The organism is Mycobacterium asiaticum, assembly GCF_001673635.1.
Classification (GTDB): Bacteria; Actinomycetota; Actinomycetes; order Mycobacteriales; family Mycobacteriaceae; genus Mycobacterium; species Mycobacterium asiaticum_C.
Genome location: NZ_LZMH01000043.1, coordinates 114,666 through 172,336, shown reverse-complemented (window position 1 = coordinate 172,336; position 57,671 = coordinate 114,666). Strand labels below are relative to the sequence as shown.

Annotated in this window: 55 protein-coding genes, 1 tRNA gene and 1 pseudogene (2 of these 57 cut by a window edge); 33 read left to right on the top strand and 24 right to left on the bottom strand. The window is 62.3% G+C overall.

Features of this window, described 5'->3' with window-relative positions:
• The 4 genes from A5645_RS12885 to A5645_RS12870 form a co-directional block, all read left to right on the top strand.
• A protein-coding gene (locus A5645_RS12885) for an ABC transporter ATP-binding protein (protein WP_436405492.1) crosses the window boundary here: on the top strand, window positions 1–372 show its 3' portion. It extends 1,680 nt beyond the left edge of the window; only the last 372 of its 2,052 coding nucleotides appear in the window; the start codon falls outside the window, past its left edge; its stop codon occupies window positions 370–372.
• On the top strand, window positions 369–1,217 hold the full coding sequence (locus A5645_RS12880; RefSeq protein WP_065034233.1) for a CbiQ family ECF transporter T component: 849 nt from the start codon (window positions 369–371) through the stop codon (window positions 1,215–1,217). Before A5645_RS12885 ends, A5645_RS12880 begins: the two co-directional genes overlap by 4 nt.
• A gap of 109 nt (window positions 1,218–1,326) precedes the next feature.
• Window positions 1,327–2,748, top strand: coding sequence for an amino acid permease (locus tag A5645_RS12875; RefSeq protein WP_065129755.1), 1,422 nt, complete (start codon window positions 1,327–1,329; stop codon window positions 2,746–2,748).
• Window positions 2,745–3,623 (top strand): universal stress protein, encoded by an 879-nt coding sequence (locus tag A5645_RS12870; RefSeq protein ID WP_065129754.1) that lies wholly within the window; start codon window positions 2,745–2,747, stop codon window positions 3,621–3,623. The genes A5645_RS12875 and A5645_RS12870 overlap by 4 nt, the downstream gene beginning before the upstream one ends.
• A gap of 73 nt (window positions 3,624–3,696) precedes the next feature.
• Here the strand turns inward: A5645_RS12870 and A5645_RS12865 are convergent, their stop codons facing one another.
• From A5645_RS12865 to A5645_RS12855, 3 genes are read right to left on the bottom strand one after another with little or no spacing between them, the layout of a single operon-like run.
• Entirely contained in the window at window positions 3,697–5,013 is a 1,317-nt protein-coding gene (locus A5645_RS12865; RefSeq protein WP_065129753.1) for an extracellular solute-binding protein, read from the bottom strand.
• Window positions 5,010–5,822: a carbohydrate ABC transporter permease gene (locus A5645_RS12860; protein ID WP_065129752.1), complete on the bottom strand. Its 813-nt coding sequence runs from the start codon at window positions 5,820–5,822 to the stop codon at window positions 5,010–5,012. The genes A5645_RS12865 and A5645_RS12860 overlap by 4 nt, the downstream gene beginning before the upstream one ends.
• Complete coding sequence (locus A5645_RS12855) at window positions 5,809–6,681, bottom strand: carbohydrate ABC transporter permease (RefSeq protein ID WP_065129751.1); 873 nt, start codon at window positions 6,679–6,681, stop codon at window positions 5,809–5,811. The genes A5645_RS12860 and A5645_RS12855 overlap by 14 nt, the downstream gene beginning before the upstream one ends.
• A gap of 33 nt (window positions 6,682–6,714) precedes the next feature.
• Here A5645_RS12855 and A5645_RS12850 point away from each other — a divergent pair, with 33 nt between their 5' ends.
• From A5645_RS12850 to A5645_RS12815, 8 genes are all read left to right on the top strand, one after another.
• Window positions 6,715–8,232, top strand: a complete 1,518-nt coding sequence (locus A5645_RS12850; RefSeq protein ID WP_065129750.1) for a TldD/PmbA family protein — start codon at window positions 6,715–6,717, stop codon at window positions 8,230–8,232.
• Window positions 8,229–9,602, top strand: a complete 1,374-nt coding sequence (locus A5645_RS12845; protein WP_065129749.1) for a TldD/PmbA family protein — start codon at window positions 8,229–8,231, stop codon at window positions 9,600–9,602. The genes A5645_RS12850 and A5645_RS12845 overlap by 4 nt, the downstream gene beginning before the upstream one ends.
• Window positions 9,603–9,690: 88 nt before the next feature.
• Complete coding sequence (locus A5645_RS12840; protein ID WP_155767990.1) at window positions 9,691–10,461, top strand: carboxymuconolactone decarboxylase family protein; 771 nt, start codon at window positions 9,691–9,693, stop codon at window positions 10,459–10,461.
• Window positions 10,439–11,185, top strand: coding sequence for an Rv1352/Rv1906c domain-containing protein (locus A5645_RS12835; protein WP_253866984.1), 747 nt, complete (start codon window positions 10,439–10,441; stop codon window positions 11,183–11,185). Before A5645_RS12840 ends, A5645_RS12835 begins: the two co-directional genes overlap by 23 nt.
• Before the next feature lie 37 nt (window positions 11,186–11,222).
• Window positions 11,223–11,432, top strand: coding sequence for a hypothetical protein (locus tag A5645_RS12830; protein WP_065034242.1), 210 nt, complete (start codon window positions 11,223–11,225; stop codon window positions 11,430–11,432).
• Between the two features lie 103 nt (window positions 11,433–11,535).
• A complete protein-coding gene (locus A5645_RS12825; protein ID WP_253866981.1) occupies window positions 11,536–11,973 on the top strand; it encodes a nitroreductase family deazaflavin-dependent oxidoreductase in 438 nt (145 codons plus the stop codon).
• Window positions 11,974–12,091: 118 nt separating this feature from the next.
• Complete coding sequence (locus A5645_RS12820; RefSeq protein ID WP_155767983.1) at window positions 12,092–12,838, top strand: hypothetical protein; 747 nt, start codon at window positions 12,092–12,094, stop codon at window positions 12,836–12,838.
• 62 nt (window positions 12,839–12,900) lie between these two features.
• Window positions 12,901–12,974, top strand: a tRNA-Ile gene (locus tag A5645_RS12815).
• Between the two features lie 43 nt (window positions 12,975–13,017).
• Here the strand turns inward: A5645_RS12815 and A5645_RS12810 are convergent.
• Complete coding sequence (locus tag A5645_RS12810) at window positions 13,018–14,124, bottom strand: site-specific integrase (protein ID WP_253866979.1); 1,107 nt, start codon at window positions 14,122–14,124, stop codon at window positions 13,018–13,020.
• A 185-nt stretch (window positions 14,125–14,309) separates the two neighbouring features.
• Entirely contained in the window at window positions 14,310–14,516 is a 207-nt protein-coding gene (locus A5645_RS12805; protein WP_065129747.1) for a helix-turn-helix transcriptional regulator, read from the bottom strand.
• Between the two features lie 416 nt (window positions 14,517–14,932).
• Here A5645_RS12805 and mobF point away from each other — a divergent pair, with 416 nt between their 5' ends.
• Window positions 14,933–17,737, top strand: a complete 2,805-nt coding sequence (gene mobF, locus A5645_RS12800; RefSeq protein WP_065129746.1) for a MobF family relaxase — start codon at window positions 14,933–14,935, stop codon at window positions 17,735–17,737.
• A gap of 195 nt (window positions 17,738–17,932) precedes the next feature.
• Here mobF and A5645_RS29290 read toward each other — a convergent pair whose 3' ends face one another.
• Complete coding sequence (locus A5645_RS29290; protein WP_172830529.1) at window positions 17,933–18,772, bottom strand: hypothetical protein; 840 nt, start codon at window positions 18,770–18,772, stop codon at window positions 17,933–17,935.
• The gene (locus A5645_RS27090; protein ID WP_253866977.1) at window positions 18,769–19,989 is read right to left on the bottom strand and encodes a toll/interleukin-1 receptor domain-containing protein; all 1,221 of its coding nucleotides are present in this window, start codon (window positions 19,987–19,989) and stop codon (window positions 18,769–18,771) included. Before A5645_RS27090 ends, A5645_RS29290 begins: the two co-directional genes overlap by 4 nt.
• 194 nt (window positions 19,990–20,183) lie before the next feature.
• Between A5645_RS27090 and A5645_RS27085 the strand changes: the two genes are divergently transcribed.
• The 3 genes from A5645_RS27085 to A5645_RS12790 all read left to right on the top strand — a co-directional run bounded on the left by A5645_RS27085 (window position 20,184) and on the right by A5645_RS12790 (window position 21,882).
• Complete coding sequence (locus A5645_RS27085; protein ID WP_081288320.1) at window positions 20,184–20,651, top strand: TIR domain-containing protein; 468 nt, start codon at window positions 20,184–20,186, stop codon at window positions 20,649–20,651.
• 14 nt (window positions 20,652–20,665) lie between these two features.
• A complete protein-coding gene (locus tag A5645_RS28160; RefSeq protein WP_081288319.1) occupies window positions 20,666–21,271 on the top strand; it encodes an Nmad2 family putative nucleotide modification protein in 606 nt (201 codons plus the stop codon).
• A gap of 212 nt (window positions 21,272–21,483) precedes the next feature.
• On the top strand, window positions 21,484–21,882 hold the full coding sequence (locus A5645_RS12790; protein ID WP_065129744.1) for a MazG nucleotide pyrophosphohydrolase domain-containing protein: 399 nt from the start codon (window positions 21,484–21,486) through the stop codon (window positions 21,880–21,882).
• 29 nt (window positions 21,883–21,911) lie between these two features.
• Here A5645_RS12790 and A5645_RS12785 read toward each other — a convergent pair whose 3' ends face one another.
• From A5645_RS12785 to A5645_RS28350, 4 genes are all read right to left on the bottom strand, one after another.
• Entirely contained in the window at window positions 21,912–22,925 is a 1,014-nt protein-coding gene (locus tag A5645_RS12785; RefSeq protein WP_065129743.1) for a nucleotide kinase domain-containing protein, read from the bottom strand.
• Between the two features lie 20 nt (window positions 22,926–22,945).
• Window positions 22,946–23,914 carry a class I SAM-dependent methyltransferase gene (locus tag A5645_RS12780; protein ID WP_065129742.1) on the bottom strand — a complete coding sequence of 323 codons (969 nt, stop codon included), beginning with the start codon at window positions 23,912–23,914 and terminating at the stop codon, window positions 22,946–22,948.
• A gap of 43 nt (window positions 23,915–23,957) precedes the next feature.
• Entirely contained in the window at window positions 23,958–24,926 is a 969-nt protein-coding gene (locus A5645_RS12775; protein ID WP_065129741.1) for a nucleoside triphosphate pyrophosphohydrolase family protein, read from the bottom strand.
• Between the two features lie 840 nt (window positions 24,927–25,766).
• Entirely contained in the window at window positions 25,767–26,699 is a 933-nt protein-coding gene (locus tag A5645_RS28350; protein WP_216638307.1) for a toll/interleukin-1 receptor domain-containing protein, read from the bottom strand.
• Window positions 26,700–28,180: 1,481 nt separating this feature from the next.
• On the opposite strand from A5645_RS28350, the gene A5645_RS12765 reads away from it, so the two are divergent.
• The 3 genes from A5645_RS12765 to A5645_RS12755 are packed head-to-tail and all read left to right on the top strand — an operon-like array spanning window position 28,181 to window position 31,908.
• Window positions 28,181–28,762, top strand: a complete 582-nt coding sequence (locus tag A5645_RS12765; RefSeq protein ID WP_172830528.1) for a (2Fe-2S)-binding protein — start codon at window positions 28,181–28,183, stop codon at window positions 28,760–28,762.
• 3 nt (window positions 28,763–28,765) lie between these two features.
• The gene (locus tag A5645_RS12760; protein ID WP_065129739.1) at window positions 28,766–29,743 is read left to right on the top strand and encodes an FAD binding domain-containing protein; all 978 of its coding nucleotides are present in this window, start codon (window positions 28,766–28,768) and stop codon (window positions 29,741–29,743) included.
• Complete coding sequence (locus tag A5645_RS12755) at window positions 29,740–31,908, top strand: xanthine dehydrogenase family protein molybdopterin-binding subunit (RefSeq protein WP_065129738.1); 2,169 nt, start codon at window positions 29,740–29,742, stop codon at window positions 31,906–31,908. Before A5645_RS12760 ends, A5645_RS12755 begins: the two co-directional genes overlap by 4 nt.
• A gap of 193 nt (window positions 31,909–32,101) precedes the next feature.
• Here A5645_RS12755 and A5645_RS12750 read toward each other — a convergent pair whose 3' ends face one another.
• From A5645_RS12750 to A5645_RS12720, 7 genes are all read right to left on the bottom strand, one after another.
• Window positions 32,102–32,821, bottom strand: coding sequence for a hypothetical protein (locus A5645_RS12750; RefSeq protein ID WP_065129737.1), 720 nt, complete (start codon window positions 32,819–32,821; stop codon window positions 32,102–32,104).
• Window positions 32,822–33,004: 183 nt separating this feature from the next.
• Window positions 33,005–33,400 carry a nitroreductase family deazaflavin-dependent oxidoreductase gene (locus tag A5645_RS12745; protein WP_065129783.1) on the bottom strand — a complete coding sequence of 132 codons (396 nt, stop codon included), beginning with the start codon at window positions 33,398–33,400 and terminating at the stop codon, window positions 33,005–33,007.
• A gap of 40 nt (window positions 33,401–33,440) precedes the next feature.
• The gene (locus A5645_RS12740; protein ID WP_065129736.1) at window positions 33,441–33,854 is read right to left on the bottom strand and encodes a limonene-1,2-epoxide hydrolase family protein; all 414 of its coding nucleotides are present in this window, start codon (window positions 33,852–33,854) and stop codon (window positions 33,441–33,443) included.
• 76 nt (window positions 33,855–33,930) lie between these two features.
• Window positions 33,931–35,046: an NDMA-dependent alcohol dehydrogenase gene (locus tag A5645_RS12735; RefSeq protein ID WP_065129735.1), complete on the bottom strand. Its 1,116-nt coding sequence runs from the start codon at window positions 35,044–35,046 to the stop codon at window positions 33,931–33,933.
• Complete coding sequence (locus A5645_RS12730; protein WP_065035593.1) at window positions 35,043–35,243, bottom strand: ferredoxin; 201 nt, start codon at window positions 35,241–35,243, stop codon at window positions 35,043–35,045. The genes A5645_RS12735 and A5645_RS12730 overlap by 4 nt, the downstream gene beginning before the upstream one ends.
• Before the next feature lie 5 nt (window positions 35,244–35,248).
• Window positions 35,249–37,597 (bottom strand): CaiB/BaiF CoA transferase family protein, encoded by a 2,349-nt coding sequence (locus A5645_RS12725; protein ID WP_065129734.1) that lies wholly within the window; start codon window positions 37,595–37,597, stop codon window positions 35,249–35,251.
• Window positions 37,598–37,809: 212 nt separating this feature from the next.
• The gene (locus A5645_RS12720) at window positions 37,810–38,499 is read right to left on the bottom strand and encodes a TetR/AcrR family transcriptional regulator (protein ID WP_065035591.1); all 690 of its coding nucleotides are present in this window, start codon (window positions 38,497–38,499) and stop codon (window positions 37,810–37,812) included.
• 323 nt (window positions 38,500–38,822) lie between these two features.
• Here A5645_RS12720 and A5645_RS12715 point away from each other — a divergent pair, with 323 nt between their 5' ends.
• The 5 genes from A5645_RS12715 to A5645_RS12695 all read left to right on the top strand — a co-directional run bounded on the left by A5645_RS12715 (window position 38,823) and on the right by A5645_RS12695 (window position 45,019).
• On the top strand, window positions 38,823–40,049 hold the full coding sequence (locus tag A5645_RS12715; RefSeq protein WP_172830527.1) for a cytochrome P450: 1,227 nt from the start codon (window positions 38,823–38,825) through the stop codon (window positions 40,047–40,049).
• Between the two features lie 65 nt (window positions 40,050–40,114).
• Entirely contained in the window at window positions 40,115–41,320 is a 1,206-nt protein-coding gene (locus A5645_RS12710; RefSeq protein ID WP_081288318.1) for an amidohydrolase family protein, read from the top strand.
• 15 nt (window positions 41,321–41,335) lie between these two features.
• Window positions 41,336–42,859: an aldehyde dehydrogenase family protein gene (locus A5645_RS12705; protein ID WP_065129733.1), complete on the top strand. Its 1,524-nt coding sequence runs from the start codon at window positions 41,336–41,338 to the stop codon at window positions 42,857–42,859.
• Window positions 42,860–42,886: 27 nt separating this feature from the next.
• Window positions 42,887–44,059, top strand: a complete 1,173-nt coding sequence (locus A5645_RS12700) for a CaiB/BaiF CoA transferase family protein (protein WP_065129781.1) — start codon at window positions 42,887–42,889, stop codon at window positions 44,057–44,059.
• 219 nt (window positions 44,060–44,278) lie between these two features.
• Window positions 44,279–45,019, top strand: coding sequence for a TylF/MycF/NovP-related O-methyltransferase (locus A5645_RS12695; protein WP_065129732.1), 741 nt, complete (start codon window positions 44,279–44,281; stop codon window positions 45,017–45,019).
• A 255-nt stretch (window positions 45,020–45,274) separates the two neighbouring features.
• Here the strand turns inward: A5645_RS12695 and A5645_RS12690 are convergent, their stop codons facing one another.
• A complete protein-coding gene (locus A5645_RS12690; RefSeq protein WP_065129731.1) occupies window positions 45,275–46,066 on the bottom strand; it encodes an SDR family NAD(P)-dependent oxidoreductase in 792 nt (263 codons plus the stop codon).
• A 107-nt stretch (window positions 46,067–46,173) separates the two neighbouring features.
• The gene (locus tag A5645_RS12685; RefSeq protein ID WP_065129780.1) at window positions 46,174–47,103 is read right to left on the bottom strand and encodes an alpha/beta hydrolase; all 930 of its coding nucleotides are present in this window, start codon (window positions 47,101–47,103) and stop codon (window positions 46,174–46,176) included.
• Window positions 47,104–47,205: 102 nt separating this feature from the next.
• On the opposite strand from A5645_RS12685, the gene A5645_RS12680 reads away from it, so the two are divergent.
• Window positions 47,206–47,826: a TetR/AcrR family transcriptional regulator gene (locus A5645_RS12680; RefSeq protein WP_065129730.1), complete on the top strand. Its 621-nt coding sequence runs from the start codon at window positions 47,206–47,208 to the stop codon at window positions 47,824–47,826.
• A 69-nt stretch (window positions 47,827–47,895) separates the two neighbouring features.
• Here A5645_RS12680 and A5645_RS12675 read toward each other — a convergent pair.
• Together A5645_RS12675 and A5645_RS12670 are read right to left on the bottom strand one after the other, a co-directional pair.
• A pseudogene (locus tag A5645_RS12675) lies at window positions 47,896–48,402 on the bottom strand (adenylate/guanylate cyclase domain-containing protein); the annotation flags it as partial.
• 74 nt (window positions 48,403–48,476) lie between these two features.
• Window positions 48,477–49,664 (bottom strand): cytochrome P450, encoded by a 1,188-nt coding sequence (locus A5645_RS12670; protein WP_065129779.1) that lies wholly within the window; start codon window positions 49,662–49,664, stop codon window positions 48,477–48,479.
• Between the two features lie 156 nt (window positions 49,665–49,820).
• Between A5645_RS12670 and A5645_RS12665 the strand changes: the two genes are divergently transcribed.
• The 6 genes from A5645_RS12665 to A5645_RS12640 all read left to right on the top strand — a co-directional run bounded on the left by A5645_RS12665 (window position 49,821) and on the right by A5645_RS12640 (window position 55,435).
• Window positions 49,821–50,591 (top strand): SDR family NAD(P)-dependent oxidoreductase, encoded by a 771-nt coding sequence (locus tag A5645_RS12665; protein WP_065129728.1) that lies wholly within the window; start codon window positions 49,821–49,823, stop codon window positions 50,589–50,591.
• Window positions 50,592–50,674: 83 nt separating this feature from the next.
• Window positions 50,675–51,418 carry an SDR family NAD(P)-dependent oxidoreductase gene (locus A5645_RS12660; protein ID WP_065129727.1) on the top strand — a complete coding sequence of 248 codons (744 nt, stop codon included), beginning with the start codon at window positions 50,675–50,677 and terminating at the stop codon, window positions 51,416–51,418.
• A gap of 46 nt (window positions 51,419–51,464) precedes the next feature.
• Complete coding sequence (locus tag A5645_RS12655; protein ID WP_065129726.1) at window positions 51,465–51,707, top strand: ferredoxin; 243 nt, start codon at window positions 51,465–51,467, stop codon at window positions 51,705–51,707.
• A 1-nt stretch (window position 51,708) separates the two neighbouring features.
• Complete coding sequence (locus tag A5645_RS12650) at window positions 51,709–53,076, top strand: cytochrome P450 (RefSeq protein WP_065129725.1); 1,368 nt, start codon at window positions 51,709–51,711, stop codon at window positions 53,074–53,076.
• A gap of 11 nt (window positions 53,077–53,087) precedes the next feature.
• Complete coding sequence (locus tag A5645_RS12645) at window positions 53,088–53,951, top strand: SDR family NAD(P)-dependent oxidoreductase (RefSeq protein WP_065129724.1); 864 nt, start codon at window positions 53,088–53,090, stop codon at window positions 53,949–53,951.
• A gap of 119 nt (window positions 53,952–54,070) precedes the next feature.
• Window positions 54,071–55,435 (top strand): LLM class flavin-dependent oxidoreductase, encoded by a 1,365-nt coding sequence (locus tag A5645_RS12640; RefSeq protein ID WP_253866974.1) that lies wholly within the window; start codon window positions 54,071–54,073, stop codon window positions 55,433–55,435.
• A 17-nt stretch (window positions 55,436–55,452) separates the two neighbouring features.
• Here the strand turns inward: A5645_RS12640 and A5645_RS12635 are convergent, their stop codons facing one another.
• Entirely contained in the window at window positions 55,453–56,097 is a 645-nt protein-coding gene (locus A5645_RS12635) for a TetR/AcrR family transcriptional regulator (RefSeq protein WP_065129722.1), read from the bottom strand.
• A 164-nt stretch (window positions 56,098–56,261) separates the two neighbouring features.
• Here A5645_RS12635 and A5645_RS12630 point away from each other — a divergent pair, with 164 nt between their 5' ends.
• Window positions 56,262–56,774, top strand: coding sequence for a nuclear transport factor 2 family protein (locus A5645_RS12630; RefSeq protein ID WP_253866972.1), 513 nt, complete (start codon window positions 56,262–56,264; stop codon window positions 56,772–56,774).
• A gap of 97 nt (window positions 56,775–56,871) precedes the next feature.
• Here A5645_RS12630 and A5645_RS12625 read toward each other — a convergent pair whose 3' ends face one another.
• Window positions 56,872–57,171, bottom strand: a complete 300-nt coding sequence (locus A5645_RS12625) for a hypothetical protein (protein WP_155767982.1) — start codon at window positions 57,169–57,171, stop codon at window positions 56,872–56,874.
• 104 nt (window positions 57,172–57,275) lie between these two features.
• On the opposite strand from A5645_RS12625, the gene A5645_RS12620 reads away from it, so the two are divergent.
• Window positions 57,276–57,671: the start of a hypothetical protein gene (locus tag A5645_RS12620; RefSeq protein ID WP_065129719.1), read on the top strand. Its footprint extends 636 nt past the window's final position; only the first 396 of its 1,032 coding nucleotides appear in the window; it begins with the start codon at window positions 57,276–57,278; its stop codon lies beyond the right edge, outside the window.

The following is a 57,671-nucleotide window of genomic DNA, read 5'->3' as shown; positions in this document are numbered from 1 at the left end:
GCGGGCTTTTCGCACAAGGACACCGACCGGGTGGCCGCCGCGCTCGGCGTCGTGGGGCTGGACCCCGCCCTGGCCAGCCGCAGCATCGACAAGCTCAGTGGGGGCCAGATGCGGCGTGTGGTGCTCGCCGGACTACTGGCCTGCGAGCCCAAGGCGCTGATCCTCGACGAACCGCTGGCCGGGCTGGACACCGACAGTCAGCGCGGGCTGCTGCGACTGCTGGAGGACCTGCGCCGGGACAGCGGTCTGACGGTCGTCGTGATCGCGCACGACTACCTGGGCATGGAGACCCTGTGCCCGAGGGTTCTGCATCTGAATAACGGGACGCTGGAATCGGCGTCGGCGTCGACCTCCGCCGGAGGTGTGTCGTGACAACCACTTCGGCGCCGACGAAGCGCGAAACCCGAAAGCACGGCCGGCCCGTCGTGCTGCTGGTTCCGATCCCCGGCGGCTCGCCGATCCATGACTTGTGGGCCGGTACCAAGCTTTTGGTGGTGTTCGGCATCTCGGTGCTGCTGGCGTTCTACCCGGGCTGGGTGACGATCGGATTCATGGCGGCCCTGGTGCTGGCGGCGATCCGGATCGCCCACATTCCGCGCGGTGCCCTGCCGTCCATACCCCGCTGGTTGTGGATTGTGTTGGCGATCGGCGGTTTTACCGCGGCGCTGGCCGGCGGGAAACCTGAGGTCGTCATCGGCAGCGTCGAGCTGGGACTCGGCGGGTTCTTGAACTTCTTGCGGATCACCGCGCTGACGCTGGTGTTGCTGGCGCTTGGGGGATTGGTGTCCTACACCACCAATGTCGCCGAAATCGGGCCAGCGGTAGCGGCTTTGGGCCGGCCGCTGCGATTGTTCCGGTTGCCGGTCGATGAGTGGGCGGTGGCGTTGGCCCTGGCGCTGCGTGCCTTCCCGATGCTGATCGACGAATTCCAAGTGCTCTATGCGGCACGCCGATTGCGGCCCAAGCCGACTCCGCGCAGCCGGAAGGAGAAAAGGCAGCAGCGCCGACTGGAGATCATCGACCTGCTGGCCGCGACCATCACGGTGACGCTGCGGCGCGCCGACGAGATGGGCGATGCGATCACCGCCCGCGGCGGCACCGGTCAGCTCTCGGCGAACCCGCGCCGGCCCAGGCTGGCCGACTGGGTGACGCTGGCGATCACGTTGGTGGCCAGCGGCGCCGGCATCGCGATCCAGACCATCATTTCGGCCCGCTGAGGTTCACGGCCGCATCCGGTCGATCGAGGAGATCGATTACGTAGTGAATCAGCTCGCCGAAGTGCTGCGGGAGGCACATACTTAGCGGACCCACCGACGGGAGGCGCAGTTGCCGGCCACATCGATCAGCCTCAAAGAGCAGATGCTGCGTCGCCGCCCGGTCGGCGAAGCGGGTAGCGACTCCGGACTGAAGCGCAGTTTCGGCACCTTCCAGCTGACGATGTTCGGCGTCGGATCCACGATCGGCACCGGCATCTTCTTCGTGCTGTCCGAAGCCGTGCCCCAGGCCGGTCCCGGGGTGATCGTCTCGTTCATCATCGCCGGCATCGCCGCCGGCTTGGCCGCGCTCTGTTATGCCGAATTAGCTTCGGCGGTACCGGTTTCCGGCTCGTCCTACTCCTACGCCTACACCACACTCGGTGAGGCGGTCGCGATCATCGTCGCGGCCTGCCTGCTGCTGGAATACGGCGTGGCCACCGCGGCGGTGGCGGTGGGGTGGAGCGGCTACGTGAACAAGTTGCTGCACAACCTGTTCGGGTTTGAACTGCCGCACGCCCTGTCGGCGGCACCCTGGGACAAGGCGCCCGGCGGCTGGGTGAACCTGCCGGCGGTGATCCTGATCGTGCTGTGTGCGCTGCTGCTGATCCGCGGCGCCAGCGAGTCGGCCAAGGTCAACACGATCATGGTGCTGATCAAGCTCGGCGTGCTCGCAATGTTCGTCATCATCGCGTTCACCGCCTATGACGCAAACCACCTCAAGGACTTCGCCCCCATGGGCGTGGCCGGCATCGGGTCGGCGGCCGGCACGATCTTCTTCTCCTACATCGGACTAGACGCGGTCTCCACGGCCGGCGACGAGGTGAAGAACCCGCAGACGACCATGCCGCGCGCGCTCGTGTCCGCGCTGGTGATCGTGACCACCGTCTACGTCCTCGTCGCTTTGGCGGCGCTCGGCACGCAGCCGTGGCAGAACTTCAAGACGCAGGAAAACGCGGGCCTGGCCATCATTCTGGACAACGTCACGCACAGCAGATGGGCCAGCACCATCCTCGCCGCGGGCGCGGTGATATCGATCTTCACCGTCACACTGGTCACCTTGTACGGCATGACCCGCATCCTGTTCGCGATGGGCCGCGACGGGTTGCTGCCTGCGCGGTTCGCCGCGGTGAATCCGCGCACCATGACCCCGGTGAACAACACGGTGATCGTGGCGATCGTCGCGTCCGTGCTCGCGGCGGTGGTGCCGCTGGCCAGCCTCGCCGACATGGTGTCCATTGGGACGCTGACGGCGTTCATCGTGGTGTCGGTGGGCGTGATCATCCTGCGGGTGCGCGAACCGGACCTGGAACGCGCCTTCCGGGTGCCGGGTTACCCTGTGACGCCGGTGCTTTCGGTGTTGGCGTGCGGGTACATCCTGCTCAGCCTGCACTGGTACACCTGGCTGGCGTTCAGCGGCTGGATCCTGGTGGCGCTGACGTACTACCTGCTGTGGGGGCGCCACCGCAGCGCGCTCAATAAGGACCGGCAATGACGGTCGTGGTCGGATACCGGGCGAGCAAGGTCGGCCTCTCGGGCCTCTATCTGGCCATCGGGGCCGCACGGACGCTGCAGACATCGGTGACCGTCGCGACCGTCGTGCCTGAGCCGTGGCCGACGCCGTCATTAGCCCGCGTCGACGCCGAGTTCGAGCATTGGGCGCAGAACCTGGGCGAGGAGTCGAAGCGGGAAGCGCAGCGCTACCTGTTCCCGCTGGCCGAAGGCATCGAAGTCCACTTCACCCACCGGGCCCACCGCTCGGTGGCGACGGGATTGGTTGAGATCGTCGACGAGGTGAACGGCAGGATCCTGGTGCTGGGATCACTGCCCAGCACCGGGCTGGCGCACATCACGGTAGGCTCCACCGCCGACTGGCTGCTGCACGCCTCGCGGGTGCCGATCGCGATCAGTTCCCCCGGATTTCACGTGCACAGCGGCGGGTTCCGTCGCCTCAGCTGTGGCTACTCCACAAGTGAGGAGTCGCTCGCGTTGGTGCGGCGGTGCGCCAACGCCGCCGAGCGGTATCAGGTGCCGCTGCGGGTGATCACGTTCGCGGTGCGCGGCCGGACCATGTATCCGCCGGAGGTGGGCCTGGATGCCGAGGACAGCGTCCTGAACGCCTGGGCGGCCCAGGCCATGGAAAGTCTGCAAGCGCTCAAGGATGACGGCGTCGTGGGGCCAGATGTCGTGCTGGAGGTCGTCACTGCGCACAGCTGGATGGAAGCGCTGAGCAAGCCGGAGTGGATCAACGGCGAGATCTTGGCGGTGGGCACCTCGCCGCGCGGCGACGTGCGGCGAGTCTTCCTCGGGACGCGCAGCGCCAAGATCATTCGGCACAGCCCGGTGCCGGTGTTGGTGGTTCCTGGCTAGCCGTTGCCGGCCTGTTTCGCCGAGTGTCACGCCAGAGTTGCGGTGGGCGTCGAGTGTCACGCCAGCGCGACAGTCAACGGCGCGCGGCCGCGTTGGCCGCCTCCTGCGCCCGCTTCAGTGTCGTCTCGATATCGCCCCGGCCCAGAAACATCTCGTCGAAATACGGTTGCAGCGCCTCGTTTCCGGCCGCGTACCCCGCCCCGCCCGGTGCCGGGATGCGCGGTCCGTCCAGCACCGCGAAGAACGGGGTGACGTCGACGCCGCGCGCCTTCCAGTAGGCGAAATACCCGGGCTGGGCCGTCAGCACCGCCGGAATGGCGGCACCCTCGCGGCCCAGGTACGCGTTGCCCTTGCTGCTGCCCATCCACTGCAACACCTGCCGTACCGCCTCGGGATGCCGGGTTGCCGAGTTACCGGCAGCGGCAATGCCATTGGTGACGCTCACCCGCCCCTGGGGTCCATACGGAAGCATCGCCACACCCCAGCGGAAGGTGGCATCGCGGGCGATCGGGGCCAGACTGTAGGTGCCGGACTGGAACAGCGCCATCTTGCCGGCCAGGAACTGATTGCGGGAGAAGTCGCCGTTGTCATTGGTGTCCGACGCCGGCGGCGAGGTGTGGTCGGTGTTGATCAGGCCGACGAGATAGCGGAAGGCCGCCGCCGCTTCGGGATTGGCGAACGCGAACTCGTTGCCGCGCTGGAAGATTCCACCGGCAGAGCCGATGTAGTTGAGGTAGATGCCCTGCGGGTCGTTGGCGGCGTTGTAGCCGTACTGGCGCACCCGCAGGAAGTCGAAGTCGGGGGAGTCCGCGCGGTGCCCGTCGAGGTCGACGGTCAGTTTCTTCAGCAGGGGCCGTAGGGTGTCGTCGCTGCCGGGGCTCCACTGGATGCTGTCCAGCACCGCGGAGTCGACGCCGGCGACCGCGAGCAGGTCGGCGTTGTAGAACACGGCAATACCGGCATCGGTCAGCTGCGGCACCCCCCACAGCGTGCCGTTGTGGGTGAATTGCTCCACGACGGCCGGTGCCCAATCCTTGTCCACCCGGTCGATTTTGATCAACCGGCCGCTGTCGGCGTAGGCGTCGAGGTAGGCGTTGGACAGCCAGAAGATGTCGTCGGCGCTGCCCCCGGCCACGTCGGTACGCAGGGTGTCGAAGTAGTTGGAGAAGGCGACCATGTTGGTGCGCACCTCGATATCGGGGTGCTCTCGGGAGAACTCCTGGAACGAGTCCCGATACGCTCGCGCGATAGGTTCGGCCCACAGTCGCACCGTCACCACGATCTTGCCGTCGTCGTCCGAACGGCCCGACAGCACGGCCGTCACCAACAGCAAGGCGAAGACCAACACGAGCGCCAGCGCCGACAGTGTCGAAAACCGGGGCCGTCTCACTTGAGCCCCGACACCAGAATCGACGAGACGATGTGCCGCTGGAACGCCACGAACAACACGATCAGCGGCACGATCGCGACCGTCGTCGCCGCCATCACCAGCGTCCACTGGGAGTTATACCGCGACTGCAGGTCCGCGGTGGCAACCGTCAGCACCCGCCATTTGCGACCGCTGGTGATCACCAACGGCCACATGAAGTTGTTCCACTGCGAGACCACAGTGATCATCGTCAGCGCGGCCAGCACCGGCTTGCTGGACGGCAGGATCACGTGCACCAGCACATCCAGGGTGTTGGCGCCGTCCAGGTTCGCGGCGTTGATCAGGTCGTCAGGGATCAGGCGAAAGTGCTCGCGCAGCAGGAAGATCGCGTACGGCGAGCCGAACATGAACGGAATCACCAATGCCCAGAACGTGTTCCGCAGACCCATCTGGGCCATCATCAGATACAGCGGCACCACCGTCACCGTGCCGGGCACCATCAGAGTCGCGACGTACACCCAGAACAGCGCGTCGCGGCCGGGGAAGTGCAGCCGCGCAAAGGCATAACCGGCCAGGATCGAAAAGGTCAACTGCCCCAGCAGGATCACCGCCGTCATCAGCGCGGTCACCGCAGCCGCGCGGCCGAAACCGGTGCCGGCCAGATCGGCGTAGTTGGCCAGCGTGGGCGGGCGCGGCAACTGCAGCGGCGAACCGGTAGCGAACTGGTGCGCGGAGGTGAACGAGGTCAGCAGCCCAAGGGCGAAGGGCGCCAGGGTGATCAGCGTCCCGCTCACCAGGCCCACGTAGATCAGCGCGTTACGTGAGGTCATAAGTGATCCGTTTGCGGAAGTACAAATGCTGCACGAACGTGACGCCGACCAGGATGACGAACAGGATCACCGCCATCACCGAGGCCCGCCCGATCGACGCCGCCCCGAACGCCTCGGCGTAGATCTGATGGGCCACCAGATCGGTACTGCCCTCCGGGCCGCCGCCGGTCAGAGCGTAGACCGTGTCGAAAACCTGTGCGGCGCTGACCACTCCGGTGACCAGCACGAAGAACATCGTCGGGCGCAACATCGGCAGCGTGATGCGCCAGAACCGCTGCCATGCGGTGGCGCCGTCAGTGCGGGCGGCGTTGTGGATGTCCTCGGGAATCGCCAGCAGCCCAGCGAGGAAAGACAGTGACACGTAGCCGACGTTGGTCCACACGACGACAGCCGACACCATCGGCAGCGCCAGGTCGGGATTGGTCAGCCACTCGATGCGCCGCCCCAGCAGGGTGCTGACCGCGCCATCGGTCGGCGTCAGGATCCAGCGCCACATCACCGCGATCGCCAGCGGGGCGCAGATCCACGGCAACACGTACAGCGTGCGGAACAGCCCGGTGCCCGGCAGTTTGGGCGCCAGCATCATCGCGGCCAGCAGTCCCAGCACCGTCTGCGCCGGCACTACGATCGCCACGAAGATAGCGGTGACCACCAGCGAGTCACCGAAGTCCCCGTCGCGCAGCACCGAGCGCCAGTTCGCGAACCCGACGTAATGCAGCGGACCCAGCAGGTCCCAGCGGTACAGACTCAGCCAGACCACCACCAGAATCGGCAGCAGCAGGAAGGCGACCACACCGAACAAACTGGGTGCGAGCAAGCCGTACGCCAACGCCGTGGAACGACGAGGCGTGGTGGACATGAAAGTATTAAAGCCGGTCGTTACGGTGGACCCGTGACATCGAACCGGGGGATCGATTCTGACTTCCTGGACCTGCCGCGCCACGAGCTGGCAGATGCCGCGCTCTCGGCGGCCAGAGAGGCCGGGGCCAGTTACGCCGACCTGCGCATTCACCGCATCAACACCGAGATCATCCAGCTGCGTGACGGCGAGCTGGAGACCGCCGTCGTCAGCCGCGAGGTCGGCCTGGCGGTGCGGGTGATCGTGGCGGGAACGTGGGGGTTCGCCTCGCACGCCGAACTGGCCCCTGACGTCGCGGCCCGCACGGCGCGGCACGCCGCCCAGGTGGCCACCGTGCTGGCGGCGCTGAACACCGAGCACATTCGGTTGGCGGCCGAGCCCGTCTACGCCGACGCCACCTGGGTGTCCGACTACGAGATCGACCCGTTCACGGTGTCGGCGTCGGACAAGATCGGGGTGCTGGAGGACTACTCCCGGCGGCTGCTGGACGCCGAGAGCGTGGACCACGTGTCGGCTGGCCTGACGGCCGTCAAAGAGCAGACCTTCTACGCCGACACCTTCGGGTCTTCGATCACCCAGCAGCGGGTGCGGCTGCAGCCCTCGCTGGAGGCGGTGAGCATCGACGCCAAGGCGGGCGGGTTCGACTCGATGCGCACGCTGGCCCCGCCGACCGCGCGCGGCTGGGAAGCGGTGGCCGGCGACTCGGTGTGGGACTGGACCGCCGAGCTCGCCGAAATCCCGGACCTTCTGTACGAGAAGATGCGGGCGCCCAGCGTGCGGCCCGGTCGGACGGACCTGGTGATCGACCCATCCAACCTCTGGCTGACTATCCACGAATCCATCGGCCACGCAACCGAATACGACCGTGCCATCGGTTACGAAGCCGCTTACGCCGGCACGTCGTTCGCCACCCCGGACAAACTGGGCACGATGCAATACGGGTCGCCGGTGATGAACGTGACCGCCGACCGGACCGTGCCGTACGGCCTGGCCACCATCGGGTACGACGACGAAGGCGTCGCCGCGCAAAGCTGGGACCTGGTGCGCGACGGGGTGTTCGTCGGCTACCAGCTCGACCGGGTGTTCGCCCCACGCCTGGGCCAGGAGCGCTCCAACGGATGCTCCTACGCCGACTCGGCACACCACGTGCCGATCCAGCGGATGGCGAACGTGTCGCTGCAGCCCGGGCCCCAGGACCTGTCCACCGCCGATCTTATCTCCCGGATCGACGACGGCATCTACATCGTCGGCGACAAGTCCTGGTCGATTGACATGCAGCGGTACAACTTTCAATTCACCGGGCAGCGGTTCTACCGCATCCGGGACGGCGCGCTATACGGCCAGCTGCGCGATGTGGCCTACCAGGCGACCACGACGGACTTCTGGAATTCGATGGAAGCCGTTGGCGGACAATCGACCTGGCGCCTCGGCGGTGCGCTGAACTGCGGTAAAGCGCAACCCGGCCAAGTGGCCGCGGTCAGCCACGGCTGCCCGTCGGCATTGTTCCGCGGCGTCAATGTGCTCAACACCCGCACCGAGGGTGGCCGATGATCACCCCGCAGCACGCCGTCGAGATCGTCCTGGCCGAGGCCGCCAAGGCCGGGCGCGCCGATGAAACCATGGTGCTGGTCACCGACAAGGTGGAGGCCACACTGCGCTGGGCGAACAACACGATGACCACCAACGGGGTCGCGGTCAGCCGCAGCGTCACCGTCATTTCGGTGGTGCGGCAAGGCGACATCGCCTACGTCGGGTCTGTCGTATCCGGTGACGCCGACCCGTCGGCGCTGCCGGGTCTGGTGATCTCGTCCCAGGATGCGGCCCGCTCGGCCCCAGAGGCCGGAGACGCGGCCCCGCTGCTCACCGATGTCGGGGAGCCCGCCGACTGGGACGCGCCGGTGCCTGGTACCGGGGTGGCGGCGTTCAGCGGGATCTCCGGGGCGTTGAGCAAGGCGTTCCGGTCCACGGACCGATTGTTCGGCTATGCGCACCACAGTCTTTCGACGACATTCCTGGCGTCCTCGACCGGCCTGCGCCGGCGCTACACCCAGCCCACCGGCGCCATCGAACTCAATGCCAAGCGCGGGGACGCTTCCGCGTGGGCCGGCACCGGAACCTCCAATTTCGTTGAGGTGCCGATAGATTCGCTGCTCGCGGACCTGGAAACGAGGCTGGCCTGGGCGTCGCGATCCGTGGAACTACCGGCGGGGCGCTACGAAACGATCATGCCGCCCTCGACGGTGGCCGACATGATGATCTACCTGAACTGGAAGATGTCCGGGCGCGGTGCCCAGGAGGGACGGACGGCCCTGTCGGCACCCGGCGGCGGGACGCGGGTGGGGGAGCGGCTCACATCGCTTCCGCTGACGTTGTTCTCCGACCCGATGGCGCCCGGGCTGGCGTGCACCCCATTCGTCGCGGTGAGCAATTCGTCAGAGACGGCCTCGGTGTTCGACAACGGCATGGAGATCGGCCAGGTGGAGTGGATCCGCGAGGGCGTGATCAACGCGCTGGCGTATCCGCGGGCCACGGCCGCCCGGTTCGGTGCGCCGGTGGCGGTGGGCGCGGACAACCTAGTGATGACCGGCGGATCGGCGGACCTGGCCGACATGATCGCCTCCACCGAGCACGGGTTGCTGCTGACGACGCTGTGGTACATCCGCGAGGTCGACCCGACGACGTTGCTGCTGACCGGCCTGACCCGCGACGGGGTGTATCTGGTCGAGGACGGCGAGGTGACCGGGGCCGTCAACAACTTCCGGTTCAACGAAAGCCCGCTGGACCTGCTGCGCCGGGCGACCGAGGCCGGCGTCAGCGAAAAGACGCTGCCGCGGGAATGGGGCGACTGGGCGACCCGGGCGGCGATGCCGTCGCTGCGGATACCGGACTTTCACATGTCCTCGGTTAGTCAGGCTCAATAGGTTTACCGTGTAGTGCGTGACAGCACTGGAGCCTGACCAACTGGCGCGATTAGTCGCCCTGTCCTGCGGTAATGCGTCGCTGGCGGGCATGGTGCGCCAGGTGTGCGCGCGGACGCTTGGCTTGCCGCCGCTGCCGTTCGATGACTCCGAGGTTCCGTCGGAAGCCGACGCGGTGGTGGCCGCGTTCGCCGAACAGTTCAGCGTCGACGTGTCGACGATCACTGTCGAGCAGCGTTCGCAGCTCCTGAAGGTGTTGGGCGACAGCGCTTTTCGGGGTGTCATCTCGATCTTTATCGCTGATTTCGTGCCGCGGGTGCGGGCTGGGCTGGAAGCGTTGGATGTCGGTGCGCGGTATTTGCGGTGGGTGGGCGAGCCGCTCGTGTGGGACCACGACAGCGAACCTTCGCAGGTGTTGCTGAACGAGTTCGCGCCGGCGGTGGCGCGGATGCGCGCGCTGGACCCCATTACGTCGGAGCTGGTGCGGCTGCGGGTGGCGAACGCGCATAACTGCCGGCTCTGCAAATCGCTGCGCGAAGGTCACGCGCTGGACGCCGGCGGCACGGAGTCGCTGTACGACGAGATCGCCCGGTTTGAGACGTCGCGGGTGCTCGACGATCGCGCAAAGGCAGCGCTGCGGTATGTAGATGCGCTAATTTGGACCCCTGCGCACCTCGCCGTCGACGATGCCGCCGAGGTGCGCTCCCGGTTCAGCGAGGCCGAGGCCGTGGAGTTGACCTTCGACGTGATGCGGAATTCCAGCAACAAGATCGCCGTGGCGCTGGGCGCGGACGCTGCACGAGTGGAGTCCGGAACCGAGCGGTATCTGATCGATGTCGATGGTCAGACGGTTTTCAGCTGACGGCCGCTGGGCTGTTCTGCTGATTCTGGTGTTCGTCCTGGTCAGCTGTTCGGGGGGCGTTCCGAAAACCGCCGCGCCGTCGGTGACCCGCCGAACAGACCCCACCTCGTATATGCCGCCGATCTATCCCGGGACGACGGTGCCGCCGCTGCCGCCCTCGTCCACTACCCCGGTGGCCGGAGCCCCGGCCACCTTCCCGGGCGATGGCACTTTCAAGGTCGGCAGCGACATCGCCCCCGGCACCTACCGATCAGAAGGCGCGCACGACTGCTACTGGGAACGGCTGCGCGGGATGTCCGGGACGCTGGCCGACACCATCGCCAACGGTGCCGGCAACTGGCCGCAGCTGGTCCAGATCATGCCCACGGACACGGCGTTCAAGACCCAGCACTGCCCGACGTGGGTGCCCGCGGTGGACGCGCCCCCGACGACGACTACTACGTCCAAGGCCGTGACGCTCCCCCCGGGCGCCCTGGTCTGTCCCGCGACCGCGGCGCCGGCGGGCGGGTTGACGTCGTCGGCGGTCGGGTCGACGGACACCACCTGCCAGTTCGCCGAAGCGGTGCGGTTGGCATATGCGGCGGGCGGACCAGTCACGCCGGGGACGCGGCAGATCGATGCGATGAGCCCGGTGACGCGGCGTCACTATTCGATGAGCTGTTCGGGGGATAGCGGGTTGGTGGTGTGCAGTGGTGGGGACTCCGCGGTGGTGTACCTGTACTGATGCTGTCGCGCAGGACATTCGGAGGAAGGAACGATAAGTGATCGGGGAGATCTTGGAGACCGGCGCCAGCTACTGCCTGAATTGCCGCGTCGACGCGGAGTATCAAATCATCGACATGACAGGCAATGGCGACCGGATGGACCGTCAGTGGCTGTGTCCGGGCAACCACCGCGACACCCATGTGCAGGACGAATACAAGCAGTACACGTGGGAGGCTCGGCGCAAGGCCAGGCGTGACGAGGATTAGCGGGACCGTTGGCGGGTACCGTCCAGTTGTGTCCTTCCGGCGGGAGAGTCCTCTTCGTGGGCGGCGGCTGCGGGTGCACGAAGCTCTAGGTGAGCGGATAGCCATGAGCAAGTTCGGCTACCAGATGGCGATTCATGTTGCGCCCCACATTGACAGGCGGTTGATCCCATGGACGGGTGGCCGGCTGGGCACGATGGGCTTCGGCAAGGTCGGGCTCGTCACCTCCGTTGGCGCCAAGTCGGGGGAGGAGCGTACGCATCCGTTGACGCTCATCCCGGACTCGGGCGGGTTGCTGGCGATCGGGTCCAACTACGGGCGTGCGAAGCATCCGGCCTGGAGCGCCAACCTGAAGGCGCATCCGGAATGCACGATCGAGTTCAACGGACCGCCGCGACGGTATCGAGCCGAACTGCTCACTGGGGCGGAACGCGAGGCGGCGTGGGCCAGGGCCGTGGACTTCTACGCCGGCTACGAGGCTTATCGGGAGAGTGCCGCGCCGCGAGAGATCAGGGTGTTCCGGCTGCAGCCGTCCGAGAGCTGAGGACAAAGCTCGCACCTCGACGCGGGATTACCGCTTCCTTCGTTCAGGGTGGTGCAATCTTCTGGGCAACGTGCAATGAGTCAGCTACGCTTGGCTACCTCGCGAGGGAGCAAACATCGTGTCGTTCCAGCAGCATCCCGCCGGCAACCCCGGCGCATCATCCGTCCCGGGCAACCCGCCGGGATATCCAACGCCCGGAGGGCCCACCCCGCCGGGTCAGGGCTGGGGGCAACCGGCGGGGCCAACGCCGCCAGGCTTCTCGCCGCCGCGGGATGCGGTAGAGCGACGACCTCGAAAGCTCTGGTACGCAATCGGCGGGATCCTCGTCGCGCTCGGCTTGCTCGGCGGCGGCATCGGTGCCGCCGCCATGCTGGTGGGTGAGGTAAGCGACCTCAGCGCCGGCGCACCCGCCTCGGACCACACATTCGGTAATAAAGGGACCACCACGGTGCGCATCGACGCCGGCGCGTCGAAAACGATCTACGTCACCCAGCGCACGCCGCGCAGAAACCTGACCTGCACCGCACGGGGTACGGAGGGGCAACGCAAACCAACGCTGACCGAGTACCGGAGTGATGTCACCGTCAACCAGTGGCGAGCGCTGTTCACGCTTACCGTCCAGGACGCAGGTGAGTACTCGGTCAGCTGCTCGGGCCCCCCTGATGCCAGCTACGGCGTTGGCGAGCACATCACCGGCAGCCAAGTCGCGCACTCAGTCGTCGGTGTGTTCGTGGCCGGCGGGATAGGCGCCGTATTCGTCATCGCCGGAGTAATCGTGCTGGCAGTAACGGGCATCCGCCGTAGTCGCAGCGCCCGGCAGTCGGTAATGCCCGCCCAGCCGCAGCAGTGGCCCGGGCGGCAATGATTCCGAGTCGCTGCCCACGCTAGTGTCTACTGCGACGCGCACTGGTCGTGCGCTGCGCGCCTGGGGCGGTAGCTCAGTTGGTTAGAGCCGCGGACTCATAATCCGTTGGTCGCGGGTTCGAGCCCCGCCCGCCCCACGTCAGAGGCTATTTTTGCGGCTGGCCGCCGCGAAGTCATCGTTTATTCATCGTTTATGCGGACGGTGCGGTCCAGTAAGGCCGCGACCTGCGTGTGGATCCGCCCTCGGGTCATGTAGCGGTCCTGGGTCATGCTGACGTGGCTGTGGCCGAGATGGTCGGCGCCGATCCGGGCGGACAGCCCTTCGTCGTCTATGAGGGTCGCGACGGTCTTGCGGAAGCTATGGGTGGTCACTTCGGCAGCTCCGAGTTCCTGTCGTGCCGTGCGCCACTCTTTGCCGAAGTTGTTCGGGTCGCGAAGCGTCCCGGCCGTCGAGGGGAAGATGACCACTTGCTCGCCGAGGTACGGCAGCTGGCGGCGCTTCAGGAGCATTTCGGCGGCGAACTTGGGTAGCGGGATGGTTCGCCGGCCGGCGGCCGACTTGGTCTCATCGACGCGCAGCAGGCCCTCGCCGGGCACGCGGATGACCTTGCCGGTGACGGCGAGCATGCTCGCCTTCTCGTCAAAGTCGGCCCAGCGCAGGCCGAGTAGTTCGGAGCGTCGCAGGCCGGTGGCGATGAGCAGGGTGATCGGGTCGACGAGGTCGTGCTTTTTGCAGAAGTCGGAGCCCTGCAGGTTGGCGAGGAGCTCGCGGAGCTGGTCAGCCGTCAGCGCGACCGCACCTTTGGGCTGGCTCTTGGATCGCAGCGGTTGCACGTCGCGCACGGGGTTGGCGGGTAGGACACTGGCCATCACCGCGAGCTGCAGCGCGCCGCTCAGGATCGACTTCGATTGACGGGCCCTCGTCGCGCCGTGCGCGTTCCGCATGGAGCGCAGGGTGGCATCCATGTGGGCGGGCGTTGCTTCGCTCACCCGCAAACCGCCTATGAATTTCTTGAGGTCCTTGGTGGTAAAGCGGTATGTCGACATCGTGACCGGTGAGCGACCGTCCTCGGCCAGCCGGGCAAGGTGCTGCTCCACAAGGTCAGTCACTTTGGTGTCCGGGCCGATCTCGCCGTGGTTCGCGGAACGTTTGCGTTCCGCGAGAGCGGCGATCAACGCGTCCGCGGCCAGCTTGCCGTGCTGGTCGTATTCGTCAGCAGGACCTAGCTTTTGGACGATGCGGGTAACGCCGTCGGCGTCACGGTAGCGGCAACGAGCCAGCCACACGCCGCGACCCGTGTAGATGCGTTTGATCTGCCCGTGTGTACCGATCCGAAGTGTGGCCGTCCTGCCATGGTTCCTACTTCCGCGGGCTGGACATCCCGAGGCGCGACGCGCCGGGCCGGGAGTTGTCCCAGCGTTGCGAATCGCCCGATTGCATGCACTGTATCTCGCGTCACCGACACAAAGCGCTACGCGGAGTTTCGCCTGCGTCCGTTCATTTGTGTTGTCTCCCAGGCGACGACATCGCTGATTCGATACCGGACGTGCCGGCCGAACTTGGCATACGGCGGTCCGGTTCCTTTCGACGCCCACTCGGCAGGTGTCTTGACGGGCACTCCATAGCGATCGGCCAGCTCCTGTCGGGTTATCCACCTGTCGTCGGTGATGTCCTCCATGGCGACTCTTTCCTTCACTAGCCGCCGGAAGGCTGGCTCATGCATACATCATCTGCCCTGCCTGGGGGTTATGCCACGGCCAGAGTCAGAGAGCGTGCGCTTCGGCCGCGGCGCGTGGTCGCCGACGCGACGTGCACCGCTTTCCGGGGTGCACCCGGCTACGCAACGCCCGCCTCCTCGCTCCGTTGTTCATCGGGATTGTGGCAGACACACTATGGCTCAACACTTTTCCCAAAGATTCTTATTTACTCTCACTCGTTCCGACCGTCTTTTGTTGCACAGCAACCAAATTCAGAAACCCCTCAATGGCTATGGCACATTTGCACACCGGTGTGCGACATTGGCGGTAGCACACACATGGTGTGCTACCGCCGCGGTTGTGCGCCAGGCGGTTTCAACGCTCGGGGCGGTGCGATGTGTTGACGATTGCGAAGCTGTCGCGGTGGTCGATCAACTACTACAACGACACCGCCCGTGCCGCCGGCGCGGCCGCCGCCGATGTCCAGCGCGCCGGTGGCGGGCTGGGGGAGTACTACGCCGAGCACGACACCCGCATCCCGGTGTGGCTGTGCGCTGGCGATACCCATGCTGTGGCTAAACTCGTTGGTCTCACCGATATTGAGCGCGCCGGCGGGACGGCTGATCCGGATGTTGTGCAGCGCTGGCTCGACGACGGCGAGACGCCCAACGGAGCGTGCGGACGAGCCTTCGGCAACCGCGGTGTGCACGGCTTCGATCTAACCTTCTGCGCCCCGAAGAGTGTGTCGCTGATCCGCGCGATTCGAGCCGGCGACGTGGCCGACAAAGCCATCACTGCCGCACATGCGACATCCATTTCAGAGGCCATGGAATACCTTGCAGCGCACGCTGGATACACCCGCGTACACAACCCGGCCACGGGTGAGAAAGACCTTCTGCGACTGCCCGGACTGGCGGCGATCGCCTACCAGCACGAGACCTCACGTGCGGGCGATCCGCACCTGCACACCCACGTCATCGTCCCCAACCGCCAAGCCCGCGCCGACGGCCAGCTGGTGTCGACTGATGGCACGTCGCTGTATCACGAAGCCAAAGCCGCCGGGGTCATCTATCAAGCGACACTGCGCCGCGAACTCCACCAGTCTCTGGGTGTTGAGTGGCTGCCGGTGGATGCCGGCACCGGCATGGCCGAAGTCGCAGGCATCGCGCCCGAGAGCGTCACCGCATGGTCCCAACGTTCGACCCAGTTGCGTGAGTGGGCGGCCGGAAAACTCACCCTCGCCGACGGCGAACAACTTTCGCCGGCACAACTGGGCGCCGCCCAAAAAGCCACCCGCCCTAGCAAACCCGAACAGCTTTCGTTCGCCGTACTGCGCGACGGCTGGCGTACCGATGAACGCGGACTGCGCCTCGATGACGCGGCCCGACGGCAGGCGCGACAAGCCCGTCGGGAGGCGTCACGGCGGCCGTTTGATCGGCGCCGCCTGGCCGCGGCCGCCGAGCAGATCGAGAAAGCCGCGTTTACCCGCGCAGACCTCGTGGAGATTGTCGGCGCACAACTGCCCGTCGACACCGAACAGAGCCCACGCGAACTCGTCGAGGATGCCGTCGACGAGATCGGGATCCGGCTCAGCACGCCGCGGCAACCCCATCAGCGCGAGGGCCACGAACGGTTCACACTCGACCGCATCTTGGCCGAAGAAGCCGCCGTGTTGGATCTGGTCGACGCGCAAGATCCCCGCTCGGAAATGTGGGTGACGCAAAGCGATACCGAGGGGTTGTCGCCGGATCAGAAACGCGCCGTGGAGAATATCGCCGTCTCACCCTGGTTGGTCCAGCCGCTCAGTGCCGCGGCGGGTGCGGGCAAGACCACCTCGCTGCGGGCCCTGGCGGCCATGGCGCGCCACAGCCACGGGGCCCGCGTTTTCGTTCTGGCCCCGACCGGTGCCGCCGTGGATGTCGCCGTCCGGGAGGGCGCCGGCGATGTCGGCTGCACCGTCGCCAAAGCCCTGCGCGAACTGGACAGCGGCACCCTCACCTTGGGGCCTTTCGACCTAGTTGTGGTCGATGAAGCCGCTATGGTCGGCACCGACGATCTGTGGCGGCTGCTCAAGGCCACCACCACAGCCAAGACTAAGGCCGTGCTCGTCGGTGATGCCCACCAGTTGGCCCCGGTCAAGGCCCGCGGCGGCATGTTCGCCCAACTGTGCGCCGACCTGCCCTGGAGCCAGAAACTGTCCGAAGTCTGGCGCATGCGCGATCCCGAGGAGCGCAGCGCCTCGCTGGCCTTGCGCGATGGTGGGCCGGCACCGGTGCGCCGCGCGGTCGACTGGTACAGCACCCACGACCGGCTGCACACCGGGGATGCCATCGTCATGGCCGCTGACGCCCTGGCCGCCTACCAGCACGACGTCGCCGCCGGCAAGAACTCCCTGCTGCTATGTGACACCACCGAGATGACCGATGCCCTCAATCACCGCATCCACCGCGACACCATCGGCGCCGAGCAGCCCACCGTCACCGCGGCGCGCGGGCACCGCATCGCGGTCGGTGACCTGATCATCAGCCGTCGCAACGACCCCACCCTCGGCGTCTTCAACGCCACCAACAGCAGAAAGCAAGCGGACCCGGTGCGCAACGGAAACCGCTGGCGCATCTACGCCGTGGACCCCAAGAACAACCGCATCGCCGCGCGCCGCCTGCACGATGGCGCCCGCGCCGCATTCACAGGGGACTACCTGCGTGAGCACATCACCTACGGCTACGCAACCACAGTGCACTCCGCGCAGGGTATCACCGCCGACACCACGCACGCCGTACTGGGCGAAAACACCACCCGCGCACTGCTTTACGTCGCCCTGACCCGCGGCCGCGACAACAACACCGCCTACCTGCACGAGCGGATCGCCGGCGAAAGCGAGCACAGCCAACCCGACGGTGTTCACATCCTGCGGCGCGGCACCGCGCGAGAGGCCGCACAATTGGCCCGCTCTCTCATCGCTAACCACGACGAGCAACCCCGCACGGCTTACCGCATCGCACAAGACGCTGGCGGTTCAGCGTTACCCGAGCCCGTGCGCAACCTTCTGCGCCGGCACGCCGACGCTATTCAGCATAGAAATACCCGTCACCAACGATGGCGCGAGGCTGTCGCAGGAAGCAACATCAGTGACGACCGCACTATCGACGAGCACACAGATCTGAGCCAAAGTAAGGAGGTCGGCTACGAGACAAGTCTATGAGCCGCCGATAACCAAAATAGCTGCCGCCGTAGGGTCACAGCTATGCAAAATGCGAATGGAGTTCTTTGGCACCCGATATCTGGGCATTAAGTGACGCGTACAGCCAGATTCCCACAGCCGCCAGAATCTGCTTGTCTGCGTCAGCAGTTCAAGTTGTATGCGCAGTTCGAGCCGTTCAGCGATTTCGTTCTATCCCTACGACTCTGCGGCTCGTGCCATGCCGCGAACGGCTAGAGAGGCGATGTCCCCGGGCCGATGGCTTACGGCAAGGATCTGTCGCTCCTCCGAAGTTAGGCCGTCTTCTATCTGGCATGACATGAAAGTGTTGCCAAGGCGTTCTAGCGCCTCACTTACCCCTGGTGCCTCTACTCCGGAAGGAAATCCCGAAGGAGCCCACTCAAAGTCGTCATATCCAAGCACACGAGCAACGGCGGCCGCAGCGCCACCAAATCCGCCCGACACGTAAACGGGTTTGCGAGCTTCAAGCGTAAGCCGAACCTCCTCAATCACTCCCGGCTCCGAGCCGGCGTAATCCGATAACTTCCCGCCTACTACGATCCTGGCATCAGCTGTCTGACAGACTTTCCGGCGCATAGCCGACAATGCAATCGCGTCATCGGTCGTGTCAGGCGGCCCCGCAAATTCGCCAATATCGGAAATAGATAGAACTTCTCCATCGAACGACAAGAGATTTAAGCGGCCGGACGTGCCCAAGCGTGCATCGATAGCACGCAGGTCATCCAGAGCCATGTTCCGATGCTCTGGTTCTGGAACGTAAAGATCCAGCGCGTGCCGCCCATCTCCATAGCGTCGGACCTCACTCATTATGACTTGGGTAAAGCCGGCAGGACGAAGTCGGCCGCCGTAGGCGACAACCCCGCCGCTAAGCAGTACAGCACGTGCGAGTTCCGCGACGACCAAGTCGAGATGCATCTTTGTTAGACCGAGCCTGGTCAGGTCTGCACTCTCTGATACAGACAGAGCAACTCGATGCCCTGCCAGTGCATCCTCCGGTACCAGTGTTAGATCTGTCATTTTGCCAGCCTCCCACCCCTGGCCGCGAATGTTCGTGGCGTCAGAACATCGACATTCTTAGTGAAGCCGGCAAGCGAGCACAGCGCAGTTACTACTTCGCGTTCTTTTGGTCCTAGTGGCGGATCCGGGTGGATAATCCAAACATGGTTGTCTTCAGGCTGCTCACGTTTGTGGACTTCGAGCCAGGGAGCAAGTGTCACGGGTTCTGGCGAATGAACCGGAGTCCAATCGAAGCCATCTTCGTGAAGGTACATGGTTTGAGCCAACCAGAGCGCTCGTTTCAGGGCTTCGTCGACAAGGCGATTTAGTGCAAGTTCGATGTCACCGTTCGGCTGCTTTGTGTCACACGGAACGGAAGGCACATGATCCATCAAAAACGAACCACGCTCTTCCCCCTGGGTAAGTGCATACATTTCCACAATCGGCACATCGTGCCGCTTTGCCGCTAGCACTTCTCTCTGAGTCCATTCACGCGACGAGTACCTATCGGTGCGGACCATCAGGAGCGCGCAGTTCGCTGCATTCTCATCGAGCTCAAGTTCCCAGTCCGCGCCAGACTGTAAATCCTGCGCGTCGAAGAAAGTTGCCAGCCGTGTTCCTGCGATGACTTGCCGGACAGCTTCGAACAAGGCTGGTCCATCCTGGTCCGCCTCTTCGAGAGAGTCGTGCTTCGTGTGGCTAACAAATACGCGGATACGGTCCTTAAGGCCGTCACCAACCCCGACACGTTGTGCAATCGCTTGGCTCACTTCTCTCCCGAGCACTCCCGCATTTCCAGCGCATTCCCTCGGCAAAGCTTGAATCGAGGCCAGACAGCCGGCTAGCAGCGAGCCGGTGATCTCCGAGTTGGGAGCCCGCAGAGGATAGACGCCAACGCCTTCCGACGAGTGCAGCGTCACCAGTCGGTCGATGTACGCCATCCAGGACGGCTCATCACGGTAGGCGCGTGCCATCGGCGTGCTGACAAGTGGGACTATCGCGTTGAACTGCGCTCTTGGGAGGATGCCAGTGAGGGCCTCCTCAATGCCCAATGGTCGCGGCGCAGCCCCCGGGCCCTCCCACCCGACTGATCTGCCATAAACCTCGACAGCGCCGCCAGCCAGGCCAGCGAATGCAGGACTGTGGAAATGCTTCGTCAACTGTTCGAGAACGATCCCACCCACCGGATCCTCCGGATGCCATACCACAAACACGTCGAGAATCGGGGGAACGGCCATACCCACGAGACTACGAGGCCGGAGCAGCGCTTCGGTAACCGCGGTTGTCGGACCGCAGAGGTAAGGTCAAGGGTGAACCGGGGACGGATGTCAGCCCCGGTCGGAGGGGCCAGTCGCACCGGCAAATTGGCTTGCCCCAATGAGTGGCGACGCTGCGAGTCGCCGCCGCCCGACGAACCACATGGAGGGTCGAAATGTCGGCTTTACATAACGTATTCATAAGCCATCGGCACGAAGATGATCGTTTTCTGAGTCAGCTCCGGGACCTTCTTGCACGTCATGGCTGTGAGATCCATGACTCGTCGGTTAATAGTTCGAACCCGAACGGCGCTAATTCCGAGTCGTACATCAAGTCTATTCTCGCGGACAGAATTCAGCGATCTGGCAAGATAATTGTCCTGGTTTCGCCGGATACGAAGAACCACGAATGGGTAGACTGGGAGATTGAGTACGCAAATAGATTTCCCGATAAACGGATCATTGGTGTCTGGGCACCCGGGGCGGCTCAGTGCGACCTTCCGAGCGGCCTCGAGGAATTCGCTGACGCAGTTGTTGGTTGGAACGGTCAGGCAATTATAGATGCTCTCAACGGCGCAGATCGCTGGGAAACACCCGATGGATCAGTCCCGGCAGCACGGTCTATTCCCCGTGCTAAGTGTTGATAACCCAGTAGACATTGCGACTTTATAGTTATGTCCTTCGTTACGACGTCGGTTTTGCGCCGAATCCATTTCATGGCTTCTGCACGCTTGCGACTTGCAAGCAAGAGATTAGAGCCAAGGCCCAAGTGGGCGATTGGATACTAGGTACGGGATCGAAAGCTAAAGGTCTTCATGGTCATCTCGTCTATGCGATGCATGTAGACGAGATCCTCACCTTTGATGAATACTGGACCGATTCAAGATTTATCAGAAAGATCCCAAACATGCGCGCAAGCTTTAAGCATGCATTCGGTGACAACATCTACCACCGGGGCAGTGAGGGTGAGTGGATACAAGCTGACTCGCGCCATAGCTTTGCGGATGGCGCTCCGAATCCCGGACATATCTCACGTGACACGAGGAGCGACAAGGTACTGATTGCCCAGCAATTTGTCTACTTCGGTGATCAGGCGCCTCTTATTCCTGAGGAATTGCGCACTTCCCATGGGACGGATATTGTCCATGACCGATCTTTCCATCGGTGCAATTTCCCCGATTCATTAGTCGACTCAGCGATAGGGTGGCTTAAGACGATCGGTACTGGCGTACTTGGCCGGCCCTGCGATTGGCCACCTCGGTAAATTACAAATATGTAATTCGGCACTCCATTATGCACAGCCGCCTTCCTGACCAATCCGACCTCCGACCACGCGATGAGGGCCAATAACTAACAGGGCGTCGGACTTCGGTATGGGGCTTGTCCACAGAAGTGAGTCACTTGTCAACAGTGCGATTAACAATCTGCGTAGTTTAAGGTCACTGCGACGTGACGAGTCCGGGGAAGGGACATTGCATGACCGCGAGCTACCAGGAACAACACCAACCGACCTCTGTGGCTAGCGCTACCGAGGTTCGCCAGGAGCTCATGGTGCGGGACCTCGCCGGGTGGGCTTCAAAACACGCTGATGCAGTCGCCACGTTGATCGAGGTCCCCGAATCCAGCGATCTCTTCCTTCTGTCCCAGGCCGCGAAGCTAACTGAGGAGGTTGGCGAGCTCCACGCGGCGATCCTCGGCCACCTCAAACATCAAAGACCAGGCAAGTTTTTTGACCATGCGGCGATCGAAGCCGAGATCGCCGACGTCATCATCTGTGCAGTCGTTATTAGTCATGTCATGAAGATCGATGCAACGTCTGCGCTGCGCTCGAAGATGAACACCTTGGATGCACGTATGCACGCACTGATTGCCTGATTTCGACGATAGACACCGCGGCAATACCGTTACAGCGTCATCGGCGACGCATTTGACATCACAACAGCAGGTCTCGCTGCGTAGATCGCGTCGTTAACTTCCCACTTAGGCGGAAAGAAAAACGAAATCGGACTATTTTGAGGGACAAACCTCGCCTTAATGCGCTTTCGAGTGCTCTCGAGTTGAGGGGCTGCGACCCGACAGTACTTGTCAGTCTCACAAAAAAGACCCTGGCAATCTATCGCATGCAATCTGCGTCGGCCCCAAAGGCCGAAAAACTTCAAGCCTAGCCTTTCAAACTCTTGCTCTTGGTGGTCCACCATCCACATGATGATTTCCGACGGACTCATGCCACCGGCACTCAGAAAGCATTTCTTAATACCCCGCAACGCACCAGGACCAGGCTGGACAAAATCATCTTCATCAAAGTTGACTATATCGCTGTAGTTCAGGTCAATCGCAATCTGATAAGCCATGAAGTCGCCGATTAATGGAAACTGTCGAAGCTTTTGGTATAGTTGCTCGAGCGATCGGCAACGCAGGATTTCCGTAGCCAGTTGGTCATCGACAAACATATGCTTTAACAGCGCCACGTGATTAAGATATTTGGACGGTTGTTTGTAGGCATCATTCGCGCACAGAATGAATGCGCCGGTATATATTGTGCCATTTCGGGCTCTCGCCATGGCCAAGGCAGCACTGAAGCGGTCGAGATTCAGATCATCTATCGTAGGCTGCCGACCGAGATAATCTTTGGCTACCTCCCATGTTGAGATCTTGCTGAAGAGTCGGAATGCTACGATTTGAAAAAGCCGATCACTAAAAGTACATTCGCGGTCGTCGTAGCAGATCTCGCGGATCAGATACTGACTGACTCGGTCGGCCGCACGGAAGACGTTGCAAAACTTGTACTCGCCGATAATCGGATCGGAGGACCACGGAGGCTCTTCCCGCAAAAATCGGAGTTCGAAAGCCTTCTGTCTTTCAAAAGCGAATTTCCAGTATAGTTCGTAAACGCCAGGTCGCGGAATAGGGCGTCGCACGTTTGATCCTCCGTAAGCTATTAGCGCTGTCGAGTGAACACGCCGGTTCCGTGCAAATTGAAATATCTCGAATCCTGCAGCAGAGATTGAGCTGCGATCCGCTCACCCAGTGTGTAGCGAAATTTATCGACTCCAGTGAAGTGGTCAAATACTATTGCACCGCCTACGACGACCCTATCCCTTGCGGCATCTATGGCTGCGAGCGCGGAAGTGTAGTTGTCAGTATCAATGAAGGCAAGAACCACGTCGTATTGGCTCAGTATCGGTGCGGAATCAACGATATCGCCAGAAATGAGTTGAACATTGCGGCCGCTCAAATACGCCGCGACCGCCTGCTGATCACTGAACTCACAATCGGGATGATCGTACATATCGAGTGGGCTTCGACGTGGTGGAAAGCCATCGAATGAGTCAAACCCGATCACTGGCCAGTCTTTCCCGAGCAACTCAACAACCTTCGACAAGAACATCGTTGTGCCGCCTTTGAATACTCCAAATTCAGCAACCACACCTTCTAGATTTAGGCGCGATGCGTTAACGAGACACTCATAGAGGTGAATCAATGTGTTCGGGTACCCGTTCGCCAGGGAGGGCACGAGCAGATCGGCAAGAACTTTCTTATAGGTAGAGTCCCTATAGTTTAGGTGTCCGTAGCCTGAAACTATCACCTTTGGTGCACCTTTAATATATTCCAGCGCGCCGATAAGTAGTTCCTCTTTATCTTCATCGGCGGCGACAACGATGATGTCATATTCGACCAAACCGATCTCATCTAGCGGCCTTACATTAAACGGTACTGAATAGGTCGGTTTAAGGTCAGCATGGGGCACGTAGACGCCGTCTATGACGTCGGAAATCTCAGATGCTCTCAGGTGCCGATAGATTTTCAGAGTGTCAGGCGTCAGGCCTAAGATCGCGACGCGCGTTGCGCCCGACAAGAGTTGGTCTTCTAAGTCTTCGATCAATTTGTCGAAATCAACTTCGTTCATGGGTAATACATCTTTTCGATTCGAGTTTCGGATACTAATAAGCTCATGAGAGCAACGGAATTTTCGAATATATCAGTGTACGCGCGTCAAGATCCGCGATCAAAGACCCTCCCTTATGGTCGATGAGGTTGCGCATAGCACGGAAGCCACTCGATATCGCACGTCGCCATAACCAGGCAGGCGCAGAAGATACTTCGAAGCTACTCGTTGCCGCCTTCGCGAGCTCGACTGTCTCGCCATCGACTGTTGTTTCGGTTAGGAAACCCATGCGGCGAGTCGCAAGGCGAGACAGGATTGTCGCCAGCCCTTCCTCTGCAAAGATGGCTCGTGCCCCATCTTCACATTCATCGACGGTGGCATCCGAGCGGCGTTTTAGCTTCAACAGCGAGCGGGTGTTGGGCGACCATCCGAGTACTGCCATGAAGCCAAAATGAATGGCATCATGATAGCGATAGCCGTCGGCTATTCGAGCATTATCGGTTAACGCATCTCCGAGATTCTCGCCGACCTTGAAACCCGCAATTTTTTCATTCGTGTCAGTGACTGGGCCCTCCGGGAAATGATTGGGGTCAGCAAAAGTTAGTCTCATGATCGCCAACGGAGCGCCATCCCGTTCAGTCTCCATAAAATCAAATTGTAACCTTCGCGGAAACCGCTCACGCTCGGGAAAACTTTCGTCATACACCTCAAGGGTGCTTAAGTCAGGCTCCTCGCCTCGAAGCATGTACCTATCTCGAGCGCGTTCGAGGTTCGCGTCCGCTATCTCACCCAAATCTAGGCCGGCGGCGGTCGCAACTGCTGCGGCGTACCAGAGAAGATCGCCAAGCTCTTCCTTCAGTTGCTCAATATTCTCCTTGAGATCGATGTTATCGCGCATGTAACGCATGAAAACGTTGAGAATTGAGCCGCTCTCGTAGGCTAGGCCGAGAAGTGGTTGGATTGCGGCGACGGGACCCCCCAAGGGCAGCAGGCTGGTTTCGTTCGCTTTTTGCTGATACTCACTGAGATCCAAAACTCCGCCTAGGTTCGTGTTCCGACCGGTTGTTGTTGCGAACCTTATTCTCCTCCGTGGGATGGTTCGTCGAGCGTTGCGCTCGGCTCCCGTCGCCTTGAGGATATGGCAATCCGTTGACAACGACGTCGAGGCTTGCCGTGGCCCTGCCAATGCCAACCGCTGGAACTATGGAATGGCTCTCCGTCGCTGATCAGTACTACACCCGCGGGCATCAATCGAGCAAGGTTGAGGCGCCGCACTAGACTCGGATCGGCTTGATGGGCTGCGACGGTCTGTCCGCACGCAATTCGGCAACTGGTCGGTGTTGGACGCCAGGCCCACCACTGGGCACCCTCACGACGGTCCTACAGAGGGTCCCGGCTGGAACCCGCGGCACAAATTGCTCGAAATGGCTCTGGTGTGCCTCGTCATGCACTTCGCGGGAACCTCGCCGTAGGGTCGCCGCGGCCACAAGGGTGAGGCCACGGTCGCAGCTCCTCTACCTATCGGCGCGGGCCCGCTCGGCGGGGCGACCGAGCGGCCAACGCGGTGGTGGCGGAGCGAATGAAGCCAAGGTGAATGTTCATCGTGCGCAGCACTCTTCTGGCCTCGGCCCAGGCCTCTGCCAAGGCGCAGTAAGTCTTTGAGGCCAGTAAAGGCGGCGTAGCCGTCATCGGTTATTCAGTGCAAACTATTGAGCAAGTTCAGATCTGCGAGGTTAGGCGGCATCGTCGAGATGGCTAATCCGTTGCGGCACAGAACGATTGTGCAGGATCTGGACAGAAGGTACGCAATGATGCACAACCATTGGTGCAGAATGGACTTCGAAGTCTATCGGCTCAACCCCAGCGACTGTGCTCAACGTTGCCCAGTGATCCCCCATACGAGTCTGTCCATTGCATCGTGGGTCTGGTCGCGAAAGTCGACCCAAGTAAGGGTTCGCAGAAACAGCGGTAAGGTTGGTATTTCTTTTGCGTCGGGGAGGATCACTGGTATCACGGGGCAGCTGCGGCTAGCGAACTCTAAGAGTAGGGCACTAATTTCGGGATCTTGCCACGGCCCTGTCCCAGCATCGCCGACAAAGACCGCGGCGCTCGAAACCCGAGGTATCGCCTTCTCAAGCTCCACGCGCCACGAAAGACCGGGGCGCAACTGGTCCTCATCCATCCAGGTGCGTATCGATAGCTCTCGTAAGCGATCCCGAATTTTGCGCACTTGCGGCTTATCGGACGAGTTATGACACAGAAAGACATCGAACATCTTATCGCCGGTTTCTAGCATCTGGGGCAGATGGTCAATAATATTCAAGTTTAGTCGAGACGACATTGAGATAGCGTCCAAAAGCAGTCGGAGATCCGCGACTAGCGGATTGCCTGCGACCACTTTCGTCAGGCATCGAGCACAAATATATGCTGAACGCATGCCGGTGTCTACAGCGGTTTTCGTTCCGTTGAAATCATTGATACATCCGGTAACGAGTTGATGCTGGTCGAACTCGCCAAGTTGGAATGTGATATGTTGCGCGATAAAATAGGCAACGCCGTTCTCAACGGGTAAGTTTGTCAGGTCATTCCACCCGCTGTAGCTACAAATACTCATTTGTCTACCGTCGTCGAGATATGGGGATTGGTAGAAATAATTGTTATCGTACGGCTTGGCTGTAACTATCATTGTGAGGTCAGCGCCACTCGAGACCTCCAGCAAAGAAGGCGTGAGAGAGTTGTAACTGGTGGGATACTCGATCTGTCGTGCGCTTATTCGCACGGGCCGCTGTATGGCTTCGAAAGTCACATTGTTAAGTAAACCCGACAGTGATCGTGCTAGTTGTTGCCAACGTCCAGTAATTAGTGTCTCATCTGAGAGGATTCGTACTAGCATTTGCCCCACCCATTCACCTCTGCCTAGAATTATCACCATGCATGTGCAAGCAAGACTGTCAGACGAAGTATACGGCCACCTAAAATCAATCGCGGAGTCGCTACAATGTACGACTTCGCAAGTTGTTCGTCTCGCAATCGAGGACTACGTCGCCAGGTATGACCTGCGACGTCGGCCTCACCAAGCAGGTTGAAGCGGTCCGCGCAGTTATTCTCGGCCGCTACTGCGGCGGACCATATGATCTGCGGTCCGGTTGGACGGTTTGAATAGGCTAACGGCGGTATGGATGACATTGAAGGCGCCGCGATCCTTTTCGAACGCCTCGACCCCGGTGACGCGCTGTTGGGGCTGCCCTTGACCGCGTACGCGCTGAGCTAAGGGCGCTCGTGCCACCGCTACGCGGCTGGTTTTCGCCTGGGCGACGTTGACGATCCTGGCGGCACCTGCCCCCCACATTAGTCCGGGACCACACGCTATGCGCGATGCCGAACGACCTCTGTGTCCTCATCCCCTACCCTGCCGGCGATGCGGATAGGTTCTCGCCGGCGATACGGCCGCTGCGACAGTGGGTAAGGTGGCCGCAGCAGTCATCGCTTATTCATCGCGAATGACTGAGAAAAGACGAGATCTGCCCGGTCTTGACCGGGCCGCCGATACGGCTAATCCATTGCGGCACAGAATATTTGCGCAATATCGCGAAATGGCGAGATTGGCCGTCCGGTAATCCGTTGGTCGCGGGTTCGAGCCCCGCCCGCCCCACTTTTGTTGTGTATTGCGTCGGCTGATGCCTGACAGTGTTTCGGCTGATGCTTGACACTCCCTTGATGAGGGAGTCAACCGTGGCCGAGCGGCGGTATCGGGCCGTGATGGCTGTGAATACCGATGGCTCGGCGATCAGTCAGTCCGCCGAGAAGTCGGGGGTGTCGTGCCAGACGCTGCACACCTGGTTGGCCCGATGCGGTTCTTCACCGGCGATGAACGGGTCAAGACTGTCGCGCGCAGCAGCTAACTACGCTTGCCGAGGGAGCCGACCTTGCATCTGGCGGCGGCTTACCCGTGCGTGCCGGCGGTTCCGTCGGCTTCCTTGCCGCCATCCTGGCCGTTTGGCGATCCAATGCCGCGGGCGCCGCCGGACCCGCCGTTGCCCCCGGTACTCGCCGGAGCAAGGTGGTGGCGGACCGTGGGCGGACTCGGTGAAAACGGCCGGTCGGCTAACCCCCAGCTAGCTTTCGCTGGTTGCCCGCGAGCGGGCTCACGACTCGCAGGCCATTAGTCGCGGGCTTTAGCCCGGCCGCCCCACTAACTTCTTGCGCATTGCGGGGCACCTCTGGAGGTAGTCGCGGCAAGCAGAACGTCCGCGCGCTCACCCCACGACGCGTTCTACACTCGAACAAGTGGGGGACACCAGTTCCGAAATCAGCCGCAGGACGTTCGTCGGGGCGTCTTTGGCTGTGGGAGGAGCCGTCGCAGCAGGCCCCGGCGTCGAAGACCGCGCGCACCTCGAGACCCAAACCGCAATGGTGGTACGGGTTCACCTCAACGGCGAAATTCGCGAGATCGCCGTGGACAACCGCACCTCGCTTCTTGACATGTTGCGGGAGCGGGCAGGACTGACCGGGACCAAGAAAGGGTGCGATCAAGGCGCGTGCGGCGCCTGCACGGTCCTGGTCGATGGTCGCCGGATCAATTCCTGCCTGACGCTCGCGGTCATGCACGACGGGGCGCGAATCACCACCATCGAAGGCCTGGCCGACGCCACCGACTTGCATCCGCTGCAGGAGGCTTTCATTAGCGAGGATGCGCTGCAATGCGGCTATTGCACGCCAGGCCAGATCATGTCTGCCTTGGGTTGCATTGCCGAAGGGCATACCGGCTCGCCTGCCGAAATACGAGAATGGATGAGCGGCAACATTTGTCGTTGTGGCGCCTACACCAACATCGTCAACGCCGTCGCTGCAGCGGCCCGGAACCTATAGCCCGTGGACCCGTTTCGCTATACCAAGGCCAGCGACGAGCAGTCGGCATTGCGGGCCGGTGCGGCCGGTGCCCGCTATATCGCCGGAGGCACCACACTTGTCGACCTGATGCGCGAAGCCGTGGAGCGGCCCCATGCCCTGGTCGACATCAACGCGTTGCCCTACACCGAGATTCACGTTCAACCCGGGATGATTCGTATCGGGTCGTTGGTACGGATGTCCGATCTTGCCGCTCACCCGGAAATACGTCAGCGTGTTCCGGTGATATCGCAAGCTCTGGAACTCAGCGCGTCGGCGCAGCTGCGAAACATGGCCAGCATCGGCGGAAATCTGTTGCAGCGCACCAGATGCCTGTACTTCCGGGACATTTCAGCACCCTGCAACAGACGTACTCCTGGTGCCGGCTGCGCGGCAATCGACGGACGCAACCGCACGCATGCGATTCTAGGCACCAGCAGCTCCTGCATCGCCACCCACCCGTCGGACCTTGCGGTGGCCCTGCTTGCTCTTGACGCCGTTGTGCTGGCCCGCGACACCGCCGGCGAACGGCGCATCGCGCTGGCCGACTTGTACGCCAAGCCCGCAGATGAGCCTCAGCGTGAAACCACCCTGCGGCCCGGCGAGCTGGTAGTCGCGGTCGAGGTGCCGCTCGGACCGGAGGTACGCCGCTGCGGATATCTGAAGGTGCGCGACCGCCAATCCTTCGAGTTCGCGCTCACTTCGGCTGCAGTCGCGTTGGACATCGGTCCGGTCGCCATCCGCAGCGCGCGGGTCGCGGCCGGAGGCGTCGGCACCGTGCCATGGCGGCTGCCCGCGGTGGAGGCAGCGCTGCGCGGGCAACGTCCAGACGCGGCTACCTTCCGCAAGGCGGCCGAACTCGCCGCTGACGGTGCATACCCGTTGCGAGAGAACGGGTTCAAGGTGGAACTGCTTAAGCGCACGGTCGAACGCCAACTGACGCTAGTAGCGGCGCTGCCATGAACTATCCGCTGCCACGCGCGTTGCCAGTCACCGGCCAGCCCGTCAGTCGTGTGGACGGCGAGCTCAAGGTGACTGGAAAGGCGACCTACGCGGCCGACCATCAGGTGCCCGGGTTGGTTTACGCGGCGATAGTGTGCAGCACGGCCGCCGGCGGCGTCGCCGTCAGGGTGCACGCCGCTGACGCGCGCCGGGCACCGGATGTGCTGGCGGTACTCACGGATTTCAGCGGGATCAAGCTGCCGTTCGATCCAACGCGGTCCGCGTTCTTCGGTCAACCGGTCGCGGTCGTGGTATGCAGCACTGTGGAAGCGGCGGCGCACGCGGCGTCGTCGGTGAAAATCCAGTACTCGACAGAGTCCTCTGTGACGAGTATCGATGCGGTAGAAGCTGTTCCGCAGCCCGGGCGCAACAACCACGACTATGCCCGTGGCGACGCCGACGCGGCTCTGCGTCGCGCCGCGGTCGTCACCGACCTCGGATTCAGCATCGCCCGCAACAACCACAACCCGATGGAACTACCGTCCACCATCGCCCGCTGGGACGGCGACCAGCTGACGGTGTGGGACAAGGTGCAAAGCATCAGCTCGGCGCGCCAGGCCTACGCCACCGCGCTGGGTATTCCGCCCGACCACGTGCGGGTGATCTCTCCGTTCGTCGGCGGTGCGTTCGGCAGCGCCGGACAGACCTGGCCGCACCAACTGTTGGCCGCCTACGCCGCGCGCAGGATCGGCCATCCGATCAAGCTGGTCATCACCCGCAAGCAGATGTACAGCGGCATCGGCTACCGACCCACCAGTCGTCAGCGGTTCGCCATCGGTGCCGACCATTCCGGCACCCTGACGGCGATGGTGCACGAAGGACGCACGGAGACAGCTAAATACGGCAGTTACGAAGACGGTTTGGTCGGCAATCCAAGGTTCCTCTACCGCGTCCCTAATATGCGCTCGACGTATCGGGTGGTGCCCCTGGATGTCAATCTGCCCACGTACATGAGAGGTCCGGGCGCGGTAAGTGGCACGTTTGCGCTGGAGTCCGCGATGGACGATCTCGCGCACCGGCTGCAGATCGACCCTATTGAGTTGCGGTTACGCAATGAACCTGAAGCCGATCAGATGAACGGAAAACCGTTCTCCACGCGCCGGCTCACCGACTGTCTGCACCAGGGCGCGACCAGCTTCGGGTGGTCGCGGCGCAATGCCACACCCGGGGCAATCAGGGACGGCGATCAGCTCATCGGTATCGGTATGGCCGCAGCCGCTTATCACACGCAGCGCTCTGAATGCGCCGCCAAGGCAACGGTTCTGGCTAACGGCACTGCTGAGATCCTCAGTGGCACCAGCGACATGGGTCCCGGTACCTACACTTCGATGACGCAGGTGGCGGCAGATGCCTTGGGCTTGCCGTTGAACCGAGTGCGGTTCCGTCTTGGGGACAGCACGTTGCCGCCCGCGCCGTCGCACTCCGGTTCGCGTACCATGGCCAGCGTCGGATCGGCGGTATTCGTTGCGGCGAACATGTTGCGAGACAAGTTTATTCGTGTTGCGGTTACTGATCCGGGGTCGCCCCTGCACGGGCTGAACCCAGGTGATGTTGCCGTCACCGGCGGGCGCATGTCGGCGACCGACGCAGCTGAGCGGGGTGAGACATACCAGGAACTGTTGAGGCGACGCCGCTGGGGCGCGCTGGACTCCGAACAGACCTGGACACCCGACGATGCCGATAAGCGCTACTCGATGTACGCCTACGGGGCGGTGTTTGCCGAAGTCGCGGTCGACCCGTTGCTGCCCACCGTCAGGATCAGACGGATTCACGCCTGCTATGACGCTGGCCGGGTGATCAACCCCAAACTGGCCCACAGCCAAGCAATCGGAGGCATGGTCGGCGGAATCGGGATGGCGTTGCTGGAGGCAACGCTGCTCGATCATCGTGATGGTCGCATTGTCAACGCGAACATGGCCGATTATCTGGTGCCGGTCAACGCCGATGTCCCGGCGCTGAACGCGGACTTCTTGGCCGTTGAGGACCCTATTGCCGACCCAATCGGGGTAAAGGGGCTTGGGGAGTTGGTGATTGTCGGGGTGCCGGCCGCGATCGCCAACGCGGTGTTCAACGCCACGGGTAAGCGCGTCACCGACCTACCCATCAAGGTCGAGCAACTGCTGTGACCGGTTCAGGGAGACGACAGCAGTCGGCGCGCTGTAACCCCAATCACTCTGCAGCAGAAGGTGATACGCGAAGCGCTGCGGAGCCAACCCCCGGAATTGCGGTCTGTCCGGCCCGCCAATCCCGGGGATCGCACTAGCCGACCTGCAGCAATAGGGCAACCTCCGGATATGCCGGGGTCAGTGGCCGGTCAGCTCACTCATCGACGGCATCCTGGTCTACGGTGCGCTTCGCGCGCACAGCCGGCCGAGTCGACCGCCGACGTGGAAGGCGGTCGATGATCCCGCTCAGCGAGTTGACCATCCTGTTGAGAGTATCGACGGCAGATTCGAGGGTGTCGGCGGTCGGCGTCAACCTCTCCACGGCGGGCTGCAGCCGGCTCAGGATTTCGGCGGCTTCGGTGAGTTGTTCAAGCGGCCCATTCTTTGCCAGCAGCTTGTCGATGATGCCGTCCTCAACGAACATCCGCTCGATGATGCCGTCCTCGGCGAACATCCGCTCCAGCGGCCCGTCCTCCGCAAGCAGTCGGTCCACGAGCCCGCCGGGCGCCAGGATCCGCTCGAGCGAGGAGCTACTTCCAGCGGTTACCCGATCGAGCAACCCACCGGGCGCATCCAACATATCGATTACCCCGCCCGGACGCATCAGCTTGTCTGCCGGCCCGCCGCGGACAAGAGCGCGGCCCATCGCCCTGTCGTTTTCGGTTAATTCGGCAACTCGGTTCGCGCCTACGATTGCGCCGCGCAGCGGAAATAGATCGGTCAGTGGGTCCACCGTCTTCGGGGCGTCCTCGCCCAACGATTGCTTTACCGCCCCGAGCGCCATGGACGCCGCGGCGAGTCCGGCGTCCGCCACTTTGACGCCGGCCCGGACAGGGGCTTTTGCTACGCCGACAAAGAGCTCGGTGATGTTCACGCGGCAAGTGTATGGCTCAGTGTCGATTCCGTACCGGCGAATGCATTCCGCGCGCTCAGTCGAATGTCAGTCCACACTGCGGACCGCCCTTATCAGTGAGCAAGCGGGCAAGTCGCGGAGGTCCGGTGGAACTCGGACACATCGCCAATATCGTGGCTGGACTGGGTGGTTGTGATCCCGAAGTCACCGCGTTGAATCGATCTTGGTCAACACCATCGCCGCTTCGTTGTACGGAAAAAGGCGGTAGAAGACACCGGATGGCCCGGTGACGAGCGTTGCGGCCTCAGCCTTACTCAGGAGACGGGGATTGGCCAGCGCAATCCTTTTGCCGCGCTTGTGCAGCGCCGCTTGTCCACCGGCGAATACATTCTTCACCCAGTCCGAATGCAGCCCGTACCCGATGAGGACGACGAAGCCGTCGGCGGTGGGAAAGACCAACAGCGGCGTTCGAAAACGCCTGCCCGATTTTCGTCCGACATGTTCGAGTGTGCATAGGCCTGGAAGCCACGGGGTGAGCGACCGAGCCGCCGGATTGATGACTCCGCGATTGAATTTGGCGACGGCCCTTGGCACCCGCATCATTCCCCCTTGTTCACGACCAACCTGCAGATGTCCTAAATCAAGCGGGCGCGGGAACCAGGGCGCTGATGTCCTCGCCTTGAAGCAACTTGATTGTCAGATTCAGGTCGAAGTAGTCGGTCCAGCGTGCGATCCTCCCGTCGCCATCGACCACGAAGGTCCCCATCACGGGGATGGCCGGCTTGCGTCCATCGGGAGTCTGGATGTAGTCCAGGCGTTCGGTGAGCACCACGGAACCCTCGCTGGCGAGGTTCACGATCTCGAAGGCGTAGGCGTCCGGGAACATAGCGAACTGGGCCGCCAAGTTCTCCACGATGGCGTCCGGGCCGGTGAAGGCAGGCATTCCCACGTTCTGATAAACGGCCCCTTCGGCGAGGAGGGGACGCAGCGCTTCGGCGTCCCGATGCTCCATCAAAGCGCAGAAGTGGCGGACGATATCGGCTGGCGAAGACATGAAATGAATCCCTTCACTGCGAGTAGGTGAATAACCTCCGCGGGCTGGACATGATGCGGATCTGCCCCTCGACACATCAGTGCTCGTGGATGATCACCCCCCGAATGTTGCGGCCTGCGAGCATGTCGTCGTAGGCCTCATTGATGTCGTCGAGCTTGTACTCGGTGGTTACGGCTTCGTCGAGCAATAGCTTTCCGCTTTTATAAAGCCTGATCAGTCGCGGGATGTCGGCCCGCGGGTTGGCTTCGCCGTACAGGCTGCCCAGCAGACGTTTCTGGAACAGCGTGAACAACGTCAGCGGCAGCGTCGGCGTCACGTCGGACATCGATGCCAGGGCCGTGGCCACCACGGCACCGCCCTTCCGCACCGCGTTGAGCGCGTCGTTGATCATCGCGCCTTCGAGCACACCAGGCGTGAGGATGGCCGAGTCGGCCATGACCCCGCGCGTGATCTCACCAACTAACTGGGTTGCTTCCTCCATCGAGGTGGCAAAGTGCGTGGCCCCGAACTGAAACGCTTTGTCGCGCTTGCTCGGTTCGATATCCACCACGACGATATGCTCCGCTCCTGCCAGCCGCGCGCCCTGAATGGCACCGCTGCCGATCCCTCCGCAGCCGACCACGAGAACCACGTCGCCGGGACTGACATTGGCGGTGTTCACGGCCGAACCCCAGCCGGTGGTGATGCCGCAACCGAGAAGACATACGCGCGACAGCGGTACATCGTTGTCGATCTTGACGACGGATGCCTCCGACAACACACCCCACTGCGCGAAACTGCCGACGCCCGAGAGCGCTCCGATGCCCCGTCCTCTGGCCCGGCGCCGGAAGGTGCCGTCGGCCTGAACCCCCGCGAGGATGATCGCCCCGTAATCACAGAGGTTTTGGCGGCCCGTGGCGCACCAGCGGCAGCGGCCGCACGCCGGCAGGAACGACGTGACCACGTGGTCTCCCACCGCTATATCGCGGACTCCCGGACCAACTTCCTGAACGACGCCTGCACCTTCGTGCCCGCCTATCAAGGGGAAACTCACCCCGAACATGTCGCCGGTGCGGATGTGGTGGTCGGAGTGGCATAGACCGGTGGCTTCGAACTCGACGAGTAGCTCGCCTTGCTGTGGCGGATCGAGTTCGATCTCTTCCACCGACCATCTCTCGTTCAGCCCCCACAGAACTGCTCCGTTGGTCTTCATGGCGACTCCTCGAGGATATGTATGGCACGCTCCGGGCAGTTCGCGATTGCGTTGTGCGCCCGGGTTTCCCACCCGGACGGGATATCTTCCATCATCACGAAGGCGGTCCCTTCGTCGTCGATGTCGAACATTTCGGGATACGCCGCGTAACAACGGCTGTGGCCTTGGCACGTTTCCCTGTCGACATGTAGTTTCACGTTGTCTAGTCCAATCCGCCTGGCTTGGTCCCGATGACTCCTTTTTCGGTGAGCGCGGCAATCGATGCGGCGTCGAGGCCCAGTAGGTCGCCCAGGATGCTCGCGTTGTCCTGCCCTAAGGTCGGCGCTGCCGACCGATACCACGTCTGAACGCTGCGGTACCTGAACGGAATCGCCGGCACGTGATGCCGTCCCACGATCGGATGGTCAAGGCTTTCGAAGAAGCCCCGTGCCGCCAGCTGAGGGTGCATCGAACCGACCCTGGCGTCTGCTAAATCCGCAGCGGGAACACCATTTTCGATGAGCAACTGTGCCGCGGCAGCGGAATCGTGTTGGGCAGCCCATTGCTCGAGGTGCTTATCGATCACATCATGTGCCCGCACACGCCCGTCATGAGTGTCCAACGCGGGGTCGTTTGACCAATCCGGTTCGCGCAGAGCCGACTTGAGTAGGCGCCACTGCTCGTCCGTAGTGACCGAGATCGCCAGCCATCGTTCGGTTCCCGCGCATGGATAGAGCCCTTGTGGGGCGGCGTCACGGCTGCGGTTTCCCAATCGCGATATCAAATTCCCGTAGGCGGTGAATTCAACAACCTGCTCTCCGGCGGCGTTCAGCGCAGACTCAACCATCGATACTTCGATTAGCGACCCTCGGCCGGTTTCGTCGCGTCGCCGGAGTCCTGCCAACATGGCGAATGCGGAGTGCATTCCTGCCAGTGGGTCACACGGGCCTCTGGGGATGCGCGGCTGGTCGTACTCGTGACCAGTCACCCACGCCATTCCGGTCATCTGCTCCATCGTTTGCGCGAAACCCACGTTATTGCGCCACGGTCCATCAAGCCCGAACGCCGGCATACGGACCATCAATAGTCGAGGGTTGCGCTCACTGACGGCCTCCCACGTGATGGCGAAATTGTCGAAGACGCGGGGCGAAAAGTTCTCAACCAGAATGTCCGAGCATTCGACGAGTCCGAACAACAGCTCCCGTCCTTCGGGTGAGGACAGGTCGAGGGTCAGCCCTCGCTTGTTGGCGTTGGTCGCCAGGTACATCCCCGACCGCTCCCACCACTGAGGCTGATTGGCGAACGCCGCGGCCGCCATCCGTGCGCCGTCAGGGTGGTCTGTCGACTCCAAGTGAATGACATCGGCGCCGAGCGCGGCGAGAATGTGGGTGGAGGAGGGGCCCGCCCACCATGCTGTCGCGTCGATAATTCGTACGCCCGCCAGCGGAAGCCCAGGTGCACAGTCGGCTGCGGTCGTAATCCTGTTGTGGGCGGATCCTTTCACCATTTCCCCAACTGAAGGAGCACCGGCGGCGGGGGCGGGTCGTCGGCCATCGATCCGGTAGGGCGCCAACGGGTGGGTGAAGCTGCCGTCGGCATACGTGCCCCAGACGCCGCGCACCGCGAACTGCGGGTGATCCAAGACGGTCTGGCCATTGTTGACGGGTGAGACGGGGATCCGCAGATCCGAGGCCAACGCGACGATCTCGCCTGTGGAACGTTGCGTCGTCCATTCCCGCACAATCCGATTCCACTCGTCCCGCCGTTCCCACCGGGTCGTGGCGAGGGCCCACGCCGGATCATCGTCGAGTATGTCCAATCGGCCTATCATCGCGAGGAATGACTCGAATTGCTGGCGGGTATTGGTATTGAAGCCCACCCATCCGTCCGCCGTTGGTTCAATGGAAGGGATTTCAACCTGTCGCGCCGGCACAATCAACGGGGGACGACCGGCCAACTCGTGGTAGAGGTCCGCGAATCCGCTGGCGCTGACGTGACACGCTTCCAGCAATGAGCAGTCGACGATTTCGCCCGCGCCGCCGAGTTGAGCTTTCCGCAATGCGCTAAGCGCCGCGACGGCGGCGTAGCTGGCCATGACCCATTCGAAGACGCGGCCGCCGGCTTGAATGGGCGGTTGGTCCGGACGGCCTCGCAACGCCAGGGTCCCGCTCTCGGCCTGGATCGTGAATTCCGTCGAGGGTCGGTCCCGGTACGGTCCGGTCAACCCGTAAGGAGTGAGCGCCACGATCACCAGGTGTGGCGCTCGCCGTAGGAGGGCCTCGCGGTCGAGTGCGCCGGGGCCTAGTGAATCGACGAACACATCGGCGGAATCGATCAGAGGCTCCAGGTCGGCCAGCGAAGTGCCGACGACCGAACGCTTGCCGGCGTTCAAGAATTTGAACAGCGCGCCGGCATCGCTTTGAGCGCCAAACGTTCTGCGGCGGAACGGATCCCCGCCTGGGGCTTCGATCTTGATGACCTCCGCTCCGAGGTCGGCGAACAACTTGGTGCAGTACGGGCCCGAAATTTCCGTCGCCCACTCGACGACACGAACTCCACGCAGGGCGATCATCGTGCGGCTTTCCGTGTCAATGTCTGCTGAAGTGAGTTACCCACCCCGATGAGTGCACACACGCCACTTCCTGTCCTCAGGCTCGTGCCGATCGAGCAGGGTGTTCTACATCCGCATGGCTGCGGCTTGGCTGGCAACGACGCTAGCGACGGGAAAGCTGACGTGTCAAGTGCGACTCGATAACTCTGGCCCCGGTTGAGCCGTTGGGGTTTTCAGTCGGCCGCACGCACCTTGGGGGACCGTTGGACCCGCCCGCTGCGTTTTGCGGGCGGCTTCGTAGTCGATGTGCTTACCCCTTTGGCGAGGATTTGCGAACCCAGTTCGATCTGCGCACGGATGTCTGACTCGGCGGTACCAAACCAGCGTGGCCCGAGGCTCGTCGTGAAGATGATGAAATTGGCCAGCAACTCGGCGAACAGGTCGGCGTCGATATCGGCCCGGATCTGCCCCGCGGCCTGGTAGTGGCGAACGCCTTCGGCGATAACGGCCGTACGGCGTGCGTGATTGGGTTGCAGCACCCGCAGCGAGAAGTCGGGATCTGACAACGCGCGACCGGAGATGTCCCAGCCGGGAACGCCACTGTCGCGGTCATCGATCCTTAATCTCGCGAAGAAAAGCCGCTCGATATAGTCCTCGAAACGCGTAGGCAGGTCCGCCACGACTTGCTCTTCGGCCTCACTGACCAGGTCCGCGATCTGTCGAGAAACGACTTGCTCGAAGATGCCTCGCTTGTCCCCGAAGTAGTGGAACAGCATCGCCTCCGAGCAGTCCGCGCGACGGGCGATCTCCTTCGTCGCCGCGGCCGCGTATCCCGCTTCGGCAAACACCTCAGCAGCTGCTTCAAGGAGGGCTCGTTGTTTGCCGTCCTTGTCGCGAACTCGCCGCCGCGCGCCAGTGGTCATCACCCATACTTTAGCGAGCAGCCATCGGCTGGGGGGAAGTCGGCACGCGTGCCGCCCGCTCGCACGCACTGCGCGGGTAGGTCGATCCTGAGTGCTTTCAGCTAGTTATCGAGTGCGACTTGACTCCTCGCGGTCGACGATTTACTGTGCTGCCAAAGCAAATTTCGGCGTGTGCGAGAAATCCGAGGGCCGGCGCAGATGGCATTTGAACGGCGGCAATATTGCGGCGTGCCCGGAATGTGGTCGGCCCCTCGGTGGTGGCTGTCTAGCCGAGCTGACCGCTGGCGGTGTATCGAGGTCGGCGGGGGCGGGAAGGACTACCCATGGTGAGCAAATCACCGGACGAACACGCCCGGAACCTCGACCTTCGTCACGAGGATTTCAACGATCAAGAATTCCTCTACGAGGTCTACTCGGTGATGCGGGAGAACGGGCCGTTCAGTCACCAGGACGTGCCATTCCTGGGACCCACACCGGGGGGCGCGTGGATCGCCACCCGCTACGACGACTGCTACGAGATCTTGCGGAACTGGCGCAGCTTTTCCAGCAAGCCCCTGGGACTGGAGGGCAACCCGATGTCGTTCGGCGACATCGTGATCACCTTGGATCCCCCACGGCAGCAACAGCTTCGCAAGGTTCTCAATCCGTATTTCTCTCCGGGCCGGATGAAGGAGCTGGAGCCCCAGGTGCGCGCGGTCACCGATGGGTTGATCGACAATTTCATTGAATTGGGCCGCGGCGATCTCGCAGATGTTGCATGGCAGCAACCTGGAATCGTGTTCTTCCGTTACGTACTCGGCATGCCCGTTGAGGACGTGCCGCTCTACATCGAGACAGCCGACCTCGCGATCAATGGTGAGAGCGAAGAGATCCGAAACGGTTCGATGACGAATCTCTACCTCCGCGTACGCGAGGAGATCGACAAGCGTCGTGGTGAACCGCCGCGTGACGACCTGATCGACGTTCTCCTCGCCGCCGAGATCGACGGCGAGAAATTGAGCTTCGACGACGTTGTCGCGAATGTGATGCTGCTGGTGCAAGCGGGGCTCGAAACGACCTCTAGTGCAATGTCGTTCGCGTTCTTCTATCTCGGCACCCATGCTTCGGAGCGCGACCGACTGGTACGCGAAGCCGAGTTGATGCCCACGGCAATAGAGGAATTCATCCGGTTCGCCGGTTCGGTCCACGGACTGCATCGCTCAGTCGCGGAAGAGGTTGAACTAAGCGACCACAAGTTCTGTCCCGGTGAGACGGTCGTCGTGAACTATGCGGCCGCCAACCGCGACGCGCGCGAGTTCGACGAGCCGAACAAGTGCATTCTCGACCGGCAGACAAACCGTCACCTCGGATTCGGAGCCGGCGTCCACCGCTGTCTGGGCTCCAATCTCGCCCGGCTCGAGTTTCGGGTGGGCGTCGAACAGACCCTGAATCGCATACCCGACTACTCCATCCCCCCTGGGGCAAAAGTTGATTTCCACGGGAACTCGGTCACCCGCGGCTACCGCGCCCTGCCCGTCGTCTTTACCCCGGGTGCCCGCATCGGCCGGTGAGAGGCGGCAGACGACGGCCGATATCGTCTCGCAGCCAAAGTAATAGCGAAATCAGGGAGGAACCCGTGGACAAGCAAGATCTTCAATGGATGATCTCCGTCGACGACCACATCATCGAACCCCCGAGCCTATGGGTCGACCGCGCATCGGCCGCCGACCGCGACCGCGTGCCACACGTCGAGCGCATCAATGGTGTCGATACGTGGGTCTACGAGCAAGCGCGCGCGTCAGTGCTGGGCATCTTGGTCGCGGCTCACCAAAGGCCGGCCGAGTATTCCCCGCTGCCAGTGAATTACGACGATATGCCCCGCGCATACTTCGACCCGGTGGCCCGCATCCCCGACATGGACGAGGATCATGTGATCGCGGGACTGAACTTTCCGTTCTTCCCCCGGTTCTGTGGTCAGATGTTCGCCCACCTCGGTGACCGCGACCTGGCTCTGAAATGCGTGCGAGCGTACAACGACTTCGTCATCGACGAGTGGTGCGCGGCAGCGCCTGGTCGCTACATCCCCATGGTCATCGTTCCGTTGTGGGACACCCGTTTGGCCGTCGAGGAGACGCTACGGTGTGCCGGCAAGGGCGCCAAAGCCATTGCCTTCTCTGAGAACCTGCACCCGTTGGGATTGCCGTCCATCCACTCGGGAGAATGGGACGACTTCTTCGCGGCGGTGAACGAGACGAAGATGCCGCTGTGCACGCACATCGGCTCGTCGTCGGTCAGTCCCACTACGTCGCCTGACGCGCCCTTCGGGGTGCAGGCGGTCAACATTAACCTCAATCTCGCGAACTCGACCACGGATTGGTTGTTCTCGGGCAAGCTGCAGAAGTACCCCGACCTGAAGATCGTGCTGGCCGAGGGCGGCATCGGCTGGATTCCCTACCTCATCGAACGTGCAGAACACGTCGCCACCGACTACCAGTACCTGCGCGCCAACAACTGGGCGGTGGATCCGGCCACGATGCGCTTGACCCCGGTGCCCACCGACCCCGAGATTTTTCCTGAGTCACCGCGCCAGCTCTTCCGCGACCACATGTACGGCTGCTTCATCGAGGATGACTTCGGGGCGGCTAACCTCGACTCCATCGGCGTCGACAATGTGATGATTGAAACGGATTACCCGCACACCGACAGCCTGTGGCCCAACTCCCTCCAGGCCGCTCATAAGGCACTCGACGGCCGGTCCGACCTCGACAAGTACAAAGTGCTGCAGGGTAATGCCCGCCGGGTCTTCGACTTTGAGCCCGCCCCGTATCCGACGCTAACGTAATCAACGGCTCGTTTGATGCGGGAGTACAACAGCTTCATCGACGGTAAGTGGTTGAACGACAACGCCATCGGCACCATCGATGTTATCGATCCGTCCAATGAAGAGTTGATCGGCCGAGTCGTCGACGGTGGACCAAAGCAGGCGGCAATGGCGATCGAGGCTGCGAGGCGAGCCTTCGACGAAGGTCCGTGGCCGTGGATGTCCGTGCGGGAACGGGCAAAGATCATCAAGCGATTCGCTGAGATCCTCGATGAGCGCAAAGCGGAACTTCGGGAGCTGATCGTTGCCGAGATCGGCTCGACCGGCTTCATCACCGATTTGATTCAGGTTGGCGGTGCCATCGAGGCGGCCCACTACTACGGGGAGTTCGTCGAACACGATGTGACGTGGGTGCAGACACCGGGCGGGCCTGTAGTTTCGCCGACAGGCTTGGGCGGCGTGACGGTGGTCCGGGAACCGGTCGGGGTGGTCGGCGTCATCACGCCGTTCAACTTTCCTTTCTCGATCAACATCCAGAAGTGCTTGGCCGCGTTGGCCGTCGGCTGCACTGTGGTGCTCAAGCCCCACCCATGGACTCCGATGAATGCCCTGGAGCTGGCCAAGGTCAGCGAGGAAGCCGGCGTTCCGCCTGGTGTGTTCAATGTCGTCGTGGGCGGAGCGGAAGTGGGAGAGGAGCTGTGTACCCACAAAGGCGTCGACATGATCGGGTTCACGGGTTCGACGGCGACCGGGCGGCGCATCCGCGAGCTTTCGGCGGCAACGATGAAACGCGCACAGCTGGAACTCGGCGGCAAGAGCGCGCACATCGTCCTCGACGATGTCACCGAAAGTGACGTTGCGGGAATAGGATTTGGGCAGGTACTGATGCATGCCGGACAAGCATGCACCGTCACGTCGCGACTTCTGTTGCCCGAGCACCTGCTCGACGCCTATGTCGAGGGCCTCAAAGCGATGGCTCCAATGACCACGGTCGGGGACCCGCGTGATCCCACGACTGTTGTTGGTCCGCTGATCAGGGATCAGCAGCGTCGGCGAGTTGAATCCTTCGTTCAGACAGGCGTGCAGGAAGGCGCGCGGCTGGTGGTCGGCGGCAAACGTCCCGAACACCTTCAACGCGGCTTCTACTACGAACCGACGGCTTTCGTCGACTGCCGCAGCGGCATGCGCTTATGTCAGGAAGAGGTGTTCGGGCCTGTACTGGCGGTGATGACCTACAGCTCCGAAGACGAAGCCATCCGCATCGCGAACGACTCCATCTACGGTCTTGCGGGTCTGGTGGTGACCCGCAATTCCGCAAGGGGATTCAACGTCGCCAGGCAGGTCAGAACCGGCACCATCATGGTGCAGACTGTCGCACCCGGTGTCGATCTAGGAGCCAATCCGGGGGGAGGGCAGGGCCCCGGCTGGTCTCTACCGGCGCGCGGCATGTTCAACGGTGGGGGGCCGTTCGGAGGCTTCAAGCAAAGTGGACTCGGCCGGGAGCAGGGGCGCTGGGGTTTCGAGGAATACACCGAGCTGAAGTCGATCACCATGATGTAGCCGCACCGCACTCTGAAAGGTCGCGTGTTGGAATTTCTCAAAGACGTCCGGGTCCTTGAAGTGTCGCTGTTTTCCGCGGATGCGCTGGGCGGCCATCTGGCCGACCTCGGGGCAGAGGTGATCAAGGTGGAGCCTCCTGGCGGCGGTGGTTTCCGCGGTGCGGTGGTTTCCGGCGGCGAGCTGCAGGACTCGCACTGGAACCGCGGCAAGAAGAGTGTGGCGATAAACCTGAAAACGCCTGAGGGGCAACAGGCATTTCGCCGCCTGGCCGCGACATCGGCGGTGGTGATCGACGGGCTACGTTACGGAACCGCGCACCGGCTGGGCTTCGGCTACGACGACATCGTCGCCGTCAACCCGAAAGTTGTCTATTGCGTGCTCAATGGCATGGGTAGCTACGGGCCCTACACCCGGTTAGCCACACACGGGCTGTCCTTCGACTGTTTCGCCGGCTTGAGTCCGCCAATCATCGATGCCGATGGAACGCCACGTCTTTCGGGGGCGGCGACAGGGACGACAGGTGTTCTGGCGGGGCCGCTGTACGCCGCGATGGGCGTACTTGCCGCGCTGCACGCCGCCGGGCGCGACGGCAAGCCGCAATACGTTGAAGTAGCGCAGGTCGATGCGGCGATCAATTGGAACTTTCAACACCTCACCGCGCTGGCGAACGGTCAACCCACCTACGGCGAGGGAATCCGCGCTTCGCTTCGTTACCAGTACTACGAAACGAATGACGGCAACTACGTGGTGTTCAACGCCCTGGAGGACAAGTTCTGGCTGAGATTCTGCGAGTCACTCGGCAGGATGGATCTCTATGAACCGGGGCGCCGGAAGCCGGGGGAGGATGTCGAGGCAGAGGCCCGGCTGCGCGTGGAGTTAACGGCGATATTCAAGTCCCGCACGCGCAGGGAATGGACCGACTTCTTCATTGCGACTGATATCGCAGGAGCCCCAGCATTTTTGGGACCAGACCTGTTCGACGACGACCACGCTAAGGCTCGCCGACTCGTCTACGAGCAGTCTCATCCCGACGGGACGTCGCAGCAATTGATTGGGACGTGCATCAAGACAAAGCCCGACGAAGGATTTGCTCCGCCGGCAGCGCCGCGCGTCGGGCAGCATACGGAAGAGTTACTCGGCTCCCTGGCGGGCTACGACGCGGCCGGGATGGAGCGACTTCGTTCGTCGGGTGCAATCTGAACACGCGGTTCGCTGAAATATCGTTGCGGCGACTAGGCGGGGTCGTCCATCATGACTCCGCCGTCGCCCGGCGGCCGGACACCACCGGCGACGGGAGGCGACCAATGCACGAACCAATGTCAGGCATATGGCATGGGCTGTAAATCGGCTGACCGGATCATACTAATGCCGTATAGTTCATCGGATACCGTCTTAGGTTGACGCGAAAAGAGACTGTCAATGACGTCGGATCATACGCATAGCACCGGGTACGACTGGGATCAGATAGTGGAAATGCCCGTCGCGAGCCAAGAATGGCACAAGGGACGGCAGGTTCTGAACTTTTATCCGATGGATAAAGATTACCGGGATTCGCCCACCGCGCGGGCGTTCGTGACGACTTACTTCAACAATGCAGAAGCTCTGAACACAGATGCGGCACTGCTTAAATACGGGTCCGATCAGGTGACGCTGCGCGGAGCGTTTCTGGAGATGGGTGTGTGTACGGGAAAAACCATCAACTTCATTGCCGCGCTGAACCCAGAGCAGCGTATCTGGGGATTTGATTCGTTTCAGGGTCTTCCGGATGACTGGACTCGCACCGACCTCACCTTTCCCCGCGGATCTTTTCGGGTAATTGCCGAGGGATGGATGCCACCGGTTCTTCACAACGTCTCCCTGGTAAAAGGCATGTTTAGCGAAACGCTTGCGCATTTCAAAGAACAGGTTTTGAAGTCTGACCCTATCGCTTTTCTGCACGTCGATTGTGACATATATTCTTCGACCAAGGAAATTTTCGACCAGCTCGCTGACAATATTGTATCGGGCACTGTGATCGTGTTTGATGAGTTTTATAACTACCCGGAAGCCGAAATGCATGAATTTAAGGCGTTCCAGGAGTTCTTGGACGCGACGGGAAAGAAGCCCGTTTATCTCGCATATAATCAGTACTTTGAACAAGCGGTCGTCCGAATCGCCTGACATGAACGGCCTGTACGCCGTACGGAACGCCGACGGACGTGTGCGCAGAAGGCGCTAAACCGAGCCCGCAAAACCCACTCGTTCTTGTATCACGTCAGTTGATCCTTGACAGTCCTCGATCAAGGAGTTAGCCGTGGTCGAGCAGCGGTATGCGACCGGATTCGAACTCTGGACCCGGCATTCGCACGGACGGACCAGCAAAGGCTCCCCCACACGCAGTGCCCTGCATAACGACGCCAGCGGCTTGAGTTTCGTCTACTTGAAGGGATTGAAGGTGCGGCCCAGGAAGTACTGAATACGTTGTGGGACTGGTCGTATGGCACCGGCGGTGAGCTTGTTGACGGTGCCCGGTATGCAGACGGGCTTGCCGTTGGTCACGGCTGCCCATCCTTCGCGGACAACGGGTTCGGGCTGTTGCCACAGGAAGCCCGGTAGGCGGTCGGCAGCGTCGCGGGAGCCCATTACGTCGTGGAACTCGCTGTGGGTGAAGCCGGGGCAGAGTGCGGTGACATGGATGCCGTGGGGTTTTAGTTCCATGTCGAGGGATTGGGACATGTTCAGTACGTAGGACTTGATGCCGGTGTACAGCAGCCCTTCTCCCGGCGGCGCCATCGCCGCCAGTGAGGACAGGTTGATGATGCGTCCCCAGCGTCGTTGTTTCATGCCGGGGATGGCCCGGTGCATCAATTCGGTTACTGCGGTGACCATCAGGTGAAGTTCCCCGGCGACCGAGTCCCATGGTGTGTCGGAGAATTTGGTGCTCGCAGAAAGTCCTGCATTGTTGATAAGCACGTCGATGGGCAGGCCCAATTCGGTTGCGCGCGCAGTGATCGCAGCCGGGGCGGCGGGGTCGGTGAGGTCGGCGGCGAATAATTCGGCACGCACACCGTGCTGTTGGTGTAGTTGCGTGGCGAGTTCGTCGAGGCGTTCGGCGCGTCGGGCGACGAGCAGCACGTCGTAGCCCTCCGTGGCGAGGTGGCGAGCGAAGGCCGCTCCGATGCCGGCAGATGCCCCCGTGATCAAGGCGGCACGTCGGGTCGTGTTCATCTGTGGGTGTTCCTCACTGGTGGGCGTCGGCCATCAACAAGCCGACAGGTTAAGGGTGCACTGCGGGGGTGGGGCATCTGCCGGATAGGGGACGCCCGGCGTTGGGGTCACAGCGGTGGGACGTGGCGATTCAGGAATTCGATCTGGTCGGTCACGATCCCCTCGAAGTACGGGTCCAGGTATGGCTCGAAGTGCGCGCAGTCATAGGAGCGGACTTCACCGCGGGGGATGCGCGCCACGATCTTCTTAGCTGTGGCGTAGGGAGTGACGTCGTCACGTTTGGCGAGCTGCACCAGGGTCGGCGCCGTGATGTCTGCGACCTTGCGTCCCGGCGAGTACAGCGGCACCCGCAGGGCGATGCGGGCGGCGACGTCGTTTTCGGCGAGAAGTTGCTCACGCTTGTGCTCGGCCGCTTCACCCCCGGCCATCTCCTCGACGAGTTCAAAGGCGCCGGGCGAGGTCATCATGGCGACCTCGCCGGGCCTGCCGATGGACTTCACCCGGTACGGTGCCCGCCCGAGCCATGCGCCGACCTGATCGCGCAATCCTGCGGCGATGAGGCGTGCGACCAGTTTGGGGGATTGAGAGAACGCTGATGCGGGTCCGGTGACGTGCGGCACCTGGACGACAGCGGCTGCGAGATCGTGGTCGCGGGCCGCCAAGTGCAGGACGTGACCGCCGCCGAAGGAGGAACCCCATCCCACGACCCGGGTGGTGTCGACGTTGTCCAGGGTGCGGGCGTAGGCGATGGCGGCCCGCCAGTCAGCGTGCTGTTTGGCGATGTCAAGGATGCGGCGGGGTTGTCCTTCGCTGGCACCCCAGTGCCGGTAGTCGAATACCAGGGCGGCGTAGCCTGCCTCGGCGAATCGTGCGGCGTAGGCGTCCAGGCGCAGTTCGCGGAAGGCGGCAAACCCATGAGCCAGTACGACGATGGGCGGATTCTCAACGCCTTCCGGCCGGTAGAGCCACGCGGCGCAGGATGTGCCCTCGGACATAAAAGTGACGTCGTGTCGGACGTAACTGAGTCGTTCATTCATGGTTCCGGCCCCCATCGAGTATCTTGAATGGCGTTCAACAAAAGCTAACAAGTTCTTGAATGTCGTTCAACATAGTGTGATCTAGTCGATATAGAGGGAACGATGGCACGGAACAAACGCCCGCAGGCCGCCGACGAGAAGCGTGCAGAAATTGTCGTGGCAGCACGACGGCTGTTCATCGACGCCGGCTACGACGCCACCTCGATGAGTCGCCTTGCCAAGGAAGCCGGGGTCGCACCAAACACCATCTACTGGTACTTCGGGGATAAGGACGACGTTCTGATCGCTGTGCTTGACTCCGTCATGGCCGACATCTGGCCGCAGTACCAACAAGTGGCGACCGAACCGATTCCCGCTCGAGTGCTGTGGGTCGTTCGTCAGTTGCGCCAGATGAGCCGCCTAGTGACGACGGTGCACTCCCGCGTCGAGCATTCGGCCTCCATCGCCGAGTGGCATCGCAACTTCCACCTGATTACCGGCAGTATGTTCCGTTACGAATTGGAGACTGCGGGAGTTTCAACTTCGACTGTGGAAGCCGAGGTGATGATCGGCATCTTCACCGTCGAAGGACTCCTTATGCACGACCTGAATGAGACCGAGCAACGCACCATTTGCGACACCCTGGCTTCACGCTGGGCTCTGAACGAGCACGCCGATCGTGACACTTGGCAAAGTCATTCGCCCAGTGAGCCGTCGCAGCCGTCAAGCGTCCACCGCGAATGACCGCGGGGTACGACCACGTCATCCGGTATCAGCCGGATCATTGACACAGGTAACACATTGCAGCACAGCGAACACTTGCTCGGGGCGTAGCAGGTTTTTCAGCTGCCGCATGCCCAGGTCACCCAGCACGACATCATCCGGAATCGTGTCGATGACCAGCTCTGCCGTCGCACCCGAGCACAGGATCTGCCCACCCGTCGCCAGCGACCGCAGCCGCGCAGCGCGATTGACCGCACGGCCGAAGTAATCACCGTCGCGAAGCTCGACCTCACCGGTGTGTAGGGCCACGCGGATACGCATGGGCTCTCGCAGCGCCCACGGCTCGTGACGGATTGCTTCCTGCAGCTCGATTGCGGCGGCGGCTGCCGCCGACGGCCGATCGAATACCGAGAACGTCGCGTCCCCTTCACCGCGCGTCTTGACGAGCCGCCCGCCGCGGGAGGTGACTACTTGCTCGACGAGCTCGTCGTGTCGCGCGAGTGCCCTCGCCATAGCGTCGGCATCGGCCTCCCACGCGGCGGTGGAGCCCTCGATATCGGTAAGCAGAAAGGTGACCGCGCGTGTCCACACTGAAAGCCGCATCTCGGGGAGACGTCAACGCCGAAGGTTAGGTGAACCGCAGGGCCAGTAGTGCAGCCGAGGTCGCCCTGTCAGCCGACGACGGCCGGCATGCTGTCCCAACCGCGCACCGTGGAGGTGCGTGAGCGTCGCGCCGCGGCCATGTCCACGTCCCAATCCGGCCATCGCTTCAGCACCTCTTCGAGCGCTACGCGGCCCTCTAAGCGGGCCAGGGGAGAACCCACGCAGAAGTGCGCTCCGCGGCCAAAGGTCAGGTGACCGCCTGGTTTTCGGCGAATGTCGAACCTGTCGGGGTCGTCGAAGTGGCGTTCGTCGCGGTTGGCTGACGCCAACATGACCAGCAGGGCGCTGCCGGCCGGCACCACGTGTCCTTGAAACGTGACGTCATCGCTGGCGACGTAGCGTGCCACATGCGGGCCGGGCGGCTCGAAGCGGAGCAGTTCTTCGATGGCGGTCGGTATCAGCCCGTGGTCCTGGGCCAGTTCTTTGCGTTGGTCGGGGTGTTCGGCCAGGACTTTGCCCATCCAGCCGAACATGCGCCCCGTTGTCTCGACGCCGGCGCCCGCGACGACCGCCAGGAACACGGTGAGCTCCTGTTTGGTCAGCCTGCGGGTGATGCCGTTTTCGTCCTCGAACTCGACGTTCAGCAGCTCAGTGATCAAATCATCCGAAGGATTATTCTCCCGCCACTCCACGTATTCGCTGAACATTTCACCGGTGAAGTAACGGTCCTTCTTGACTGCCATCGGTTGTCCGGCTTCGTTGCGCAGCACCTGATTGGCATGCGCCCGCACGGCCGGCTGTTCGGCGTCGGGAATGCCGGCAAGCATTCCAATCGTGCGCATGGGGAGTTCGGCTCCCAAATCCTTTACGAAGTCGAAGCTTTCGCTACCGACTAGCGGATCAAGACAGGCAGCACAAAAGCCGCGAATTTTGTCCTCGATGGCTCGCATCTTCTTCGGGGTGAACGCCCTGGACACGATCGCACGGTGAATGGTGTGCAGTGGCGGGTCCTCGTTGATGAAGATGCCCGGCGGCATCACCGGATCTGTCATAACGACTTCCAAAATGTCGCCTTTCGCGGAACTGAGCCGCGCCGTGTCTTTCAACGCGGCATCGACGTCCGCGTAACGGCTTATCCCCCAAAAGTCATGCCGCTCGTTGTGGTAGACCGGGCACTCGTCTCGTAGGCGACGATAAGTCGGATAGGGATCCAAGTCGATGTCAACGTCCCACGGGTCGTAGTACAGATCACTCAACGTCGGCTCCTCGCCTGCGGCTCGCATTCGTGCTGTGCTGTACAAGCGTACAGCACAGCACTTTGTCGAGACAAACGTGCACAAGCAAGTTGGCTCCGCTGTACGATCGTACAACCGGGGCGGTTCGGTTAAATTCAGGCGCATCGAGGGAGTGCAATGAACAGTCGGATTTCACTCGAGGGCTGCGTCGCGGTCATCACCGGAGGTGGCACCGGCATCGGCCGGGGGGCCGCGTTGGTGCTGGCCGAGCACGGCGCCGATTTGGTGCTGGCCGGTCGACGTCCGGACCCCCTCGAATCGACGGCCAAAGAGGTGCTGGCATTGGGGCGCCGTGCGTTGCCAATTTCCACCAACGTCACCACCGCTGAAGCGTGTCGCGGACTGGTCGACAAGACCATCGAGGAGTTCGGTCGACTCGACGTATTGGTCAACTGCGCAGGGGGAGCGGAAACCAAGTCGATCATGAAGTGGCCGGACGATGACTTCGAGAACGTGCTCGCGCTGAACTTCAAGGCCGTCTGGCACTTGTCGAAGGCGGCGGCCAAACCGATGATGGCGCAGGGGAAAGGCGCGATCGTCAATATCTCGTCGGGCGCAAGCTTGCTGGCAATGCCGCAGGCGGCGCCCTACGGTGCGGCCAAGGCTGCGGTCAACAATCTGACCGGGTCCATGGCGGCAGCGTGGGCCAAGAAGGGCATTCGGGTAAACGCCATCGCGGTTGGCGCCGTCCGCGCCGCCACCTTGACCGACGACGCCGCGCGATATGGGCTCGATCCGGAGGCGATCGCGATGACGAACGGTCTCGGCCGACTCGGCGAACCGGACGAGATCGGCTATGGCGTCCTCTTCTTCGCCTCGGACGCGTCAAGTTTCTGCTCCGGCCAGACGTTGTATATGCATGGAGCGCCGGGACCGGCGGGCGTCTGATTCCGGGCGAGCCTCCTTGTGTCACCCGCAATTGCGCTATACAGTCGTATAGCATGGGTGTGCAGCGTCGAGAGGTGGTGTGAGTGAGCCGAATTGCGCTGGTAACCGGCGGGGCATCTGGCTTGGGTCAATCGATAAGTGCCAAGCTCGCGGCCGACGGACATCGCGTCGCCATCGTGGACCAAAATACTGCCAGGGCCAAAGAGGTTGCCGCAGAGATCCATACGGCAGGAGGCACGGCGATCGCTGTCGGTGCAGATATATCCGACGAAGCGGAAGTGGCGTCCGCCTTCGCCACCGTTCGTGACGCTCTTGGGCCGGTCGAAATTCTCGTTACCAGTGCAGCAATAGCAGGATTCACGCGGTTCGACCGAATCACCCTCGACGAGTGGAATCGGTATGTGGCGGTCAACCTCACTGGCACGTTTCTGTGCGTACGGGCGGCGCTGCCGGACATGGTGACGGGGAAGTGGGGGCGTATCGTCACCATCTCCTCGGCGGCGGGCCAGCAGGGTGCTTCCAGGCAGGGGCATTACGCGGCCACCAAGGGCGGAGTCATCGCGATGACCAAGACAGTCGCACTCGACTACGCGCGCAAGGGGATTACGGCGAATACCGTGCCGCCGTTTGTCATCGACTCACCGATGCTTCGGCAGCAACAGGAAGAGGGCAAGCTTCCCGGGACGGAGGTGCTGATACAAGCGATCCCGGCGGGGCGCCTCGGCGTTGCCGACGAGGTCGCCGCGGTGTGCTCCTTCCTGTGTTCGGAGGGCGCGGGTTATGTCAACGGACAGGTCATCGGCGTCAATGGGGCGGCAGTCGTTTGACACACCAAGCCAGAAGCGTTGCACAACGACAGATTTGGGAGGCCGAGTGCGGATCAAAGTTGACCCTTCACGATGTCAGGGCCACACCTTATGCGCCATGATTGCGCCGGAATCGTTCGAGCTCGACGATGTCGACGGCCATGCGCACGCCGTCGTCGAGGCCGTGCCTTCCGAACGGCGCGAATCAGTCGTCGAAGCGGTGAATTCGTGCCCCGAGCAAGCCATCACGGTGATGGGCGAAGGTGTGGCCGCCGGGCGCGACGCACAGGACCGGCGACGGGAACAGTGACGTGAGTGCCCCGTCCAGCAAGCCCGTCGATCGGTCCGAGGCTCCCCAGTACCCGTTCGATCGCCATTCCGCTGGCTATCGTGAGCATTTCTTGGACATCACCCACGACATGCACCGGCGGTGTCCAATCGCCTGGACTGATACCTACGGCGGGCACTGGGTCGCCGCAGGCGGCCGCGAGGTCTTTGAGCTTGCGCGCTGCCCGCATGTGTCCAACGATCACGACGTTCACCATCAACGCCGAGGCTACAAAGGCATCTCGATACCGTTGACCGTCGAATCGGAGAACTTCCGCGGCGGCATGCTCGAGATGGACGATCCCGAGCACCGGTACTACCGGACTGCGCTCAATCCCTATCTGTCGCCGGCTGCGGTCAAGCGGTGGGAGCCGTTCGTCGACGAGATCACGCGCGCCTGCATCGACGACCACATCGAAACCGGGCGCATGGACTTCGTCGATGACCTTGCCAACGTGGTGCCGGCCGTGCTCACACTGGCGATGCTCGGGATCCCGCTGGAGAAGTGGACGGTCTACAACGAGCCGGCACATGCGTTGGTCTACACGCAACCGGACTCGCCCGAGGCCGCGAGGATGCGCGAGCTGTATCTGGCTATGGGAGTCGACCTTTATGCCAATCTAGTCGAGATCCGCGAACGCCCCCGCCCGGGCATCATCGACGCCTTGGCCAAGCTCCGGATCGACGGCGAGGCACCACCCGATATCGAGCTGATCGGCATGCTGAATTTGCTCATCGGCGGCGGGTTCGACACCACCACGGCGTTGACCGCGCACGCACTGGAGTGGCTGTCGCGGCACGCCGAGGAGCGCACGCGACTCAGCGACGACCGCCACAACCTGCTGAACTCCGCCACCGAAGAGTTCCTGCGCTACTTCACCCCGGCGCCAGGTGACGCGCGCACCATCTCCGAAGACAAGGAAATGTTCGGCATCAGCCTGCAAGAGGGCGAACGACTATGGCTGTCCTGGGCGATGGCCAACCGCGACCCGGCGCTGTTCAGCGATCCCGACAGTGTGGTGCTCGACCGGAAGGGCAACCGCCACTTCAGCTTCGGTCTTGGCGTGCACCGGTGTATCGGGTCGAATGTGGCCCGCACCGTGTTCAAGTCCATGCTCACCGCGGTACTCGACCGGATGCCGGACTATCAGTGCCTGGCGGAGGGGACCGTGCACTACGACAGCATCGGCGTGATTCAAGGCATGCGTCACCTACCCGCCTCGTTCACTCCTGGCCCTAGATCGGGACCGGGCGTGGCTGAGACCGTGCAGCGATTGCAAAAGGTTTGTGAAGAGCAAAATTTGGCCCGTCCCATCACCGAATACAAGGAGACGGCCAAGATCTCGAGGTGAGGAACACATCTATGCCCCACGACAAGCCCGTCGCCCTTGTGACGGGAGCCAGCCGCGGCGCGGGAGCCGGCATCGCCCGCGCACTCGGCAGCCACGGCTGCAAGGTATACGTCACCGGCCGCACCCGGACCGACGCCGCAGCGCCGTCGAAGGGCAGCATCGACGAGACAGCCGCCCAGGTGACCGCTGCGGGCGGCGAGGGAATCGCGGTGGGCGTGGACCATGGCGACGACGAGCAGGTCAAGGCGTTGTTCGAGCGGATACGCGAGGAAGCGGGCCGGCTCGACATACTGGTCAACAATGCCGCCATCATCCGTGACGAGATGATGGGGCGTACCAAGTTCTGGGAGGAGCCTCTCAGGGTCCTCGACACACTCAACGTCGGTCTGCGCAGCAGCTACGTCGCCACCGTCCATGCCGCGCCCCTGATGCTTCCGCAGCGCAAGGGATTGGTCGCGTTCTCGTCATCCTCAGGTGCGGTTCACTATGCGTTCGGACCCGCCTATGGCGTCCCGAAAGCCGGAACCGACAAGATGGCCGCCGACATGGCGTTCGACTTTCGTGAGTACGGGATCGCGGCCGTGTCAATCTGGATGGGATCGCTGCTCACCGACAGGGTGCGAAAGATCATCGCGAGCAACCCCGAAAAGTTCGGTCACATCCTCAAATCCGCGGAGACGCCCGAATTCACGGGACACGTCATCTGGGCCCTCTACAACGACCCGGACCTGATGACGGTGAGCGGACAGACGCTGATCGGTGCGGAACTGGCGGTCAGGTACGGCATAACCGACGACGGTGGACGCCAACCGCCGTCCTACCGCGACCTGTTCGACGTCCATCCGCACCGGCAGTGCGCACACGTCATGCGGTGATGGCAGAAGACAAGCGCACCGTAGTTGCCGGACCCCAGCTCGGCACCATACGATCGTATAGCATACGGACGTACAGCACCTTCCCGCCGAGTCGAGACGAGGACACAGTGCCGAAACGCATGATCTTCACGTTGTTGGTGATGGACTCGATCGGGCACAACTTCCACGGGATCTGGCGTCATCCACGTGCCCGGAACCGCGAGTTCAAGGGCTTCGATCTCTGGGTAGATCTGGCCAAGAAGGCTGAACGCGCCAAGATCGACGCCTTCTTCTTCACCGATGTCATCGGCGTCCAGGGTGAGTACAAGGGATCGCGCGACGTGATCTTCGAGATGGCGATGAACGTGCCCATCGGCGACTGCACCATGCTCATTCCGGCAATGGCTCGCGAGACGGCCGACATTGGATTTCTCTACACCAGTTCGGTTATTTCTCATCACCCCTTCGTCTTCGCCCGCGCAATTTCTACCCTCGATCACCTCACAAACGGGCGTGTCGGGTGGAACATCGTCACCTCGGCCAACGAGCGTGCGTTCCGAAACCTCGGACTGCCCGGCAACCTCTCGCACGATGAGCGCTACGCGTGGGCCGACGAGTACGTCGACGTCACATACAAACTCTGGGAAGGGTCATGGGACCTCGACTCTATCGTCGACGACCCGTCAGCCGGCGTGTATGCCGACCCCGCGAAGGTGCATGACATCAACCACGAGGGTAAGCGGTACAGCGTCGAAGGTTTCAACTTGATGGAGCCATCGCCGCAACGCACGCCCGTGCTGGCCCAAGCCGGCGGCTCACCAGCCGGACTCGAATTCGCAAGCAGCCATGCGGAACTCATGTTTCTTTCGGCGATGTCCCTCGAGACCATCACCGCGCAGATCGACACTGTGCGGGGACTGGCTCGCGAGCGAGGGCGCTGGGACGGTGACATCAAGTTCCTTCAGGCAATGATGTTCATCGTCGGATCGACCGACGAGGAGGCTCTGCGAAAGTGGGGCGAATTGGAGGAGTTTCGCAGCCAGGAAGCGCAGACGGCATATTTCTCGAGCCTGAGTGGCATTGATCTGGGCCGTTATGACGCGTCGACGCCGCTCGAGGACATCCTTGACGAGATTCCCGGTATCCGCGGCGCATTCATCTCGATGATCAACGCGTGGCCCGAAGGCGCCAAGCCGACAATTAAAGACTTTCTGTCGTCGCTGTCATTACCGCAGATGGTTGTCGGATCGCCGGAAACCATCGCTGCGCGACTGGTTGCGTACCAGGCCGCAGGAGTTGACGGGGTTCAGGTCATGAACGCGTTGCTGCCTGAAAGCTACGAGGAATTCTTCGAGTATGTGGTCCCGGTACTCCAGGACAAGGGCCTCATGCAGAAGGAGTACAGTCCGGGAACCCTGCGCGAAAAGCTCTTTGACGCGCCTACGGCAGACATCAGTCAGCGGCATCCCGCCTACGGCTACCGTGGGATGTTCTGCGGCGGATGAAACGCCAGTCCTAGGTCTCAGGTCCTGGCCGCACCGCGCCGGCGCGAAGCCGGTTTCCGCTTGCGGGGGTTGGCGGGTGGTTCCACGGCATCGATGTAGCGCGTGAACGCTTTGGTGACCTCGTCATGCGCCGACCTGACGCCGATGCCCTCCTCGAGGTTGAGGAACTTCGGCAGCCCCGACATCAGTAGCTGCAGCGCTGGAAGCGATAAGTCACCGATTGGTCGAGCGTTTTTGCCGAACTTGGCAACAAGCGCATCCAGCTGCATCTTGCGCACGCTTTCCGTGACCGCGGCGATCTCGGTGCGAATGGACTTGCGGTGGTTTCCGAGTGCCATGAACTCGGTCATCAATGCGCCCGTCGCCTCTTCCCAGGAGTACTCCCATACGGCACGCAGGGGTTCATCGGCGCGGCGTTCCAGTGTCTCGGTGAGATAGGTCAGGTTGCGCTCGGAGTAGCGCCTGATGGCAGCAACGAAAATGTCGTCGAGATTGGGAAAGTAGTACTGAACCAGGCTCGGCGTGACACCCGCCTTCGTTGCGAGCGCCCGGTAGGTGACGCTGGGATAGCCCTCGTCGAGCATCATTTTTTCGACGCAGTCGAGCAGCGCGTCCCTAGTCTTGGACGTTTCAGCGCCTACGCGCCGCGCGGATGTCGTCATGGCCTTCCGATCTGTCGATAACTCGTATTGTCCACCCGAGGCTGCTGTACATTCGTATAGTGCCACCAGCGTCGACTTACGTCGACGTTTACCGACGCGTTAGGCGGGACCACATGACCATGTATGTCCAGCGAGACACTCTTAGGCAGGACGTGCGCTACCTGATGGATCGCACAGAGATCCTCGACTGCATCTCCCGCCATGCCCGCGGCTGCGACCGTCACGACGTCGACCTCATCACGTCGGCATACCACAATGACGGCGTCGACGAGCACGGCCACGCCGTCAATGCGGGTCCCGACTACGGCGAATGGGCGAACCGCACCCATGCGGAAACCTCTCGCGTGCATACGCACAACATCACCACCCACACCTGCGAGATCGACGGAGACACTGCACATGCCGAGAGCTATGTCATCGTCGTACTGATAGGACCCGACGGAAAGAGCGCGCAATTCATCACCGGCCGCTACATCGACCGCTTGGAGCGACGAGATGACATGTGGCGCATCACGGTTCGGCGATCAACGGTGGAGGGCATGTTTTTGGCCGACGCTCGCGTGCTTCAATCCTCGTTCTTCACGGAGAAGGGCTACCTCGTCGGCACCCGGGACCGCAGCGACCTGTCCTACCAACGTCCCCTGACCATCGATTACCCGGCGCCAGCGCGCTGGTAGGCGCCGGTCGTTGGACCACTTGACAATTCAGATCGGCTACCGGTGCTCATCGAACAGCCGTCATGTCCGATCACCTTTTCCGCGCAGTCGGAACTGGTCAGCCGAAGAACGGGAAGCGGCGTTGCCGGCTCATTTCGTCCAGCGCGTTCTGAATGATCCCCCGGACGTGCTGGTCGACCGCTTCGACATCCGCGTTCTCGCCAAACTGGCGCCTGATGTTCGCGGGCAGCGGCAACGTTCGGAGGAGACATTGAGACCGAAGGGGAATCCCGGACCGGTGGGCAATAGCGTTTAAGAATACGCAAGCCTTCGCCTTGACCTGTTCGGTGAAAGCCAGCTCGAAATTGTTCATTTCGCAGTCGCGAGAATCGCGATGCACCACGGCCGAGTTGGTCATCGACACGATTCCGGCGATGTCGCACCGATCCACGGGTGCGAGGAGTTGGGCAGTCCCGCGAATGTTGGGTTCGGTAGCAGCCCGGTGCCGGATACTTCGGAGGCATGAGCGTCAACGACCGATCGGCGGCGTCGCGCCAGTTCGTGGCATCCGCACCACCCCTCTCTTCCCGAATGAATGAATTGGTAACCGGAAATAGGAAGGGAATCTTCTACGTCGCCTACACCGCGGTGGCAGCGGCCGTCTTCGCCTTGACCATGGTGAACTCGCTGCGGCCATGGATGCGGTGGGGCTTGGGTGCAGTGATCGCCGTAGTCGTGTTGGTGGCCCTGATTTGGCTGACCTACCTGTGGTGGCGTTCGCGCCGAAAGGTTCTCATAGACGTCACAAGTGATGCCCTGATCGTCAATCGGGGTGTCTTTTCATTAGTTGAGGCAAAGCTGGGCCCCTGGGCGACGATGGGCGTAGCGCTCCACCTTGAATCTGATTCGCACCGCTTT

Excerpts from the sequence above, each read along its gene's own strand:
- A5645_RS12715 (WP_172830527.1), top strand. The coding sequence starts at position 38,823 with ATGGTGAGCAAATCACCGGACGAACACGCCCGGAACCTCGACCTTCGT.
- A5645_RS12630 (WP_253866972.1), top strand. The coding sequence starts at position 56,262 with ATGGATCGCACAGAGATCCTCGACTGCATCTCCCGCCATGCCCGCGGC.
- A5645_RS12625 (WP_155767982.1), bottom strand. The coding sequence starts at position 57,171 with ATGACCAACTCGGCCGTGGTGCATCGCGATTCTCGCGACTGCGAAATG.
- A5645_RS29290 (WP_172830529.1), bottom strand. The coding sequence starts at position 18,772 with ATGACAGATCTAACACTGGTACCGGAGGATGCACTGGCAGGGCATCGA.
- A5645_RS12645 (WP_065129724.1), top strand. The coding sequence starts at position 53,088 with ATGCCCCACGACAAGCCCGTCGCCCTTGTGACGGGAGCCAGCCGCGGC.
- A5645_RS12835 (WP_253866984.1), top strand. The coding sequence starts at position 10,439 with ATGGTCAGACGGTTTTCAGCTGACGGCCGCTGGGCTGTTCTGCTGATT.
- A5645_RS12845 (WP_065129749.1), top strand. The coding sequence starts at position 8,229 with ATGATCACCCCGCAGCACGCCGTCGAGATCGTCCTGGCCGAGGCCGCC.
- A5645_RS12860 (WP_065129752.1), bottom strand. The coding sequence starts at position 5,822 with ATGACCTCACGTAACGCGCTGATCTACGTGGGCCTGGTGAGCGGGACG.
- A5645_RS12635 (WP_065129722.1), bottom strand. The coding sequence starts at position 56,097 with ATGACGACATCCGCGCGGCGCGTAGGCGCTGAAACGTCCAAGACTAGG.
- A5645_RS12640 (WP_253866974.1), top strand. The coding sequence starts at position 54,071 with ATGATCTTCACGTTGTTGGTGATGGACTCGATCGGGCACAACTTCCAC.
- A5645_RS12690 (WP_065129731.1), bottom strand. The coding sequence starts at position 46,066 with ATGAACACGACCCGACGTGCCGCCTTGATCACGGGGGCATCTGCCGGC.
- A5645_RS12745 (WP_065129783.1), bottom strand. The coding sequence starts at position 33,400 with ATGCGGGTGCCAAGGGCCGTCGCCAAATTCAATCGCGGAGTCATCAAT.
- A5645_RS12855 (WP_065129751.1), bottom strand. The coding sequence starts at position 6,681 with ATGTCCACCACGCCTCGTCGTTCCACGGCGTTGGCGTACGGCTTGCTC.
- A5645_RS12665 (WP_065129728.1), top strand. The coding sequence starts at position 49,821 with ATGAACAGTCGGATTTCACTCGAGGGCTGCGTCGCGGTCATCACCGGA.
- A5645_RS12695 (WP_065129732.1), top strand. The coding sequence starts at position 44,279 with ATGACGTCGGATCATACGCATAGCACCGGGTACGACTGGGATCAGATA.
- A5645_RS12870 (WP_065129754.1), top strand. The coding sequence starts at position 2,745 with ATGACGGTCGTGGTCGGATACCGGGCGAGCAAGGTCGGCCTCTCGGGC.
- A5645_RS27090 (WP_253866977.1), bottom strand. The coding sequence starts at position 19,989 with ATGGCCGTTCCCCCGATTCTCGACGTGTTTGTGGTATGGCATCCGGAG.
- A5645_RS12780 (WP_065129742.1), bottom strand. The coding sequence starts at position 23,914 with ATGAACGAAGTTGATTTCGACAAATTGATCGAAGACTTAGAAGACCAA.
- A5645_RS27085 (WP_081288320.1), top strand. The coding sequence starts at position 20,184 with ATGTCGGCTTTACATAACGTATTCATAAGCCATCGGCACGAAGATGAT.
- A5645_RS12725 (WP_065129734.1), bottom strand. The coding sequence starts at position 37,597 with ATGATCGCCCTGCGTGGAGTTCGTGTCGTCGAGTGGGCGACGGAAATT.
- A5645_RS12825 (WP_253866981.1), top strand. The coding sequence starts at position 11,536 with ATGAGCAAGTTCGGCTACCAGATGGCGATTCATGTTGCGCCCCACATT.
- A5645_RS12705 (WP_065129733.1), top strand. The coding sequence starts at position 41,336 with ATGCGGGAGTACAACAGCTTCATCGACGGTAAGTGGTTGAACGACAAC.
- A5645_RS12735 (WP_065129735.1), bottom strand. The coding sequence starts at position 35,046 with ATGAAGACCAACGGAGCAGTTCTGTGGGGGCTGAACGAGAGATGGTCG.
- A5645_RS12755 (WP_065129738.1), top strand. The coding sequence starts at position 29,740 with ATGAACTATCCGCTGCCACGCGCGTTGCCAGTCACCGGCCAGCCCGTC.
- A5645_RS12740 (WP_065129736.1), bottom strand. The coding sequence starts at position 33,854 with ATGTCTTCGCCAGCCGATATCGTCCGCCACTTCTGCGCTTTGATGGAG.
- A5645_RS12805 (WP_065129747.1), bottom strand. The coding sequence starts at position 14,516 with ATGGAGGACATCACCGACGACAGGTGGATAACCCGACAGGAGCTGGCC.
- A5645_RS12840 (WP_155767990.1), top strand. The coding sequence starts at position 9,691 with ATGGTGCGCCAGGTGTGCGCGCGGACGCTTGGCTTGCCGCCGCTGCCG.
- A5645_RS12685 (WP_065129780.1), bottom strand. The coding sequence starts at position 47,103 with ATGAATGAACGACTCAGTTACGTCCGACACGACGTCACTTTTATGTCC.
- A5645_RS12680 (WP_065129730.1), top strand. The coding sequence starts at position 47,206 with ATGGCACGGAACAAACGCCCGCAGGCCGCCGACGAGAAGCGTGCAGAA.
- A5645_RS12720 (WP_065035591.1), bottom strand. The coding sequence starts at position 38,499 with ATGACCACTGGCGCGCGGCGGCGAGTTCGCGACAAGGACGGCAAACAA.
- A5645_RS12790 (WP_065129744.1), top strand. The coding sequence starts at position 21,484 with ATGACCGCGAGCTACCAGGAACAACACCAACCGACCTCTGTGGCTAGC.